Origin of the sequence: Streptomyces sp. NPDC017890, assembly GCF_044328675.1 — a bacterium.
Lineage (GTDB): Bacteria > Actinomycetota > Actinomycetes > Streptomycetales > Streptomycetaceae > Streptomyces.
In genome coordinates this window covers 167,814-224,093 of sequence record NZ_JBIRHU010000009.1, presented here as the reverse complement: position 1 = coordinate 224,093, position 56,280 = coordinate 167,814, and the positions used below count along the sequence as shown (strand labels likewise).

Annotated in this window: 52 protein-coding genes and 1 tRNA gene (1 of these 53 cut by a window edge); 22 read left to right on the top strand and 31 right to left on the bottom strand. The window is 72.4% G+C overall.

The features are described from left to right. The 3 genes in view from ACH4F2_RS14545 to nth are tightly spaced (at most 52 nt apart) and all read right to left on the bottom strand, a layout consistent with a single transcriptional unit that may run on beyond the window. On the bottom strand, positions 1–159 hold the start of the coding sequence (locus ACH4F2_RS14545; RefSeq protein ID WP_398133044.1) for a MarP family serine protease. Its footprint begins 1,041 nt before the window's first position; 159 of the gene's 1,200 nt are visible here — the first part of the coding sequence; it begins with the start codon at positions 157–159; its stop codon lies beyond the left edge, outside the window. 47 nt (positions 160–206) lie between these two features. Further along, entirely contained in the window at positions 207–944 is a 738-nt protein-coding gene (locus tag ACH4F2_RS14540) for an NUDIX hydrolase (protein WP_398133043.1), read from the bottom strand. 52 nt (positions 945–996) lie between these two features. Next, positions 997–2,073, bottom strand: coding sequence for an endonuclease III (gene nth, locus ACH4F2_RS14535; protein ID WP_398133042.1), 1,077 nt, complete (start codon positions 2,071–2,073; stop codon positions 997–999). A 369-nt stretch (positions 2,074–2,442) separates the two neighbouring features. On the opposite strand from nth, the gene ACH4F2_RS14530 reads away from it, so the two are divergent. Continuing rightward, complete coding sequence (locus ACH4F2_RS14530) at positions 2,443–3,117, top strand: Crp/Fnr family transcriptional regulator (RefSeq protein ID WP_003975365.1); 675 nt, start codon at positions 2,443–2,445, stop codon at positions 3,115–3,117. An 11-nt stretch (positions 3,118–3,128) separates the two neighbouring features. Here the strand turns inward: ACH4F2_RS14530 and ACH4F2_RS14525 are convergent, their stop codons facing one another. The 5 genes from ACH4F2_RS14525 to ACH4F2_RS14505 form a co-directional block, all read right to left on the bottom strand. Further along, on the bottom strand, positions 3,129–3,971 hold the full coding sequence (locus tag ACH4F2_RS14525) for an MBL fold metallo-hydrolase (RefSeq protein ID WP_398133041.1): 843 nt from the start codon (positions 3,969–3,971) through the stop codon (positions 3,129–3,131). Then, complete coding sequence (locus tag ACH4F2_RS14520; RefSeq protein WP_398133040.1) at positions 3,968–4,957, bottom strand: NUDIX hydrolase; 990 nt, start codon at positions 4,955–4,957, stop codon at positions 3,968–3,970. Before ACH4F2_RS14520 ends, ACH4F2_RS14525 begins: the two co-directional genes overlap by 4 nt. 58 nt (positions 4,958–5,015) lie before the next feature. Continuing rightward, on the bottom strand, positions 5,016–5,984 hold the full coding sequence (locus ACH4F2_RS14515) for an alpha/beta fold hydrolase (RefSeq protein WP_398133096.1): 969 nt from the start codon (positions 5,982–5,984) through the stop codon (positions 5,016–5,018). Between the two features lie 329 nt (positions 5,985–6,313). Further along, a complete protein-coding gene (locus ACH4F2_RS14510; RefSeq protein WP_398133039.1) occupies positions 6,314–6,781 on the bottom strand; it encodes a RidA family protein in 468 nt (155 codons plus the stop codon). Further along, positions 6,778–6,939, bottom strand: coding sequence for a DUF4177 domain-containing protein (locus ACH4F2_RS14505; protein ID WP_398133038.1), 162 nt, complete (start codon positions 6,937–6,939; stop codon positions 6,778–6,780). Before ACH4F2_RS14505 ends, ACH4F2_RS14510 begins: the two co-directional genes overlap by 4 nt. A gap of 106 nt (positions 6,940–7,045) precedes the next feature. On the opposite strand from ACH4F2_RS14505, the gene ACH4F2_RS14500 reads away from it, so the two are divergent. Together ACH4F2_RS14500 and ACH4F2_RS14495 are read left to right on the top strand one after the other, a co-directional pair. After that, entirely contained in the window at positions 7,046–8,023 is a 978-nt protein-coding gene (locus tag ACH4F2_RS14500) for an ArsA family ATPase (protein WP_398133037.1), read from the top strand. Next, positions 8,020–9,441, top strand: a complete 1,422-nt coding sequence (locus tag ACH4F2_RS14495) for an ArsA family ATPase (protein ID WP_398133036.1) — start codon at positions 8,020–8,022, stop codon at positions 9,439–9,441. The genes ACH4F2_RS14500 and ACH4F2_RS14495 overlap by 4 nt, the downstream gene beginning before the upstream one ends. A gap of 104 nt (positions 9,442–9,545) precedes the next feature. Here the strand turns inward: ACH4F2_RS14495 and wblA are convergent, their stop codons facing one another. Beyond that, positions 9,546–9,887, bottom strand: coding sequence for a transcriptional regulator WblA (gene wblA, locus ACH4F2_RS14490; protein WP_345593790.1), 342 nt, complete (start codon positions 9,885–9,887; stop codon positions 9,546–9,548). Between the two features lie 459 nt (positions 9,888–10,346). On the opposite strand from wblA, the gene ACH4F2_RS14485 reads away from it, so the two are divergent. After that, positions 10,347–12,635, top strand: a complete 2,289-nt coding sequence (locus ACH4F2_RS14485) for a transglycosylase domain-containing protein (RefSeq protein WP_398133035.1) — start codon at positions 10,347–10,349, stop codon at positions 12,633–12,635. Positions 12,636–12,816: 181 nt separating this feature from the next. Here ACH4F2_RS14485 and ACH4F2_RS14480 read toward each other — a convergent pair whose 3' ends face one another. Beyond that, positions 12,817–13,281 (bottom strand): GatB/YqeY domain-containing protein, encoded by a 465-nt coding sequence (locus ACH4F2_RS14480; protein WP_398133034.1) that lies wholly within the window; start codon positions 13,279–13,281, stop codon positions 12,817–12,819. Positions 13,282–13,391: 110 nt separating this feature from the next. On the opposite strand from ACH4F2_RS14480, the gene ACH4F2_RS14475 reads away from it, so the two are divergent. The 7 genes from ACH4F2_RS14475 to ACH4F2_RS14445 all read left to right on the top strand — a co-directional run bounded on the left by ACH4F2_RS14475 (position 13,392) and on the right by ACH4F2_RS14445 (position 17,996). Beyond that, a complete protein-coding gene (locus tag ACH4F2_RS14475) occupies positions 13,392–14,321 on the top strand; it encodes a metallophosphoesterase (protein WP_398133033.1) in 930 nt (309 codons plus the stop codon). Between the two features lie 83 nt (positions 14,322–14,404). Further along, a complete protein-coding gene (locus ACH4F2_RS14470; RefSeq protein ID WP_398133032.1) occupies positions 14,405–15,157 on the top strand; it encodes a Pr6Pr family membrane protein in 753 nt (250 codons plus the stop codon). 67 nt (positions 15,158–15,224) lie between these two features. Then, positions 15,225–15,298 (top strand) — tRNA-Pro (locus ACH4F2_RS14465). A gap of 107 nt (positions 15,299–15,405) precedes the next feature. Then, positions 15,406–15,645 carry a DUF397 domain-containing protein gene (locus ACH4F2_RS14460; RefSeq protein ID WP_398133095.1) on the top strand — a complete coding sequence of 80 codons (240 nt, stop codon included), beginning with the start codon at positions 15,406–15,408 and terminating at the stop codon, positions 15,643–15,645. Positions 15,646–15,969: 324 nt separating this feature from the next. Continuing rightward, on the top strand, positions 15,970–16,866 hold the full coding sequence (locus tag ACH4F2_RS14455; RefSeq protein WP_398133031.1) for a hypothetical protein: 897 nt from the start codon (positions 15,970–15,972) through the stop codon (positions 16,864–16,866). Between the two features lie 94 nt (positions 16,867–16,960). Then, positions 16,961–17,617 (top strand): DUF433 domain-containing protein, encoded by a 657-nt coding sequence (locus tag ACH4F2_RS14450; protein WP_398133030.1) that lies wholly within the window; start codon positions 16,961–16,963, stop codon positions 17,615–17,617. Continuing rightward, on the top strand, positions 17,607–17,996 hold the full coding sequence (locus ACH4F2_RS14445; RefSeq protein WP_398133029.1) for a toxin-antitoxin system, toxin component, PIN family protein: 390 nt from the start codon (positions 17,607–17,609) through the stop codon (positions 17,994–17,996). The genes ACH4F2_RS14450 and ACH4F2_RS14445 overlap by 11 nt, the downstream gene beginning before the upstream one ends. Positions 17,997–18,009: 13 nt before the next feature. On the opposite strand, the gene ACH4F2_RS14440 is transcribed toward ACH4F2_RS14445, so the two are convergent. Beyond that, positions 18,010–18,795, bottom strand: coding sequence for an MBL fold metallo-hydrolase (locus ACH4F2_RS14440; protein ID WP_398133028.1), 786 nt, complete (start codon positions 18,793–18,795; stop codon positions 18,010–18,012). Between the two features lie 236 nt (positions 18,796–19,031). Between ACH4F2_RS14440 and ACH4F2_RS14435 the strand changes: the two genes are divergently transcribed. Beyond that, a complete protein-coding gene (locus ACH4F2_RS14435; RefSeq protein ID WP_398133027.1) occupies positions 19,032–19,682 on the top strand; it encodes a DNA-binding response regulator in 651 nt (216 codons plus the stop codon). Here the strand turns inward: ACH4F2_RS14435 and ACH4F2_RS14430 are convergent. The 5 genes from ACH4F2_RS14430 to lanKC form a co-directional block, all read right to left on the bottom strand. Then, positions 19,651–21,531: an ATP-binding cassette domain-containing protein gene (locus ACH4F2_RS14430; RefSeq protein WP_398133026.1), complete on the bottom strand. Its 1,881-nt coding sequence runs from the start codon at positions 21,529–21,531 to the stop codon at positions 19,651–19,653. The two genes, ACH4F2_RS14435 and ACH4F2_RS14430, sit on opposite strands and share 32 nt — an antisense overlap. Further along, positions 21,528–23,288, bottom strand: coding sequence for an ATP-binding cassette domain-containing protein (locus tag ACH4F2_RS14425; RefSeq protein WP_398133025.1), 1,761 nt, complete (start codon positions 23,286–23,288; stop codon positions 21,528–21,530). Before ACH4F2_RS14425 ends, ACH4F2_RS14430 begins: the two co-directional genes overlap by 4 nt. Before the next feature lie 156 nt (positions 23,289–23,444). Next, entirely contained in the window at positions 23,445–23,558 is a 114-nt protein-coding gene (locus ACH4F2_RS14420) for a SapB/AmfS family lanthipeptide (RefSeq protein WP_398133024.1), read from the bottom strand. Between the two features lie 114 nt (positions 23,559–23,672). Then, the gene (locus ACH4F2_RS14415; RefSeq protein WP_398133024.1) at positions 23,673–23,786 is read right to left on the bottom strand and encodes a SapB/AmfS family lanthipeptide; all 114 of its coding nucleotides are present in this window, start codon (positions 23,784–23,786) and stop codon (positions 23,673–23,675) included. Between the two features lie 86 nt (positions 23,787–23,872). Next, entirely contained in the window at positions 23,873–26,482 is a 2,610-nt protein-coding gene (gene lanKC / locus ACH4F2_RS14410; RefSeq protein WP_398133023.1) for a class III lanthionine synthetase LanKC, read from the bottom strand. A gap of 133 nt (positions 26,483–26,615) precedes the next feature. On the opposite strand from lanKC, the gene ACH4F2_RS14405 reads away from it, so the two are divergent. Then, entirely contained in the window at positions 26,616–29,273 is a 2,658-nt protein-coding gene (locus ACH4F2_RS14405) for an ABC transporter permease (protein WP_398133022.1), read from the top strand. A gap of 123 nt (positions 29,274–29,396) precedes the next feature. Here the strand turns inward: ACH4F2_RS14405 and ACH4F2_RS14400 are convergent, their stop codons facing one another. Next, positions 29,397–30,623, bottom strand: coding sequence for a sensor histidine kinase (locus ACH4F2_RS14400; RefSeq protein WP_398133021.1), 1,227 nt, complete (start codon positions 30,621–30,623; stop codon positions 29,397–29,399). Between the two features lie 496 nt (positions 30,624–31,119). Between ACH4F2_RS14400 and ACH4F2_RS14395 the strand changes: the two genes are divergently transcribed. The 4 genes from ACH4F2_RS14395 to ACH4F2_RS14380 all read left to right on the top strand — a co-directional run bounded on the left by ACH4F2_RS14395 (position 31,120) and on the right by ACH4F2_RS14380 (position 33,585). Beyond that, positions 31,120–31,617, top strand: a complete 498-nt coding sequence (locus tag ACH4F2_RS14395) for a DUF2975 domain-containing protein (RefSeq protein WP_398133020.1) — start codon at positions 31,120–31,122, stop codon at positions 31,615–31,617. After that, on the top strand, positions 31,617–31,841 hold the full coding sequence (locus tag ACH4F2_RS14390) for a helix-turn-helix domain-containing protein (protein WP_398133019.1): 225 nt from the start codon (positions 31,617–31,619) through the stop codon (positions 31,839–31,841). The genes ACH4F2_RS14395 and ACH4F2_RS14390 overlap by 1 nt, the downstream gene beginning before the upstream one ends. A gap of 102 nt (positions 31,842–31,943) precedes the next feature. Then, positions 31,944–32,246, top strand: a complete 303-nt coding sequence (locus tag ACH4F2_RS14385) for a zinc-ribbon domain-containing protein (RefSeq protein WP_398133018.1) — start codon at positions 31,944–31,946, stop codon at positions 32,244–32,246. A 259-nt stretch (positions 32,247–32,505) separates the two neighbouring features. Beyond that, on the top strand, positions 32,506–33,585 hold the full coding sequence (locus ACH4F2_RS14380; protein ID WP_398133017.1) for a PucR family transcriptional regulator: 1,080 nt from the start codon (positions 32,506–32,508) through the stop codon (positions 33,583–33,585). 29 nt (positions 33,586–33,614) lie between these two features. Here the strand turns inward: ACH4F2_RS14380 and ACH4F2_RS14375 are convergent, their stop codons facing one another. Together ACH4F2_RS14375 and ACH4F2_RS14370 are read right to left on the bottom strand one after the other, a co-directional pair. After that, the gene (locus ACH4F2_RS14375) at positions 33,615–35,213 is read right to left on the bottom strand and encodes a flotillin family protein (protein WP_398133016.1); all 1,599 of its coding nucleotides are present in this window, start codon (positions 35,211–35,213) and stop codon (positions 33,615–33,617) included. Between the two features lie 63 nt (positions 35,214–35,276). Next, positions 35,277–35,786 (bottom strand): hypothetical protein, encoded by a 510-nt coding sequence (locus ACH4F2_RS14370; protein ID WP_398133015.1) that lies wholly within the window; start codon positions 35,784–35,786, stop codon positions 35,277–35,279. 244 nt (positions 35,787–36,030) lie between these two features. Here ACH4F2_RS14370 and ACH4F2_RS14365 point away from each other — a divergent pair, with 244 nt between their 5' ends. Further along, positions 36,031–37,941, top strand: a complete 1,911-nt coding sequence (locus ACH4F2_RS14365) for an NAD-binding protein (RefSeq protein WP_398133094.1) — start codon at positions 36,031–36,033, stop codon at positions 37,939–37,941. Between the two features lie 189 nt (positions 37,942–38,130). Here ACH4F2_RS14365 and ACH4F2_RS14360 read toward each other — a convergent pair whose 3' ends face one another. Then, positions 38,131–39,984, bottom strand: a complete 1,854-nt coding sequence (locus tag ACH4F2_RS14360) for a S9 family peptidase (RefSeq protein WP_398133014.1) — start codon at positions 39,982–39,984, stop codon at positions 38,131–38,133. Positions 39,985–40,149: 165 nt separating this feature from the next. Between ACH4F2_RS14360 and ACH4F2_RS14355 the strand changes: the two genes are divergently transcribed. Next, positions 40,150–40,977 (top strand): SURF1 family protein, encoded by an 828-nt coding sequence (locus tag ACH4F2_RS14355; protein WP_398133013.1) that lies wholly within the window; start codon positions 40,150–40,152, stop codon positions 40,975–40,977. 213 nt (positions 40,978–41,190) lie between these two features. Here ACH4F2_RS14355 and ACH4F2_RS14350 read toward each other — a convergent pair whose 3' ends face one another. From ACH4F2_RS14350 to ACH4F2_RS14320, 7 genes are all read right to left on the bottom strand, one after another. After that, on the bottom strand, positions 41,191–42,477 hold the full coding sequence (locus ACH4F2_RS14350) for a hypothetical protein (RefSeq protein ID WP_398133012.1): 1,287 nt from the start codon (positions 42,475–42,477) through the stop codon (positions 41,191–41,193). Then, the gene (locus tag ACH4F2_RS14345) at positions 42,474–43,052 is read right to left on the bottom strand and encodes a SigE family RNA polymerase sigma factor (protein WP_398133093.1); all 579 of its coding nucleotides are present in this window, start codon (positions 43,050–43,052) and stop codon (positions 42,474–42,476) included. The genes ACH4F2_RS14350 and ACH4F2_RS14345 overlap by 4 nt, the downstream gene beginning before the upstream one ends. 527 nt (positions 43,053–43,579) lie before the next feature. Further along, the gene (locus tag ACH4F2_RS14340; RefSeq protein WP_398133011.1) at positions 43,580–44,656 is read right to left on the bottom strand and encodes an aspartate-semialdehyde dehydrogenase; all 1,077 of its coding nucleotides are present in this window, start codon (positions 44,654–44,656) and stop codon (positions 43,580–43,582) included. Further along, complete coding sequence (locus ACH4F2_RS14335) at positions 44,656–45,933, bottom strand: aspartate kinase (protein ID WP_398133010.1); 1,278 nt, start codon at positions 45,931–45,933, stop codon at positions 44,656–44,658. The genes ACH4F2_RS14340 and ACH4F2_RS14335 overlap by 1 nt, the downstream gene beginning before the upstream one ends. A 724-nt stretch (positions 45,934–46,657) precedes the next feature. After that, positions 46,658–47,317, bottom strand: coding sequence for a DUF5063 domain-containing protein (locus ACH4F2_RS14330; RefSeq protein WP_398133009.1), 660 nt, complete (start codon positions 47,315–47,317; stop codon positions 46,658–46,660). Further along, a complete protein-coding gene (recR, locus tag ACH4F2_RS14325) occupies positions 47,310–47,909 on the bottom strand; it encodes a recombination mediator RecR (RefSeq protein WP_217144841.1) in 600 nt (199 codons plus the stop codon). Before recR ends, ACH4F2_RS14330 begins: the two co-directional genes overlap by 8 nt. A gap of 73 nt (positions 47,910–47,982) precedes the next feature. Beyond that, positions 47,983–48,327 carry a YbaB/EbfC family nucleoid-associated protein gene (locus ACH4F2_RS14320; RefSeq protein ID WP_398133008.1) on the bottom strand — a complete coding sequence of 115 codons (345 nt, stop codon included), beginning with the start codon at positions 48,325–48,327 and terminating at the stop codon, positions 47,983–47,985. A gap of 267 nt (positions 48,328–48,594) precedes the next feature. Here ACH4F2_RS14320 and ACH4F2_RS14315 point away from each other — a divergent pair, with 267 nt between their 5' ends. After that, complete coding sequence (locus tag ACH4F2_RS14315) at positions 48,595–49,347, top strand: SLATT domain-containing protein (RefSeq protein WP_398133007.1); 753 nt, start codon at positions 48,595–48,597, stop codon at positions 49,345–49,347. 51 nt (positions 49,348–49,398) lie between these two features. Here ACH4F2_RS14315 and ACH4F2_RS14310 read toward each other — a convergent pair whose 3' ends face one another. The 4 genes from ACH4F2_RS14310 to ACH4F2_RS14295 all read right to left on the bottom strand — a co-directional run bounded on the left by ACH4F2_RS14310 (position 49,399) and on the right by ACH4F2_RS14295 (position 53,786). Next, a complete protein-coding gene (locus ACH4F2_RS14310; RefSeq protein WP_398133006.1) occupies positions 49,399–50,337 on the bottom strand; it encodes a hypothetical protein in 939 nt (312 codons plus the stop codon). 135 nt (positions 50,338–50,472) lie between these two features. Continuing rightward, complete coding sequence (locus tag ACH4F2_RS14305; protein ID WP_398133005.1) at positions 50,473–52,599, bottom strand: protein kinase; 2,127 nt, start codon at positions 52,597–52,599, stop codon at positions 50,473–50,475. Positions 52,600–52,686: 87 nt separating this feature from the next. Continuing rightward, entirely contained in the window at positions 52,687–53,154 is a 468-nt protein-coding gene (locus tag ACH4F2_RS14300; RefSeq protein WP_398133004.1) for a MarR family winged helix-turn-helix transcriptional regulator, read from the bottom strand. After that, positions 53,151–53,786: a DJ-1/PfpI family protein gene (locus tag ACH4F2_RS14295; RefSeq protein ID WP_398133003.1), complete on the bottom strand. Its 636-nt coding sequence runs from the start codon at positions 53,784–53,786 to the stop codon at positions 53,151–53,153. Before ACH4F2_RS14295 ends, ACH4F2_RS14300 begins: the two co-directional genes overlap by 4 nt. Before the next feature lie 179 nt (positions 53,787–53,965). Here ACH4F2_RS14295 and ACH4F2_RS14290 point away from each other — a divergent pair, with 179 nt between their 5' ends. Together ACH4F2_RS14290 and ACH4F2_RS14285 are read left to right on the top strand one after the other, a co-directional pair. After that, a complete protein-coding gene (locus ACH4F2_RS14290) occupies positions 53,966–55,321 on the top strand; it encodes an aspartate aminotransferase family protein (protein WP_398133002.1) in 1,356 nt (451 codons plus the stop codon). A 118-nt stretch (positions 55,322–55,439) separates the two neighbouring features. Further along, a complete protein-coding gene (locus ACH4F2_RS14285; protein ID WP_398133001.1) occupies positions 55,440–56,141 on the top strand; it encodes a GntR family transcriptional regulator in 702 nt (233 codons plus the stop codon). Positions 56,142–56,280: the final 139 nt, after the last annotated feature.

Genomic DNA, 56,280 nt, shown 5'->3' with positions numbered 1-56,280 from the left:
CGTCAGGACGTCCCAGACGACCGGTAGCAGATAGACGGCGACGAGACCGCCGCCGAGGAAACCGGTCACCGACAGGATGCCGACCACGAAACCCTGGCGGTAGCCGACGATCGCGAACCAGACGGCGGCCAGCAGCAACAGGATGTCCAGCACGTTCACTGATTCAAGCCCCGCCTCGTCGTCCTACGCTCACACCGGTCACCCTGTCATGACCGCCAGTCCAGCGGGACCTGCTTCTCCCTGTCCCAGGGCCGCTCCCAGCCCGCGAAGTGCAGCAACCGGTCGATGATGCCCGCGGTGAAGCCCCAGACGAGCGCTGATTCGACCAGGAACGCCGGGCCTCGATGGCCCCTGGGGTGGACGGCGGTGACTCTGTTGGCGGGGTCCGTGAGGTCGGCCACGGGGACGGTGAAGACCCGCGCGGTCTCGTTCGGGTCGACGACGCCGACCGGGGTGGGCTCGCGCCACCAGGCCAGCACCGGGGAGACGACGAAGCCGCTGACCGGGATGTAGAGCTTCGGCAGGACGCCGAAGAGCTGCACGCCGGCCGGGTCGAGCCCGGTCTCCTCCTCCGCCTCGCGCAGAGCGGCCCGCAGCGGCCCGTCACCCTGTGGATCACCGTCCTCGGGATCGAGGGCGCCGCCCGGGAAGGCCGGCTGACCGGCGTGGGAGCGCAGGGTGCCGGCCCGCTCCATGAGCAGCAGCTCGGGGCCGCGACCGCCCTCACCGCCGGCTCCGCCCCCGCGCGCGGGATCGCCGTCGCCGAACAGGATCAGTACGGCGGACTGGCGCCCGGCACCGTCCTCCGGCGGCAGGAAGCGGCTCAGCTGTCCGGGCTGCACCGTCTCGACGGCCCGCACCACCGGATCCAGCCAGCCGGGCAGGCCCTCCTTGCTGAGGATCCCGCCCCGCGTGTGCCCCTGCGTGTCGCTCGCCCGTGTCATCGCCACCCCCGTCCTGCCGATTCCAACGCCCGACGCCCCTGAGATCGTTCCGTCACCCGGCCCCCAGCGCAGGCGCCGGAGTGCCACCCGCGTCCAGGTAGGCCTGCGGCGGGTTCAGACGCTGGCCCGGGAATCCGCCCTTCTCGTACTTCAGCAGCTTCTTCGCCTTCTCCGGGTCCGTCTCGCCCTCGCCGTACGCCGGGCAGAGCGGGGCGATGGGGCAGGCGCCGCAGGCGGGCTTGCGGGCGTGGCAGATCCGGCGGCCGTGCCAGATCACGTGGTGCGAGAGGTCCGTCCAGTCGCTCTTGGGGAAGAGTGCGCCGACCGCGGCCTCGATCTTGTCCGGGTCGCTCTCGGCGGTCCACTGCCACCGGCGCACCAGGCGCTGGAAGTGGGTGTCCACGGTGATCCCGGGGCGGCCGAACGCGTTGCCGAGGACGACGAAGGCGGTCTTGCGGCCGACGCCGGGCAGTTTGACGAGGTCCTCGAGACGCCCGGGGACCTCACCGCCGAAGTCCTCCGCCAAGGCCTTGGACAGCCCTATGACCGACTTGGTCTTGGCCCGGAAGAAGCCGGTCGGGCGCAGGATCTCCTCGACCTCCTCGGGGTTGGCGGCGGCCAGGTCCTCGGGGGTCGGGTACTTGGCGAAGAGGGCGGGCGTCGTCTGGTTGACGCGCAGGTCGGTGGTCTGGGCGGACAGCACCGTGGCCACGACCAGTTGGAACGGGTTCTCGAAGTCCAGCTCCGGGTGCGCGTACGGGTAGACCTCCGCGAGCTCGCGGTTGATACGGCGGGCGCGGCGGACCAGCGCGGTACGCGACTCGTCACGCGGCGTCTTCGGAGCGACGGTCTCCGCCGGGGCGACGCCCTTGACCGCGGCGGTGGCCTTCTTGGGGACGACGGCGGGCTTCCTGGCGGGCGCCTGCTTCCTCACGGGCGCAGGGCGCTTGCCCGAGGCCGCCTTCTTCGCGGGCACGGCCTTGAGCTCGGACGCCGCCTTCTTCGCGGGCGCCGACCTGCTCTCGGATGCCGCCTTGCTCTCGGATGCCGCCTTCTTCGCAGGCGCCGACTTCTTCGCAGATGCCGACTTGCTCTCGGATGCCGGGTCGTTCTCGGCGTTCTTCTTCACGGCACCCTTCTTCGCAGTCACCCTCTTGGCAGGCGTCGCCTTCTTTGTTGCTTTCGCCGTTTTCCTACCGCCAACGGGGCCCTGTTCGCCCACAGCGGAATCACGACGTGCACCCACCCGCGCAGCCCCCTCGGCCTGTGCTCTCACCGGCGATTTGGACACCCGGCCAGCCTACGGCCCGGCACCGACATCTGCCCCGGACCGCGAAGATCGGCGTCCAATTGGACCCCTGCCGCGTACCCCAGGACACCAGTGCGGCATCCTTGTGACAGATCACACTGTTTGGACTGTCCGGCAAAATGGGCACCACGGACCCCTGGTACACCGGGGGAACAAGATCCTCTGAGCCGGTCGACAAGGAGAGAACTCGTGGACGACGTTCTGCGGCGCAACCCGCTCTTCGCGGCGCTCGACGACGAGCAATCCGCGGAGCTCCGCGCCTCCATGAGTGAGGTGACCCTCGCCCGCGGCGACACGCTGTTCCACGAGGGGGATCCCGGAGACCGCCTCTATGTGGTCACCGAGGGCAAGGTCAAGCTCCACCGCACGTCCCCCGACGGGCGCGAGAACATGCTGGCCGTCGTCGGCCCCAGTGAGCTGATCGGCGAACTGTCGCTCTTCGACCCGGGCCCGCGCACGGCCACCGGCACCGCGCTGACCGAGGTCAAGCTGCTCGCCCTCGGCCACGGCGACCTCCAGCCCTGGCTGAACGTCCGCCCCGAGGTGGCCACCGCGCTGCTGCGCGCGGTCGCCCGCCGCCTGCGCAAGACCAACGACGCCATGTCCGACCTCGTCTTCTCGGACGTTCCCGGCCGTGTCGCCCGCGCCCTGCTGGACCTGTCCCGCCGTTTCGGCGTGCAGTCCGAGGAGGGCATCCACGTCGTGCACGACCTGACGCAGGAGGAGCTGGCCCAGCTGGTCGGCGCGTCCCGTGAGACGGTCAACAAGGCGCTCGCGGACTTCGCCCAGCGCGGCTGGCTCCGCCTGGAGGCCCGCGCGGTGATCCTGCTGGACGTGGAACGGCTGGCCAAGCGCTCGCGCTGAGCGCCCCGCCCCTACTCGGGCAGCTGGATGAGCCCGTGCTCGCCCAGGTACTCCAGTTGCGCCCGCACCGACAGTTCCGCCGCCGGCCACAGCGAGCGGTCGACGTCCGCGTACACGTGGGCGACGACCTCTCCCGGCGTCAGGTAGCCGTCCTCCACGGCCGTCTCGACCTGGGCGAGGCGATGGGCGCGGTGGGCGAGGTAGTACTCCACGGCGCCCTGGGCGTCCTCCAGGACGGGACCGTGGCCCGGGAGCACCGTGTGCACCCCGTCGTCGGCCGTGAGCGACCTGAGCCTGCGCAGGGAGTCCAGGTAGTCGCCGAGGCGGCCGTCCGGGTGGGCCACCATCGTCGTACCGCGGCCCAGGATGGTGTCGCCCGTCAGCACCGCCCGGTCCGCCGGGAGATGGAAGCACAGGGAGTCGGCCGTGTGCCCGGGGGTCGGTACGACCCTCAGCTCCAGGCCGCCGACCCCGATCACGTCACCGGCGGCCAGCCCCTCGTCGCCCAGCCGTAGCGCCGGGTCCAGGGCCCGTACGTTCGTGCGCGTCAGCTCGGCGAAGCGCGCGGCGCCCTCCGCGTGGTCCGGGTGACCGTGCGTCAGCAGCGTCAGCGCGACGCGCTTGCCGGCCCGCTCCGCGGTCTCCATGACGTGCCGCAGGTGCGTGTCGTCCAGCGGGCCCGGGTCGACCACGACGGCCAGGCCGGAGTCCGGCTCGGCGAGGATCCAGGTGTTCGTCCCGTCCAGGGTCATCGCGGAGGCGTTCGGCGCGAGGACGTTCACCGCGCGCGCGGTGGCCGGCCCCGAGAGGACTCCGCCCCGCGGCTGTCCGGGCAGTGCCGCTGCGTCCGTCATGCGAGGGCTCCCCCGGTCGGGTCGGATGGTGTCGCCGGCGCCTGTGCCGTGCTCGGGACGTGCTTGGTGAACTCGTCGTGCCCCGGCCAGGAGAGCACGATCCCGTCCCCGGTCAGCCGCGCCTCGGCCAGTACGGGTGTCATGTCGCGGCCCGGAGCCGACGCGAGCGCCTCGGCCGCCGTACGGCACTCCGCCAGGCCGCGCAGGGTCGCGATGGTCGGCGGCATCATCAGCAGCTCGCCCTTGTCGTACCCGGCAGCCGCGTCGGCCGGGGTGATCCACACCGTGCGGTCGGCCTCCGTGGAGGCGTTGCGGGTGCGCTGTCCCTCGGGAAGGGCGGCCACGAAGAACCACGTGTCGTAGCGCCGGGACTCGAACTCCGGGGTGATCCAGCGGGCCCAGGCGCCCAGCAGGTCGGAGCGCAGGACGAGGCCCCGGCGGTCCAGGAACTCCGCGAAGGACAGCTCACGGCCGACCAGGGCGGCTCGGTCCGCCTCCCATTGCGCACCGGTCGTGTCGCCGGCCACCGAGTCGCCGGTCGGACCGGCGAGCAGGACGCCGGCCTCCTCGTACGTCTCGCGTACGGCCGCGCAGACGATCGCCTGGGCGCCCGCCTCGTCGACGCCGAGCCGGTCCGCCCACCACGCGCGCGTGGGGCCCGCCCAGCCGATGACACGGTCGTCGTCGCGCGGGTCGACCCCGCCGCCCGGGTAGGCGTACGCGCCCCCGGCGAACGCCATGGAGGTGCGGCGGCGCAGCATGTGGACGGCGGGGCCTGTCCCGGTGCTTGTGCCCGTGCCTGCCCCGGCCCCGGCGGCGGTGTCCTTGAGAAGCATGACGGTGGCCGCGCGTTTCGGGGTGACCGGGGTGAGTGTGCCGGCCGCCAGCGCGCGGATGCGGTCCGGCCACTCCGGGGGATACCACTGACCGTTCGCCTGACCGTCCGCCTGGTCATTCGCCTGATCATTCGCCTGACCGTTCGCCATGGCCGGAGGCTATCCGGTGACGGGCGGATGTTCGAGCGTCTCCGGGGCTGGACGTGCGTCAGGAGGGCAGCGCGGCCAGCCATTCGGTGAGGAGCCGGTTCGTCTCCTCGGGGCGCTCCTGCTGGAGCCAGTGGCCGCAGTCGCCGAGGAGGTGCGAGGCGGTCAGGCCGGGCAGGGTGGCCGGATACGCCTCGATCGCGTCGGACAGCCAGGTGGTGGAGGCGTCCCGGTCGCCGCCGAGGAACAGGGAGGGCTGGGTGATGGGGGCGCCGTGGTGGGCGGCCAGGTCGGCCCAGTCGCGGTCCATGTTGCGGTAGCGGTTGAGGGCGCCGGTCAGGCCGGTGCGCTCGAACTCCCCGGCGTAGACGTCCAGCTCCTCCTCGGTGAGCCAGGAGGGCAGCCGCCCGGCGGCCGGGAACCGGTCGCGCATCCGGCCGCCGGGGGCGACGAAGTGCGGGTCGGGTGCCTCCGGGGCGGGCATGGTGTCGGCGGACAGGGTGGCGTAGAGGCCGGCGAGCCAGCCGCGCACGTCGGGTTCGATCTCGGCCTCGGCCCGGCCGGGCTCCTGGAAGTAGGAGACGTAGAACTCCTGCCCGGCGAACGGGCCGTCGGGGTCGCTCATGCCGGCGAAGACCTCGCTGGGTTTCGGGCCGCCCGGCGGGGTGTACGGCACGCTCAGCAGGCCGACCGCGCGGAACACGTCGGGCCGCAGCAGCGCGGAGTGCGCGGCGATGTTCGCGCCCCAGTCGTGCCCGATGACCACGGCGGAGCGCTCACCCAGGGCCTCCACCACGGCGACGTTGTCCGCCACCAGGTCGAGCATCCGGTACGCCTCCACCGCGTCGGGCCGCGAGGAGCGCCCGTAGCCGCGTACGTCGATGGCGACGGCGCGGAAGCCCGCGGCGGCCAGCGCGGGGAGCTGGCGGCGCCAGGAGTACCAGGACTCGGGGAAGCCGTGGACGAGCAGGACCAGCGGCCCGCTGCCCTGCTCCACCAGGTGGATCCGGCCGGCCGGACCGGGCACCATGCGGTGGACCGGCTCGCGGACGGGTTCGCCGACCGGCTCGTGGACCGGCTCGCGGACAGGCTGGTGGCCCGGCTGGGGCTCCGGCACGTCGGCGGGCTGCCGGCCGGTCGCGGGTGTCTGTGGCTGCGGCATGGCTCCTCCTGGCAGGTGTGGTCGGTCCGGTGCCGTGCCGGAACGGGCCGGCACCTGGCAGGTTCCCGCTCCGCACGGGCCACCGCAAGCGATCTTGCGGGAGCGCGGCCGGGGCGGCGAGGTTTGTTGCCACCCCGGCAACGCGCACGCCCCCGTGGGGTCACCGCGCGCCCCGGTGTCACCCGTACGGCGTCGTCCTACGCCTGGACGAGCTCCACCTGGACCTCGACCTCCACCGGCGCGTCCAGCGGCAGTACCGCCACGCCGACCGCGCTGCGGGCGTGGACGCCCTTGTCGCCGAGGACCGCGCCGAGGAGTTCGCTGGCGCCGTTGATCACGGCCGGCTGGCCGGTGAAGTCGGACGCGGACGCGACGAAGCCGACGACCTTCACCACGCGCGCGACGCGGTCGAGGTCACCGGCGACGGACTTCACGGCGGCCAGGGCGTTCAGCGCGCAGGTGCGCGCCAGTTCCTTGGCCTCGTCCGGCGTGACCTCGGCGCCCACCTTGCCGGTGACCTGGAGCTTGCCGTCGATCATCGGCAGCTGGCCGGAGGTGTACACGTACGGGCCGGACTGCACGGCCGGCTGGTAGGCGGCCAGCGGCGGAACGACCTCGGGCAGTGTCAGGCCGAGCTCGGCCAGCTTCGCCTCGACGGCGCTCACGCCTGCTTCTCCCGCTTCAGGTAGGCCACGAGTTGCTCGGGTTTGTTCGGCCCGGGCACGACCTGGACGAGCTCCCAGCCGTCCTCGCCCCAGGTGTCCAGAATCTGCTTCGTGGCATGGACGAGCAGCGGCACGGTTGCGTATTCCCACTTGGTCATGTGGCCGACTCTAGCCGTTGCCCGGAGCCCCTCGGCGGGCCGACCGGGACGGCGTTGTCCACAGCCCCGGGCGTACTCGGCGCGCGGACTGGTTACGCTCGAATACGTGAGCAGGCTCCAGGTCGTCAGCGGCAAGGGCGGAACCGGCAAGACCACGGTGGCCGCGGCCCTCGCGCTGGCCCTGGCCACCGAGGGGAAGCGCGCGCTTCTCGTCGAGGTCGAGGGTCGCCAGGGCATCGCGCAGCTCTTCGAAACGGAGGCGCTGCCTTATGAGGAGCGGAAGATCGCGGTCGCTCCCGGGGGCGGGGAGGTGTACGCCCTCGCCATCGACCCCGAGCTGGCACTTCTGGACTACCTCCAGATGTTCTACAAACTGGGCAGCGCCGGGCGGGCCCTGAAGAAGCTCGGCGCGATCGACTTCGCGACCACCGTCGCGCCGGGTGTCAGAGACGTCCTGCTGACCGGCAAGGCGTGCGAGGCGGTGCGGCGCAAGGACAGGAGCGGGCGGTTCGCGTACGACTACGTGGTCATGGACGCCCCGCCGACCGGCCGCATCACGCGGTTCCTCAACGTCAACGACGAGGTGGCCGGCCTGGCGAAGGTCGGGCCGATACACAATCAGGCGCAGGCCGTGATGCGGGTGCTGAAGTCGCGGGAGACCGCCGTGCACCTGGTGACGCTGCTGGAGGAGATGCCGGTCCAGGAGACCGCTGACGGCATCGCCGAGCTGCGGGCGGCACGGCTCCCGGTGGGGCGGGTCATGGTCAACATGGTCCGGCCCGAGGTGCTGGACGCCACCGGCCTGGACGCCGTACGGAGTACGCCGCGTACGGCACTCGCCCGCTCCCTGTCGGGGGCGGGGCTCGGCGGGGCGCGGCGGGGCGGGCACGCCGAGCGGTTGGTGGACCCGCTGCTGGCGCAGGCCGAGGAGTACGCCGAGCGGTACGCGCTGGAGCAGGAGCAGCGGGCCGCCCTCGGCGAGCTGGGCCTGCCGCTGCACGAACTCCCGCTGCTCGCCGAGGGCATGGACCTGGCGGGCCTGTACGAACTGGCCACCGAGCTGCGGAAGCAGGGGATCGCATGAGTCCGGACCCGGCCCGGCACCAGGAGGGCGCGCGGCGCCTGACTCCCACGCGGGTGCTCGACGTCGACCCGCTGCTGGAGGATCCGGGGACCCGCATCGTGGTGTGCTGCGGGTCGGGCGGGGTCGGTAAGACGACCACCGCGGCGGCTCTCGGCCTGCGCGCGGCCGAGCGCGGCCGCAAGGTGGTCGTCCTCACCATCGACCCGGCCCGGCGGCTGGCCCAGTCCATGGGCATCGACTCGCTCGACAACACCCCGCGCCGGGTGAAGGGCGTCGACGACTCGGCGGGCGGCGAGCTGCACGCCATGATGCTCGACATGAAGCGCACCTTTGACGAGATCGTCGAGGCGCACGCGGATCCCGACCGGGCGGCGGCGATCCTGGGCAACCCCTTCTACCAGTCGCTCTCGGCGGGCTTCGCGGGCACGCAGGAGTACATGGCGATGGAGAAGCTGGGGCAGCTGCGGGCGAGGGACGAGTGGGACCTCATCGTCGTCGACACTCCGCCGTCCCGCTCGGCGCTGGACTTCCTGGACGCCCCCAAGCGTCTGGGGTCCTTCCTGGACGGCAAGCTGATCCGCGTCCTGCTGGCTCCGGCGAAGGTCGGCGGCCGGGCCGGCATGAAGTTCCTGAACGTCGGCATGTCGATGATGACGGGCGTCCTGGGGAAGGTGCTGGGCGGGCAGTTCCTGAAGGACGTGCAGACCTTCGTGGCCGCGATGGACTCGATGTTCGGCGGGTTCCGCACGCGCGCGGACGCGACGTACAAGCTGCTCCAGGCGCCCGGGACGGCGTTCCTGGTGGTCGCGGCCCCGGAGCGGGACGCACTGCGCGAGGCCGCGTACTTCGTGGAGCGGCTGGCGGCCGAGGACATGCCGCTCGCCGGCCTGGTGCTCAACCGGGTCCACGGCAGCGGCGCCGACCGGTTGTCGGCCGAGCGGGCGCTCGCCGCCGCGGAAAATCTTGAGGATTCCCGCATTGTGGATCAGGACGGCGGGAAAGCTCGAGTTCGTAACTCTCCCGATACGCAAGGCAGTTCAGACTCTTCTGAACCGGAACCGGAACCGGAACCTGAACCTGATCCCGAATCTGAACCTGAGCCCGACCCTCAGCCCGAGTCCCGGCCCCAGTCCGATCTCGATCCCGATGGCATGCCTGAGCCCTCTCCCGAGGCTCCCGACGCACCGGAGCGTTCCGTCGACCAGCTCACCGCGGGCCTGCTGAGGCTGCACGCGGACCGTATGCATCTGCTCGCCCGCGAGCAGCGCACGCGTGACCGCTTCACCGCGCGTCATCCCGAGGTGGCGGTCACCGAAGTGGCCGCACTGCCGGGCGACGTGCACGACCTCGCGGGGCTGCGGGAAATCGGCGTCCGTCTCGCGACGGACCGGCCCGAGCTGCCCGAGACGCAGGCTTGATCCAGCCAGGGCGTCCGGACCGGAGCACTCCGATCAGGGCGCCCGCACCGCGGCGCCCGCACCGGACCGCCCGCACCGAAACGCCCGAAGAGCCCCCGGCCGGCTCAGCCCACGGCCGCCACGTAGTTCTCGTAGATCTCTTCGTCGTCGAGGGGCACGATGCCGACCCCTCGCTCGTACTCCGTCCGCGCCGTCTCCAGCAGGTGGCGCCAGGAGGTCACGGTGGGCCGCCGGCGCAGCAGTGCGCGGCGTTCCCGTTCCGTCATGCCTCCCCACACGCCGAACTCGACGCGGTTGTCGAGCGCGTCGGCCAGGCACTCGGTCCGCACCGGACATCCGGTGCACACCGCCTTGGCCCTGTTCTGCGCTGCTCCTTGAACGAACAGTTCGTCCGGATCGGTAGTGCGGCAGGCGGCCTGCGCACTCCAGTCGGTTACCCAGCCCATACCGGCGCCGTCCTCTCCCGAATCGAGGCTCCCCCACGGCGGCAGCGGCATATTCACCGCCGCCAGTTGAGGACGTTACGGAAGGCGGGCACAGCGCAACACCCCCGTCGGGCCCAATCTTGAATGGCCCGAACGGACTATGGGTAAGCGGCAGATCACCCGGGGGAGTGAGCTGGCGACATGCGTGATTATCCCGGCATTCGGGTCATGTCTGCTGCGCCACAACGGACACCAGATGACACACAAGGCGGATTCGGACGCGCACGCCACGCGCCCTGGCACGCGCCCGTACACACCAACGCGCCCCCAGCGGGGCCTCTCAGGAAAAAGTCGAGCAGATCCGGAACGATTCGGGGTCGCCGGACGTATTGATACGTGGCCTCACTGCTGTGACAGTTGAGTGCAGCTTAGGCCAAGGCATATACGCGTGTCCGGCGAATGAGAACGTAGGCTGCCTCCATGCCAAAGAAGCGCTCGGGCGGTGGTCTGTCGCCAACGCAGCAGGCCGCCAAGTTCCTCGGTGTCAGTGTCCTCGCGGGAGCAGTGCTGGCCGGCATCGCGTTGCCCGCGGTGGGCGCGCTGGGGCTGGCGGCCAAGGGGTCGGTGGAGAGTTTCGACGCACTCCCGGCCAACCTGAAGACTCCCCCGCTGAGCCAGCGCACCTCGATCCTCGACGCCGACGGCGGCACCATCGCCACGGTGTACTCGCGCGACCGCACGGTGGTCGACCTGAAGGACATCTCGCCGTACATGCAGAAGGCGATCGTCGCGATCGAGGACTCGCGCTTCTACGAGCACGGCGCGGTCGACCTGAAGGGCGTACTGCGCGCGCTCAACAAGAACGCGCGCAGCGGCGAGGTCTCCGAGGGCGCGTCCACGCTCACGCAGCAGTACGTCAAGAACGTCTTCGTCGAGGAGGCGGGCGACGACCCGACGAAGGTCGCCCAGGCCACCCAGCAGACCATCGGCCGCAAGATCCGCGAGCTGAAGCTCGCGATCCAGGTCGAGGAGGAGCTGGGCAAGAAGAAGATCCTCGAGAACTACCTGAACATCACCTTCTTCGGCCAGCAGGCCTACGGCGTCGAGGCGGCCTCCCAGCGCTACTTCTCGAAGTCCGCCAAGGACCTCGAGCTCCAGGAGGCCGCTCTCCTGGCCGGCATCGTCCAGTCGCCCAGCCGGTACGACCCGGTCAACGACGAGGCGGAGGCCACCAAGCGGCGCAACACCGTGCTGCAGCGCATGGCCGAGGTCGGCGACGTCTCCCGGGCGGAGGCGGAGAAGGCCCAGAAGGCACCGCTCGGGCTGAAGGTCAGCCGGCCCAAGAACGGGTGCATCACGGCCGTGAAGAACTCGAGCTTCTTCTGCGACTACGTACGCGAGGTGTTCCTGAGCGATCCGGTCTTCGGCAAGTCCCGCGAGGACCGGTCCAAGATCTGGAACCAGGGCGGCCTGACCATCCGCACGACGCTCGACCCGCAGGCCCAGAAGTCGGTGCAGGAGTCCCTGAAGGACCACATCTACCAGTCGGACTCGGTCTCCGCGGCGACGACGCTGGTCGAACCGGGCACCGGCAAGATCCTCGCCATGGGCCAGTCGAAGCCGTACGGCTACGGCAAGAACGAGACGGAGATCAACTACTCGGTCGACGCGGCCTACGGCGGCTCCAACTTCGGCTTCCCCACGGGCTCGACCTTCAAGCCCTTCCTCGCGGCCGCGGCACTGGAGCAGGGCACACCGGCGACGCAGGAGTACTCGTCGCCGTACGAGATGGAGTACCCGAGCCCCGTCCAGACCTGCGAGAAGCCCTGGGTCAACGACAAGGCCTACACCGTCGAGAACGAGAACGAGACGGAGGTCGGCCCGTACCGCCTGGAAGACGCGATGGCCCTGTCGGTCAACACGTACTTCGTGCAGATGCTCTCCGACATCGGCCTGTGCCCGGTGGCCAACATGGCCGACAAGCTGCACGTCCGGCAGGGCAACGGCGAGAAGCTGCCGCAGAGCCCCTCCGCCCTCGCCCTCGGTTCGGTCGGTCTGTCCCCCCTGACGATGGCGAACGCGTACGCGACCTTCGCCTCGCGCGGCATGTACTGCACGCCGGTCGCCATCGAGTCGATCACGCAGAAGGCCGGCAACAAGCAGAAGTCGCTCGAGGTGCCGAAGTCGACGTGCTCGCGGGCCATGTCCGAGAAGACCGCGGACACCGTGAACACGCTGCTGCAGGGTGTGGTCGACTCCGGTACGGGTAAGGAGGCCGGCCTCAGCGACCGGCACAACGCCGGTAAGACGGGTACGACCGACGAGCGCAAGAACGCCTGGTTCGCCGGCTACACGCCGAACATGTCGGGTGCCGTCTGGGTCGGCAGCGCCTCCCAGGAGGTCGAGATGAAGAACATCTCGATCGGCGGCGTCACCCACGCACTCGTCTTCGGTGGCGCGGTCCCGGGCCCCATCTGGAAGGACGCCATGACCGGCGCCCTGTCGGGCAAGGACGCCCCGAACTTCAACATCGTCGACATCCCCAAGCCCGACAAGGACAAGGACAAGGGCCCGGGCGGCGACGAGGGCGACCGGGACGACGGCGGCAACGGTGACGAGGGCAACGGTGACGGTGGTGTCATCGGCGGCCTGATCGGCGACGGAAACAACGGTGGGGGCGGCAACGGAGGCACCGGGCCGAACCCAGGCATCACCATCCCGGAGGGCTTCATCCAGGGCCCGGGCAACGGTCCCGGGGGACGACGCTGACCCGACGCTCCGCTGACCCGGCAGAGCGGCACGAATACGACGAACGGTCCCTTCCCTCGAAATGAGGGAAGGGACCGTCTCCCGTTCGGGACCTGAGCCGACTCGAGACGTGAGCCGGCCGAAACCTCAGCCGGCCCGGAACCTCAGCCGGCCCGAAACCCGGGTCAGCCCGAAACCCGGGTCAGCCCGCCAGCAGCTTCTTCACCGCCGCGGCCACCCGGCCGCCCTCCGCCTGCCCGGCAACCTTCGGGTTCACGATCTTCATGACGGCGCCCATGGCCCGCGGTCCCTCGGCGCCGGCCGCCTTCGCCTCCTCGACAGCCTGCGCGACGATCGCGTTCAGCTCGTCGTCGGACAGCTGCTGGGGCAGGTAGGCGGCGAGCACGACACCCTCCGCCTTCTCCCGCTCGGCCTGCTCCGGGCGACCGCCCTGGGCGAAGGCATCGGCGGCCTCGCGGCGCTTCTTCGCCTCGCGGGTGATCACCTTCTGCACCTCGTCGTCGGAGAGCTCCCGCTTCTCCTTCCCCGCGACCTCTTCCTTGGTGATCGCGGCGAGCGTCAGCCGGAGCGTCGAGGAGCGGAGCTCGTCGCGATCCTTGATCGCGGCGTTGAGGTCGTCGTGCAGCTTCGACTTGAGCGTGGTCATGGGGGTGATTGTCGCAGGTGCGGAAGGAAGCGCGCCTGCCGATTTCGGGGCACCCGGCTCCCGCGGCTCGCGCGGTCGGCCTCCCCCACCGCTTCTGACACCATGGCTGTATGCGCGCGCGATACGGAGTACCCCTGGGAATCACGGCGGTTGGCGCCGCCGGTCTGGTCTACGCGGCGGGCTTCGAGGCCCGCTCGTTCCGCCTCCGACGGGTGACGGTCCCCGTCCTGCCGTCCGGGATGCGCCCTCTGCGCGTGCTGCAGGTCTCCGACATCCACATGGTCGGCGGCCAGCGCAAGAAGCAGCGCTGGCTGCGCTCGCTGGCCGGCCTGCGCCCCGACTTCGTGATCAACACCGGTGACAACCTGTCCGACCCGGACGGCGTCCCCGAGGTCCTGGACGCCCTGGGGCCCCTGATGGAGTTCCCGGGCGCCTACGTCTTCGGCTCCAACGACTACTACGGCCCGAAGCTGCGCAACCCCGCCCGGTACCTGATCGAAAAGGCCCAGGGCCGCCACGGCCTGAACGGCAACGCGCCCGCCGTCGGAGTCGTCCACAACCCGTGGGAGGACCTCCGCGACGGCTTCGACGCGGCCGGCTGGCAGAACCTCACGAACACGCGCGGCACGCTCAAGGTCGAGGGTGTCTCCGTCGAGCTGACCGGACTGGACGACCCGCACATCAAACGGGACCGGTACACGGAGGTCGCGGGCGGCCCGTCCGGCACCGCGGACTTCTCGATGGGCGTGGTCCACGCGCCGTACCTGCGCGTCCTCGACTCGTACACGGCGGACGGCTACCCCCTGCTCCTCGCCGGCCACACGCACGGCGGCCAGCTGTGCATCCCCTTCTACGGCGCCCTGGTCACCAACTGCGACCTGGACACGCAGCGTGTGAAGGGCCTGTCGACGCACACGGCCGACGGCCGTACCGCCTACCTCCACGTGTCGGCCGGCTGCGGTACGAACCGCTACACCCCGGTACGTTTCGCCTGCCCGCCGGAGGCGACGCTGCTGACGCTGGTGGGGCGGGAACGCTGACCGACGAGCTGTGCGAGTGGGCCGGGTAACCCACACGGCCCACCCGCAGAGCCCGCTATGCCCGATCTGTCTAGCGTAAAGCCATGACAGCCCCGATACCCAGGGACATCCCGGACCTCCCCGCAGTCCCGGGCATGCCCCGACTGCTGACCTCCCCCGTCCCGGCGACGGCCGTCCTGACCCCCGTACGCCGCCCGCTGGCCGCCACCCTCCGCACCCTCACCGCGCTCCTCGCGCTGACGGGCGTGACCATCGAACTACTGACGGGCGGCGGCCCGGCCACGAGCCCCCTGAGCCACTTCACGATCCAGAGCAGCATCCTGCTGACCCTGGTCATGCTGGCCTCCGCCCGTCGTGCCTGGTCCGCCCGCCACCCCCTGCCGGGCTCCCTCACGGGTGCGGCACTGCTCTACGTCGCCGCCGGCGGCCTCGTCCACCACCTGCTCCTGGCCGACACGGCGAGCCCGTTCGCCGTACCGGACGGCACGGGCACGGGCTGGCACACGATCGCGGCCCACATCCTGAACACGGCCGTCCCCGTCGCCGCGGCCCTGGACTGGCTCCTGCTCACCACCCCCGGCCGCCTGCACCTGCGCCAGGCCGCCGCGTGGCTCCTCTACCCCCTGGCCTACCTGGCCTTCTCCCTGGCCCGCGGCGAGCTCCTCCTCCCCGGCACCCAGGACCGCTACCTCTACCCCTTCCTCGACGTCGACCAGCACGGCTACAAGGGCGTCCTCGGCAACGCCCTCCTCCTGGGCCTCTCCCTCTACGCCCTGGGTGTCCTCCTCGTGGCCCTGGACCACATCCGCCCGAACCCGCTCCGCCGCCGCAGATAAACCGGATTTCACCTCCGGCCGCCGGTGGGCTAAAGTAAACGACGTCGCCGCGACGAGCAGCGACGATCGGGGTGTGGCGCAGCTTGGTAGCGCGCTTCGTTCGGGACGAAGAGGTCGTGGGTTCAAATCCCGCCACCCCGACAGTGAAGTACCAGGTCAGGGGCCTGATCCGCTTAGCGGGTCGGGCCCCTGATTAGTTTACGGGCCTCTCTTGGGAGCCGTCTGGGAGCCGAGACCTCGACTTTCGGATACCAGACCTTGGCTCGCTGGAGGAACCATCGACTCTGACGGCGAACGCATCGCGATGCTCCGGTCCGGAGGTCGATCCGAACGGCGTCGCCTGGCGCAGGAGCGGTTACAGCAATCAGGAGGGCGGCGACTGCGTCGAGGTCGCCGACGGATTCACGGGCGTGGTGCCCGTTCGTGACAGCAAGGTTCCGGGGGGCCCGTGGTCTCCTTCGGGGACGGCTCCTGGGCCGCGTTCATAAGCGAGGTCAAGGGCGGTCGCCGCCGTCCCTGAGCCGACGGGGCGTCGGTCTGCGGCTGTTCTCCGGGTCCGCCGGTGCCTCGTCCGCGGGGTGCCGGTGGGCCACTGACCTCCCCAAAGAACCGGGGAAAGAACTTCCCGCCCACCCACCCTCCCCGCGCCGGAGGGCGCGTGTCACCCGTGCGAGTGACTGGCTTGCGGGTGCGGGATTCGGGCCGTTACGTTCGCCGCAAGAGCGCACCACCAACCCGCAACAGAGCGGCCCCCGCCCCGGATTCACCGTCCCGGACGAGGGCCTAACCGACCAGGAAGCGATACCTTCCCGATGGCTGACTCGCAGTCTAACGCGCGCCTGCGCGCCGACGCCGGAGCACCGGCCTCCGGCGTGATCCACGTACGCACCCGGCTGACGGCCGACTTCACGGTGATCTCCAACGCCCTCGCCCAGCGGCGCGGCAGCGCGGTCACGGTCGGCGTGGCCGTGTACATCCTGTCGCTGCCCACCGGCGCCCCTGTGACCATCACCGCCCTGTGCGAGCACTTCAGCGAGGGCGAGATTCTCATCTCGCGCGCCCTTCGGGAGCTGGAACCCGCCGGTTATCTGGAGCGTCGCCGGGAGCGGCTAGCCTCCGGGCAGATCCGCACCCGCACGTACTTCTACGACGTCCCCGGTGGCGACGGTCCGGACGGTCCGAACAGTCCGGACGGCCCGCCGACGCCGTCCCGGCCTCGGGAACGGCCCGTCGTACGAGAGACCGCTTCTCCTCTGCGTGAGGTGGCGCCCGCTCCCGGTGCCGAGGAGACCGAGAGCCCGGTGTCCGCGCTCGCCGACTGCGACCCGAAGGCGGTTGCCGTGCTGACCGCCCTGCGCCGGGTCGACCCCCGTCTCGTCCTGTCCGCACGGGAGGCCGCCCGCTTGGCGCCGGCCGTGGCCGAGTGGCTGGCTGCCGGAGTGGGCGCGCACGAGATCACCGAGCTGCTGACCGTACGGCTTCCCGACCGCTTCCGAGCCCGCCCGGCGAGCTTCCTCGCGTTCCGTCTGCGGGAAACGCCTCTGCCCGTGCCACCCCCGGCGCCTCTCCCTCCGGCCGTCGAGCGCCCGGCCGTGCTGCCGTTCCAGACCTGCGACGGCTGCGAGCGTGCCTTCCGCGCCCACGAACCGGGACACTGCCGGAGCTGCCGGGACCACCTCGTGGGGGAGCGACTGTGTGCGGCCGGCTGAGCCGGTGGGCGGGTGTGCCGTCCGGCCCAGGATGGCAGTCTTGATGTGCGACGATGCGAGACCCGGTATCGGGCGCGGCAGGAGGAGGTGGGGCATGGCCGACAGGTTCGAGGACGGACTTCTGACTCCCACGGAAACAGCCTCCTACCTGGAGATTCCGCAGTCGACGCTCCATTCGTGGCTGAAGGGCAGGGCTGCCGGGGCGCCACTGGTCCACCAGGTCGAGCCACCGCGCAAGGGGCAGCCCTCTGTGCCGTTCATCGCGGTGGCCGAGGCGCACGTTCTCCGTTCCCTGCGCTCCCTGGGGCTCCGGATGAGCGAGATCAGGGAAGCCGCCGCCGCCGTACGGGATGCCTTCGCCACCCCGTACGGCCTCGTGTCGAAACGGATCGCGACGGACGGCGTGGACATCTTCGTCGAGCACGGCCTCGGTGATCTCCGCAGGGCCCGCGACAGTCAGGCACCCATCCACGAGGTGGTCTCCGACTACCTCCGCTACCTGAACTGGGAACCCGACGACGACTTCCCGTCCAGCTTGCGGCTCAGGCAGTACCCGGACTCCGTACCCGTCGTGATCGACCCGAGGTTCGGGCGCGGGAGGCCCGTCGTGGCCGCCAACCGTGTCGCGGTCAAGGCCATCACCGACCTCTGGGAGGCCGGGGAGAGCGTCGAGGACATCGCGTACGACTTCGACATGACTCCGGAGCAGGTCGACGAACTGTGCCGGGCAGTGGTGCGCCTTGCCGCCTGAGTTCTTCCTCGACCGCAGTCTCGGACGTCGTGTCGCAGAAGGGCTGAGGGCGTGCGGCTGGACCGTACACCGCATCGGGGACGTCTTCGCCGACGACGGACAGGACATCGCCGACGAGGAGTGGATCGCGCACGGTCTCGACCAGTCGTGGGTGCCGCTCTCGAAGGACGGCCGGATCAAGAGCCGGGACCTGGAGATCCGGCCTGTGCTCGAGCGGGAAGCGGTGCTCTTCTATCTCGACAACCAGCAACTGCGCAGTGCCGAGATGGTGGAACGGCTCGACGCTCACCGGGAGGCGATCCATCGGGCCGTGGTCAGGGGCGGTCCGGCGGCCTACGCCGTACGGCGCGAGCGTATCGAGCGCACCTGGCCGCCCTGACCGGCGGCGCTCGTCAGCGGGTCCTCGCGGGCACCCCGAAGGCGCGGCCGGGCGCGGCGTACTCCACCGGGCCGTCGTAGCGCGTACCCGCCCGGGTCACGGCCTCCGCCGGTTCCAGGGACGGCCCGAGGTGGGTGACGACCAGGCGCCGCGCACCGGCCGTGGCCGCGCTCTCGCCCGCCTGCTCCGGGGTGTGGTGCACGGCCTCGGCGCCGGCCTGCGGCGCGCGTGCGTAGTCCGCCTCGCACAGCAGCACCGTGCAGTCGTCGGCGAGCGCGGTGAGCGCCTCGCAGGGGGCGGTGTCCCCGGAGTAGGCGAGGGCGGCTCCGGCGTCGGTCTCGATCCGGACCCCGAACGCGGGCATCCCGTGCGTCACCGCACGGCTGGTCAGTGCGAGTCCGCCGACCAGGGCGCGGTGGTGGTCGCGCAGCTCGACGATGTGGAAGGCGTCCTCGACCGGGCTCCGCCGGGGCCCGTTGGTGAGGAAGCCGGCGAGCCGGTCCGCGATTCCCGGCGGGCCGAAGAGGGGGACGGGCGCGCGGAGTTCGATGTCCGCGTAGAGGAGGCCGTAGTACGCGGTCAGCAGGTCGGCGCAGTGGTCCGCGTGCAGGTGCGAGATCCAGATGCCGTCGAGCTGGTCCAGGCGTATGTGTGCGCGCAGTGCGCCGAGCGTGCCGCTGCCGGCGTCCAGCCACAACCGGGTGCCGCCGCCCTCGACCAGGTATCCCGAGCACGGGTTCCCTGCCTGGGGGTAGGGGCTCGCGCTGCCGAGGACCGTGAATCGGAGATCGTCCGTCATGGGCGCGGAGTCTACGGGCGCCCACGGACGGGGCCGGCGGCACTCAGGCGTCCGGCGCCGCACCGGCCGCTTCCGCCCCACGTCGTCCTGCCGAAGAGGTCGCGTGGACGCGCCTGTGACCGGGTCCGTCACATATGTGTCGGCCTTGTGGCCGGTTTGCTCCTTGCCCCCCTCACCGGTGTCACATGTCATTGGCTGGAGCGTTGAGCGATCAGCAAACGGGGGGAGCCGTAAGCGTGCTGGAAGGAAGAGCCGACGGCGACGGAGCCGGGAGCGGTGCCCGCATTCGGGTGCTTCTGGCCGAGGACGCTCCTTTGATCCGTCAGGCGCTGGCGGCGCTGCTGTCCCAGGAGCCCGACATCGACATCGTGGCCGCGGTCGACCACGGAGACCTCATCGTCCCCACCGCGCTGCACACACCTCCGGACGTGGCGGTGCTCGACATCGACCTGCCCGGTACGGACGGGATCACGGCCGCCGTGGAACTGCAGGCCAAGCTGCCCTCCTGCCGCACGCTCCTGCTGACCAGCGTGGCCCGGCCGGAACACGTACGCCGTGCGCTGGCGGCCAGAGTCGCCGGATTCATCCGCAAGGACGCCCCGACCGCACGGCTGGCGGAGGACATCCGTCAGGTGGCGCAGGGCCATCGGGTGGTCGACCCGGAGCTGGTCCTGGCGGCCGCGACGGCGACGGACAATCCGCTGACACCCCGTGAGGTCTCTGTGCTGCGGCTGACGGCGCAGGGCGCGTCGACCCGGGACGTGGCCGCGCAGCTCTACATCTCGGTCGGTACGGTGCGGAACCATCTGGCGTCCGCCGTGGCCAAGACGCAGGCCCGCAGCCGGGTGGACGCGATCAGGATCTCGACCGAGGCGGGGTGGCTCTGACCACCGCCCCGTTTCCGGCGGACGCCTCCTCACGCTCCGCGTAGCCCTCGGACGGTTCGTGCTCGTCGTCGCTCCAGTGCCCCACCAGGTCGCGGTAGAGGGGCGACCGTTCCAGGACCTCGTGGTGTACGCCGCTCACCACCCGGCCGCCGTCCAGGACGAGGACGTGCCGGGCGCGACGCGCGGAACTGATGCGGTGGGCGATCACGACCAGCGACCCCGGCCGCCGGGCGAACGCCTCCTCCGCGCGTGCCTCGGCGGCGGGGTCGAGGTGACAGGTCGCCTCGTCCAGCACGACGAGGGGGGCCGGTGACAGGTACGCGCGGGCGAGCGCGATCTGCTGGCGCTCGCCCGAGGACAGCGCGGCGGGGTCGATCAGGGCGCCGATCCCACCGAGCCGGCCGACGAGTGGAGCCGCTCCCACCGCGTCCACGGCCGCCACCACCTCCTCCTCACCGGCGTCGGGTCGCAGGTAGCGCAGGTTCTCCATGAGGCCGCCCGAGAACACGTACGCCTCCTGGGGGACGAGGACGCGCCGGGCGGAGAGCTCGGCCGGGCAGAGCGCGCCCGGAGGGACGCCACCGAGCCGGATCCGGCCACTGTCGGGCTTCAGGGTGCCGCTGATCAGTCCGGCCAGCGTGGACTTGCCTATGCCGCTCGGGCCGACGACCGCGAGGTGTCCGCCCTCGCCCAGCGTGAGGTCGAGGTCCCGGAACACCGGCTCCGCCCGCGCCCCGTAGGCGAAGGTGACGGCGGTGAGCCGGACGTCGTAGGCGGTGCGGGCCGTCGTCCGCGGCCGGGGGGAGGCGTGGGCGGCGGCGCCCGGTACGGACCCGGGGGAAGCGTGAGCCGCGGCGCCCGGTACGGGCCGGGGGGACGGGGGCGGTGGCGGGTACGCCTCGCGGATGCGGCGCAGTGCCACCGCGAGTCGCAGGCCGCTGCCGCCCAGCCCCTGGATGAGCGACCGGACCGCCGGCTGCAGGCCGCCCGTCACGTACGTCGCCGCTCCCAGCACGGCACCGGTGGACAGCCCGCCGGCGCGCAGCCCGGGAGCGGCCGCCAGCAGCAGAAGCAGGGGCAGCCAGCCCGCGACGGCCAGGCACAGCACACGGGCCGGCATCAGGGCCGCGAGCCGTCGGCCGGCGGCCGCCTGGGCGTCGACGCGTTCCAGGAGCTCGTCCCGCACGCCCGCCTCCGCCCCGCAGGCCACGATGTCCCGGCCGGCCGCGCATGCGGCGCCGGCCGCTTCCGCGACGCGTTCGTCCGCGACGATGACGTCCCGCTGCGCGCCTGCCATCCGGCGCAGCAACGCCAGGAAGAGACCGAGACCGGCGAGGAGCGGCGGCACGACGAGCAGCAGGACGAGCGGCGCGAGGAACACCATGCCGAGGAGGGCGCCGCCCACGGTGAGGAGGAAGCCGCGTACGACCATGAGGACGCCCGCGTAGGCCTCGCGCACCATCTCGACCTGGAGGGTGAGCCGGGAGATGCCCGACGCGTCGACGGGGTGCCCCGACACGGCCTGGCGCAGGGAGCCGTCGGCCACCTGGCGCACGAGGTCGTCCCGGAAGGGCTCGACCACTTCGGCGAGCAGGGGGTAGGCCTGCCGGGTCCCCCAGGCTCCGGCGAAGACGCCGAGCCCCATCAGGGCGAGCCAGGCCAGTCCCCGCGCCGGGTGCCCCGCCGCGAAGCCGTGGTCGATCGCGCGGGCCACGAGGTGGCCGGCGAGCAGCGCGGGAACGGCTTCGACCAGGGACCAAAGGATCAGCCGGAGCAGACGGCCGGGGCGTGCCCGGAGGGGGGCCACGAGAAGAGGGAGCAGTGCCTCGCCCCCGGGTTCCGCGCTCACGGCGTCACCTCCCCGACGGCGTCGGTGCCGCGGAACACGCGCCGGTACTCCGGTTCCGCGCGCCACAGTTCAGGGTGCGGGCCGACGCGGCGCACCCGTCCTCCGTCGAGCCACGCGACGGTGTCCGCGCGGGCCGCGGTGGCCGCCCGATGGGCGACGACGACGCGGGTGCGGTCGCGCAGTGTTCCAGTGAGGACCCGGCTGACGCGGTGCTCGGTGACCGTGTCCAGGCTGGACGTGGCGTCGTCGAGGACGAGCAGCCGTCCGGAGTGCGCGAACGCCCTGGCCAGACCGATGCGTTGTACCTCTCCTCCGGACAGGGCCGCGTCGGCCGACGCGGTCCGGTATTCGTCCGGCAGGCGTCGGACGAAGCCGTCCGCGTCGGCGGCGCGGGCCGCGTGCACGATGTGCTCGGCCGGTGTCCGGCCGGCCGGCCGGCCGGTGCCGCGCGCGATCGCGTCGCCGAGCGTCTCGCCGAAGAGCACCGGTCGTTCGAAGGCGTAGGCGACGGCGGCACGCAGGTCGCGGTGGGTCAGACGGCTCAGCGGCACGCCGTCGAGGACGACCGTCCCGGCGTCCGGGTCCGCCAGCCGGCCGGCGACGGCGGCGAGCAGCGACTTCCCCGATCCCGAGGTGCCGACGAGTGCCACGCACGAGCCTCCGGGAACGGTCAGATCGACTCCGTCCAGGACGCGTTCGCCGCCGGCGACCACCCGGACTCCCCGGAGTTCCAGGCGGCCCGGACCGGCCGGCAGCGGTTGGTCGCCGTACTCCATGACGGGTTGTGCCAGCGCCCCGCGGACCCGCTCGGCGCCGGCCCGTGCCCTGGCCAGCCGGCCCAGCAGCATCGTCGTCATGCCGATCCCGCTGCCGATGGCGACGTACTGCGCGGCGGCCAGCATCTCGCCCGCGGTGATGCGGCCGGCGGCGAGAGCGAAGCCCGCCACGGACAGGACCGCGATCTCCAGGAGCGGGGTGAGCAGCGCGGACCGGCCGGCCGCCCTGGTCTGCGCCTGCCACATGCCGTGCCCCAGCCGGCCCAGTTCGGGCAGCGCGCGCAGCACCCTTCGGGTCTCGGCCCCGGCCGTGCCCGCGGCGGCGATGGTGCGGCGTCCCGAGAGGGCCTCCAGCAGGTCGGTCGCGAGGCGGCCCTGCGTCTCCTGGTACCGGGTGGACACGTCGGAGATGTCCCGGGTGAACGTGCGCAGGAGCAGGACGACGGCGGGGAAGCCCAGCAGGAAGGTGCCGGCGAGCCAGGGGTCGATGAGCCAGAGGGCGACGACGCCGCCGACGGCGGGCACGACCGACAGCGCCGCGCGGACGATTACGGCGGCGACGGCGCCCGCCTCGCCCGCGGCGCCCACCAGGCGGCTCACCATGTCGCCCGCGGTCGCGCGGGGCCCGCCGGGGCCCGCCCACGAGAGCAGGGGCGTGAGCATCGAGCTTCGCAGGAGGGCCGTGCCCCGGGCGGCGCCCGCTCCGGCGGCCAGTTCGAACAGCGCGTCGGCGGTGACCATGGCGACCACGGCCACCAGGCAGCCGATCACCCATTCGCTCGCGGCACCGCCGTCGAGCGCGGAATCCAGGGCCTTGCCGAGGAAAGCCGGAAAGAGGATCTGCGCCGCGGTCGAGAGGGTGGCCGTGACAATGAGTACGACGGTCCAGACGCCGCCTTCCCGCGCGGTGCGCAGCAGAATGCGCTCTGCCGTGCGCCCCGGGACCGGGGTTACGCTCTTCAGCGGCTGACTCGTGGTCAATGGACTGCTCCTTGCACGAGGTGCCACGGTCGGCCCGGATGGAACACGAACCGGCCGGCGGGTGATTGCCGCACCCGCCGACCGGGTTCGTTCACGGCTCGGCAGCCGCGTCAGGTGCTGTCAGCCCGCGGTGTCCACGGGCTCGGTCCGGCTGGATCAGCAGAAGACCCAGCTGGCGTCCGAGCAGTGCTGGCTCTTGCCGCTGCCGAGCACCGTCTCCTCCGAGGACTCGGTGGGCAGTTCCATCTCCTGAAGGTCGAGCAGAGACATGCTGTGTCCTTTCGTCGATGTGAGCCGGCCGATGTGCACCGGTCGATGTGTGCCATGCGTGGTCACCGGCCGTGTCGTACCGGCCGGGGTGTGCCGGTCGTACGGTGGGCCGGATCAGCAGAAGACCCAGCTGGCGTCCGAGCAGTGCTGGCTCTTGCCGCTGCCGAGCACCGTCTCCTCCGAGGACTCGGTGGGCAGTTCCATCTCCTGAAGGTCGAGCAGGGACATACAGATCACCTCCTTCGTGCGCGGATGCGCGTGCCCGCGCCGCGGGCGCCCTCCGTGGTCGGCGGGCAGGTCAAGGGGTCAGGGAGTCACAGGAACGGCAGGTGGGCCGGGCCGGTGTGCAGGGCGGAGCCGAGCGCCAGCAGGACGCCGGCGGAGCCGGTCGCGAGGTCCATCGAGAGCCTCAGCAACTGCTCGCCCGGGAAGGCGAGATGCCCCTGGTACTCCAGTGCGTGCCAGGACAGCGCGTCGATCTGTGCGGCGACGAGCGGATCGTCGGACGGCCTGCGCCGCGGTGACACGGCGGCGAGGTGGGCGAGGATGCCCGCCCGGCCGTTGAAGAGTCCGGTCTGGACGTAGAAGCGGGAGCTGGACGAGACCAGCGCGCCCGAGGCCGCCGTACGGAAGCGTTCGTCGTCGCGGTGGGCACCGTAGAGGTCCAGGACCATGGCCAGTCCGGCGCCGCCCTCGGCGAGATACGGCAGCGAGCGCCAGCCCTCGTTGACGTGGAGGGCCCCGTCGTCACGGACCACGCAGCGGCGCAGGTCCTGGCGGAGTGCCGTCGCCGCGAGGTCGAGGAACGTTTCCTCACCGGTGGCCTCGTAACAGCGTACGAAGAGCAGGGCCGGCCCCGACGAACCGTGCATGAGGCCCGCTTTCGGATGGGGGCCGCCGCTCACCTCGGGTACGTCCGTCTCGGAGCCGAGCCGTTCCGCGACGGTGCGGGCCACGTCGAGGGCCGCGTCACGCAAGGTGCCGTCCCCCGTCGTCCCGGCGAAGTGGAGCAGGTTGAGGCCGACTCCGGCCAGGCCGCTGTACAGGTCCGTACCGAGGCGCTGCCACCGCTCGTCCAGGCAGCGGGCCAGGACCCGCCTGGCCTCGGCGCGGTGCCCCAGGTGCTCCAGGGTGTACGCCACCCCGTGGAGTCCGTCGTAGAAGCCGATCCGCGCCCGCTGCTCCTTGCGCAGCGCCCGTTCCAGCAGCCACTGTTCGTGCTCGGGGTGGCGGCCCGCGCCGGTGACGTCCAGGGCGTACAGGACGCCCGCCGCGCCGTGGGCCAGGTTGAGCGCGCCGGTGGTGAACTGCGCGATGTCACCGGGGAACAGCCGGTCGTCGCGGTCCGGGGTGGCGGCGGCCAGGATCGCGTTGGCCAGTGAGCCGCGTACGGCGGGCCAGGCCGTCCGGTCGGGCCGGGGGCGGGGCGGCCGGCCGTCCCGCCCCCGGGGCTCACCGGCGGCGCCGCCGGCCCCGTCCGTCGGGCGCCCGCCCCCGGCCCGGCCGTCGCCCGCGGCCGGGTTCTCGCCGAGGATCTCGCGCACCGCCGGGTCCAGGAACTCCCGGGGTACCGGGAACTGCGCGGCGATCTCGTCGGCCAGTTCCGCCGCCTTGCCCAGGTCCAGCCGCAGCAGTGCGGTCAGCGGCAGGAACACCGCGAGCTTGATGCAGGCCAGGGCGTAGGTGTCCGCCGCGAATCCGGTGCGGTCGCGGGGCGCGGCGTACGCGGGATGCCCCAGCATCCGTACCGCCTCGTCCTCGACCGGCGTCGCCACCTCGAAGTCGATCAGTCCGATCCGGCCGTCGTCGCCGACCATGACGTTGTAGGGGTGCAGGTCACCGAAGACGATCCCGCGGGCGTGCAACGAGGCGACCGCCCGCTCCACCGCCTCGCACACGCCCATCGCCCACCGCGTGTAGCCGGCGATCGCGGCCGGGTCGGCCCGCGGGCCGGTCTCCGGGTACGTCTGTCCGAAGTACTTGCTCAGCGGCTTGCCCTCGACGAGCTCCTGGGCGAGGAAGTGGTGGTCGCCCACGGTGAAGTAGTCGAGGACCGCAGGGACCGCGTCGAGGCCGGCGAGCCGTTCGAGGATGTCCCGTTCCCCCTGGAGCCGGGTCACGGCGTCCCTCCCGTCGGCCGTCAGCCCCGCGTACGGGCGGGCCTCCTTGAGGATCACCTCCCGGCCGGTGCGGGTGTCCTCGGCGACGTAGACACCGCCGCCGTTGGAGAAGTGCACCGGGCGGCGGACGGCGTAGGGAAGTCCGGCCAGGGAGTGGGCGTGCCGGGCCTCTGCGTGCGGCTCGAGGAACTCCGGCAGCGTCACCCAGTCGGGGACGTGGAAGCCGGGCCGGCGCCGGTCGGGCACGAGCGTGCCGTCCGGCCGCTCGACGGCGGGCTCCAGGACGCCCTTCTCCGAGACGACGTGGCGTTCGACGAAACCGCCGTAGCGCACGTACAACGGTCCCTGGTTCCAGCGCAGGTCGCTGAGAATGTAGGCGCCGGGCTCCCCGCCGACGACGGCGTCGACACCGTCGAGCACCTCACGCAACTCCGCCTCGTCCGCCGGATAGACGGTGACGAATTTCCCGCTGCCACCCCGGGGCGCGTATTTCATGTTCCGCAGCTGCAGGATGTGTCGGCCGCGCAGGAACTTGAACGGTATTTCGCGGGGAACGCAGAAGTCCCAGACCGCGTCGAGGATCTTCTCGGCGTTGTCCTGGCACCCGGAGGCGTGGATCTTCCAGCCCTGGGACGGCCGGCGCGTGCCTTCCGGGGTGCAGACCAGCCAGTCGTCCTGGACGACCTTCCGCCACCCCTCGGGCAGCTCCCGATCGGCGGCGGCGAAGGAGTACTGCCCTTCGCGCACCTGCCACGGCGAGTCGAAGAACGTTCGGTCGGCCATGCAATACGCGTCGTACCGCATCCCTGAGTCCCCCCGGATCCTCGTACTCCCGCATTCGGTTTCCTCGAACGACTGGAAACATTTCACACCCCGAACAACCGCACCAGTACACAACGCCCAAGTTGAACCGTGAAAAACGCATGGTTCGAGGTACGTGAATCGGCCAAACTCCTTGTCACGCAGGAGTTATGCCATCCGCGGCCGGGGCCTTCGATACCCTTTCGGAGCCCATTCAGGGGAATTCCGTCCGCTTCGAGAGGCACCCGTGATTCGACTCGCATGGCGGACCCTTTCGGGCCGCAGGGCAGGCTGGGCGGCGAGTTTCGTCGCGCTTGTCCTGGCACTGGTCATGACGACGGCGTGTGCCGTGCTCCTGGAGTCGAGCACCCGCGCCGCCTCCCCCACCGAGCGGTACGCGGGAACGGACGTGGTCGTCGGCGGGCAGCCCTTCGTGCCCAGGGCGCGGGAACTCCTGACGGTGCTGGGCGCCCTGCCGTCCGTCGAGCGGTCCGTCCCGGAGCTGTCGTTTCCCACGGCGGCGGTGGACGCGGCCGGTGAGCCGGTGGACGCGCCCTGGGACGGACCGTCCCTCGGGCACTCGTGGGAGAGCGCCGCCCTCGGCTCCTTTGCCCTGCGACGGGGCCGTGCCCCCTCCGACGACGCGGAGGTCGTGCTGGACGGCGCCCTCGCCGGACGCCTGGGCGTCGGCGCGGGCGGCACCGTACGGCTGACCGGCCCGGACGGGCCCCGCACGTACCACGTGTCCGGCGTCGCCGACCCGCCCCGCCCGCTGGACCGCCAGTACGCGGTGTTCCACACGCCCCGGCAGGCGGAGCGGCTCGCGGGTTCCGCCCAGCCGGTGCGTGCCATCGGCGTGCTGGCGAAGGCGGGGACGGACCCGGCGGCCCTGCGGCGGCAGGTGGAGCAGCGGGTCACGGCGCTGTACGGGGAGGCCGGCGCGTCGGTCGTGGTGGCCTCCGGTGCCGGGCGGGCGGACGCGGAGTTCTGGGACGTGCCGTCCCCGGCGTCGGTGCTCTCCTCGCTCGTCGGCACGTTCGGGGTGCTCTCGCTCTTCGTCGCGGGCTTCGTCGTCTCCGGCACCCTGTCCCTCGCGGTCGCCGGGCGGCTGACGGAGATCGGCCTGCTGCGGGCCGTCGCGGCCACCAGGGGGCAGGTCCGCCGGATGATCGCCGTCGAAGCCCTTCTGGTGACCGCGGCGGCGGCACTCGTCGGCGTACCGGGTGGCATCGGCGTGGCGCTGCTCCTGCACCGGGTGCTGGTGGACGGGGAGGTGCTGCCCCCGTCGTTCGCCCTGTCCGTGGGGCCTCTCGCTCCGTGGCTGACCGTCGTCCTGGCCGCGGCCGTCGCCCAGTTCGCGTCGTTCGCCGCCGCCCGGCGCGCTTCCCGGGTACGGCCGGTGGAGGTGCTGCGCGAGTCGGCCGCGCCCGCGCCGAGGACCGGACGGCGGCGCGTGCTGCTCGGCGTGTGCGTGCTCGCCGGGGCGGGCGTCTGTCTGGGCGCGGTGGCCTCGGGCCGCCTGGACGGGGGTGGCGGGACGGCCGAGAGCATGGTGCTGGTGCTGATCCTGGGCGTGGCGCTGCTGGCACCGCTGATCTGCCGCGCCGCCGGTGCCGTTCTGCTGGCTCCCGCGCAGTCGCTCCTGCCCGGGGAGGGCGCGCTCGCGGCCCGCAACCTCCGGCGGCAGAACGCGCGGCTGGCGTCCGTCGTGACGCCGCTCGTGCTGGCCGTCTCCCTCACCGGCACCCTGCTCTGCGTGCCCCTGATCACGGCGGAGGGTGCGCAGCGGGCGGACCGGCAGCGCGTCCTCGCCGACCATGTCGTGACTTCTGCCGGGCCGGGCATCGCACCCGGTTACGCGGAGCGGGCCGCCCGTCTGCCCGGGGTGGCGGCGGCCTCCGGGCAGCTGTCCCTGGACGGCGAGCTGAGCCGCGCCGGCGCCGACGACACCGCCGCGGTCATCGGCGCGGGCCTGGTCGCGATGCGGGCCGACGCGGTGCCGCAACTGCTCGACCTGGGGGTCCGCGCGGGCTCCGTCGCCCGGCTCGGCGCGGCCTCCGTGGCACTCGGCGACGGCGCCGCCCGGAACCTGGGCGTGGCGGTGGGCGACCGGGTCCGCGTCGACTGGGACGACGGCACCCGGGACACGTTCCGCGTCGCGGCCGTCTACTCCCGCGACGAGGGGTTCGCCGACGCACTGCTGCCGTTCACCCCGGCGGCCCGGCACGCGGCCGACCCCTTGCAGGACACCGTCCTCGTACGGGCCGCCGCCGGAGCCGACCGCGACAGGGTCGGACGAGGGCTGGAGGCCCTCGCCGCGGAGTTCCCTGGCGCGCGGGTCGGCGGCGAGGGCACGCGGAACACAGGGAGCGCTTCGGGCTCCACGGAGGCGGCCGGCCTGTTCGTCCTGCTGCTGCTGGTCATGATCAACGCGTTCACCGCCATCGCCGTCGTCAACACCCTGGGCATGGCGACGGCGAGCCGCCGGCGGGAGTTCGCCCTGCTGCGACTGGCCGGCGCGCAGCCCTCGCAGGTGCTGCGGATGCTGGCCTGGGAGGCCGTGCTCACCTGCGTGGTCGCACTGTCGCTGGCCACGCTGGTCTGCGCGGCGGTGCTGGTGCCGCTCAGTACGGCGCTCACCGGCTCGGTCGTCCCCGCCCTGGCCGGAAGGCCGTTGGCCGCGCTGGCCGCCGGCACACCCGTCGTGACCGTCCTGACGGTCACCCTGGTCGGCGCAACAGCCATGCGGCGTGCCGTCCGAGCGGCGGGAGGGCTGGCCGGGGCCGTCTCCTGAGCCGTTCCTCCCTGCCTCCGTTCCAGCGAGCCTCCATGTCTGCGGCCTCGAGGCGCCTCACACCGGGACCGGTGCGGCAGCCGGTCGTGGGCGGCGCCGACGGGGGCTGGCCTCCGGCGCCGGTCACTGACGGCCTGGGCTCCTGTCCCCCGCGGTGGCAGGCGTGGCAGGCACCGTGGGCGTTCCCCCGGGCGTCTCGTGTGCCGTGCGCGGCAGGGCCACCGCGATCCGGAACCCACCCGTGCCGTCCGCTCCGGCACTGAGCCGGCCGCCCAGTTCGGCGACCCGCTCGCGGAGGTTGCGCAGACCGCTGCCGCCCACGCCCTGTGGGTCAGGGGTGCCGACGTGCTGCTGTCCCGCCTCGCCCGGAGCGACCCCGTCGTTGGTCACTTCCAGGTGTGCCCACGCACCGTCGGGCCGGCCGTTGTCCACGGTGAGGCGGATGGCGCACTGCCGGGCCTTGCTGTGCCGCAGCGCGTTGGTGACTCCCTCCCTGACCACGATGGCCAGGGTCTCGTCGACGGACCCGGGCAGGGCGGCCTCGGCCAGTTCGACATCGACGGTCACACCGAGGGACTGCAGCAGCGCGGCGGTGGTCCGCGCCTCCCGTTCCAGGGACAGCATGCGGTACCCGGCGGATACGGCCCGTACCTCCGTCAGGGCGTGGCGTGCCAGCGCCTGCGTCCGGACCAGCTCCTCCTCGGCACGCTGGGGATCACTGCGTACGAGCCACTGGATGCCCTCGCACTGGAGCGCCACCGCCGTCAGCGAGTAGCCGCACAGGTCGTGCAGGTCGCGGGCGAAGCGCAGCCGTTCACGGTCGACTGCGCGCCGGGCCAGTTCGGCGCGGGCGGCCTGCAGTTCCTCGGCCAGGTCCGCGAGTCGCACCACGCCGAACAGGGCCAGGCCGCCCACCGCGTGGGACACCGCCGAGTTGAGGCCTTGGCCCGTCGTCTCGCCGATGGCCAGGGCGAGGGGCATCTGGAGGCCGGCCAGTACGGCGAAGGTGATCCACGCGTGCGGCACCGGAGTCGTCAGCAGCACCGCGGCGGCGAGCGACCCCGGGATGCCGACCCAGGTGTCCTGGAAGAAGCAGTACGGCACGTAGGTCAAAGCTCCGTGCGCGACGAGCGACCACGGCCACCACGGTCTGCGACGGCGCACGGCCGCGCGGGCGGAGTGGCGCAGGTGCAGCCCCAGGGTCGCCGCCAGAATGGCCGACGCCACCACCAGGTGGCGGAGTCCGTCGCGATTGGCGGCCGTTGCCGCCACCGACGCGACGAAGAAGCCGACGGAGACCAGACAGACGATGACCCGCGTGACCCGCGGGCTGTTCCCTTCCTCCCGCATGTCCCCCCTCTTGAGGTGTCCCCTTTCACCTCACAGGCGAGGATACGCAACCGGCGGTGGAGGCGGGCTCGTCGCGTCGTGGGAGCCGCGCTCGCGGTGGGTGGCGCGGCCCCGACGTGTGCGTACTCCCGGTGGTGTCAGCGGGGCGCTCGTGCCGTGGACCGGGACGGCGGTGTGTCTGGTTCCGATTCCGGTTCCGAGTCCGTATCCGGCTCTGGGTCGCCGTGTTCGCCGTGTTCGCCGAGCCGGCGGGCGGGTCTGCCGCGTCGGCCGATGGCGCGCAGGCGGCGTTCCGCGGCCTCCCGGGTGTGGAGGGTGGTGATGACCGGCAGTTCGTGGGGCCGGGCGCCCGGCGTCGCCTTCTCCAGTCGGTGGGCCCTGTCCGGCACGGAACCCAGAAGCGACCGGATGCGACCTGTGGTCCCGCCCGCCCCCACTTTGCCGAGTCTATCGTTTTTCGATAGGTTTCCATCGTGATTCGATTGAAGGAGGGCCGATGGGACAGCTGACAGTGCTGGCACTGCGCGGCGTGGTCGGGGTGCTGCTCGCCGGCTCGGTGTTCATCCAGGCGGTGCTGGTCTGGCTGCTGGCAGCTGGACCGGGTGATCCCGACGCCGCCCTCGCGGCCGTACGCACGCCGGTGTTCCTGATCGTCGTGCTGGGCGCCGCGGCGGCCCAGGTCGTGCTGGTCTGCGTCTGGCGGCTGGTGACGATGGTGCGACGGGGCACCGTGTTCTCCCTCGGCGCCTTCCGGTACGTGCATGTCGTCATCGGTGCCTTCGTCGCGGCCGCGCTCCTGGTGTTCGCGCTCGGGGTCGTGCTGGCACCGGGCGAGGCCGTGGCGCCCGGCATCGTCCTCCTGCTGGGCGGGGTCGTCGTGGCGATCCTGGGCGTCGCGCTGGTCGTGCTCGTCCTGCGGATGCTGCTCGCGCAGGCCGTCGCGCGCGACATCGAGGCGGCACGGATGCGGGCCGAGCTGGCAGAGGTGATCTGATGCCGATCGTCGTCGACATCGACGTGATGCTGGCGAAGCGCAAGATGTCCGTGGGCGAGCTCGCCGAGCGGGTCGGCATCACCCCCGCCAACCTGGCGGTACTGAAGAACGGCCGCGCCAAGGCGGTGCGCTTCACGACGCTCGCCGCGCTCTGCGACGTACTCGAGTGCCAGCCGGGAGACCTGCTGCGCTGGGAGGCCGGGGCCTCGGACGCCGGGGAGTGACTTCGGCGGCGGGTGGCCTCCCGGCCCCGTCAGGGCGCAATCTGGGAGAAGATCTGCGTGCCCTGCGTGCCCGCGGGGGACCGACCCGGGAAGGACCGTCTCGTGATCATCTTCGGCACCAAGGGATACCTCTACCAGCTCGCGATACTGACGCTGGTGTGCGGCCAGTGCGGCAACCCCTCCGCGCACACCCTCCGCAAGCGCGTCACGAAGTTCACGCTGTTCTTCGTGCCGCTGTTCCCGTTCTCCACGAAGTACCTGACGCAGTGCACCTTCTGCGGCGCCGAGCAGCACGTGACGAAGGAGCAGGCGGAGCAGCTCCAGACGCAGGCCGTGAGCGGTCAGGCAGGCCAGGGCGGCCAGGCGTACGGGCAGTCGCAGCAGCAGCCGTACCAGCGGCCGTGAGGGCCGGGCACCGGCGCGCGGGAAGCCCGGCGCCGACGGCCGGGCGAGCGGGTGGCGCCCACGACGGCCGGGCGAGCGGGTGGGGCCCACGACGGCCGGGCGATTGGGTGGCGCCCACGACGGCCGGATGACCGTACGGCCCACCACTGAGGACGCCGCTGAACATGCCCTTGACACGTTGCCGGTTTCCGGCAGCCTTGACTACTCTCACGTTGCCGGACACCGCGCACGGGGCGTGAACGGCGGGGGGAGGCGCGGGGTGACGGACCAGCGGGCTGATCAGCGGGAGACGTATCTGACCGGGTACGCCGAGATCCTCGCGGAGGTCGCCGGCACGGGGCGCCGGCTCAACCGCGGCGAGCTGGAGGACCGGCGGCTCTCCGGTGAGCAGGCCGCGGAGGCGGGGCACAGTCTGCGCAGTCTCGTACGCCTGCACCTGGACGCCACGCGCACGTCCTGGCCCGGCGGTACGGCGGCCTCCGGTGCCGACGTCACGGACAGCGTCCTCGCCGCCGTCGCCCAGGCCGTCGACGCCTTCGCCGAGGGATACGAACGTGCCCAGCGTCTCGCCGTACGGCAGGAGGAGGCCGCGCGGCGGGAGTTCATCGACGACCTGCTCTACGGGCGCAGCGACCTGGGCCGGCTCGCCGAACGGGCCGAGCGCTTCGGGCTCGTCCTCTCCCGCGCCCACGCGGTCGCGGTGGCCGAGGGGCCCGAGGCGTACGACGACACCGCCCACGTCACCCGGCTCGTGGAGACGGCGCTCATCTCCCGCTTCGGCGAGCGGCGCATCCTGATCACCACCAAGAACGGGCAGCTGGTGTGCATCGCGCCCGGTGACCAGGACGACGTCCTCGCCTTCTTCGCCAAGCAGGCGTATGCCGCCACGGACGGCAGCCGGGTCGCCATCGGGCGCCCCCGGACCGGCGCGGGCGGCGTGGTGCACAGCTACGAGGAGGCGCTGAGCACCCTGGAACTCGCCGAGCGGCTGGAGCTCGGCGATCCCGTACTGCGCGCCGCCGACCTGCTCGTCTACCCGGTGCTGACCCGTGACCGGCAGGCCATGGCCGACCTCGTGACGAGCGTGCTGGGCCCGCTGCGCGGGGCGCGCGGCGGCGCCGAGCCGCTGCTGCGGACCCTGGAGGTGTACTTCGACGCCGGTTGCACCGCGGCCGAGGCGGCCCGACGGCTGACGCTCAGCGTGCGGGCCCTGACCTATCGGCTGGACCGCATCCACCAGCTGACCGGGGCCAACCCCGCCGACCCGGTGCACCGTTACACCCTGCAGACCGCGGTCATCGGGGCCCGGCTGCTGGGCTGGCCCGCCCAGGAGATCTGAGCGGGCCGGCCCCGACCGGTGGGCGGTCGTCAGCCGGTGATCTCCACCTTGCCGTTGCGCCGCGGGTCCGGCTCGTCCTGCTGCTCCGGCCGGTCCCCCGTCTTCGCGCCCCCCGTCTTCGCGCCCCCCGTCTTCGCGTCCCCCGTCTTCGCGTCCTGCCCGTCCTGCCCGGTGATGTTCTTCAGCAGGGCCGGCAGGTCGATGCCCGTGGTGGATCCCAGCAGCTCCATGCCCTGGGCCACGTTGTCGGCGACCGTGCGCGACAGCCGGCTCGCGCCGTCCGTCGAGATGACCGTCATCCTGTCCACGGCCGCGAGCGGCTCGGACGCCTTGGCCACCACCTGCGGCAGCACCTCGACCAGCATCTGCAGCACGGCCGCGTCGCCGTACTGCCCGAAGGCGTCGGCCTTCTGCCGCATCGCCTCGGCCTCGGCCGTGCCCCTGGCGCCGATCGCCGCGGCCTCCGCATCGCCCTCCAGCCGTACGGCCTCGGCGATCGCGGCACGCCGGGCACGCTCGGCCTCACCCTGCTTGAGGCCCTCGACGGCCTCCGCCTCGGCCAGCGCACCACGCCGCTGCTTCTCGCCCTCACCGGTGAGCCGGGCCCGCTCGGCCTCGGCCTGGGCGGCGGCGATCTCGGCCGCCCGCTCGGCCTCCGCCTGCTTCACCCGCGCCACCCGGCGGGCCTCCGACTCCTGCTCGGCCGCGTACCGCTGGGCGTCGGCGGGCTTGCGCACCTCGGTGTCCAGCTGGCGGTCCTTCAACGCGGCCTGCCGCTCGGCGACCTTCTCCTGCTCGGCGAGGATGTCCTGCTGCCGGGCCGCCTCGGCGAGAGGTCCCGCCGCGTTGGCGCGGGCCGACGCCTGGTCGGTCTCGGCCTTGATCTCGGCCTGCTTCAGGTAGAGGGTCCGCTGCGCGACCGCGATCTCCTCCTCGGCCTTCAGCCGCGCCTGCTCGGCGGCCCGCCGGGCCACGGCCTCGGCGATGTCGGCCTCCTGCCGGGCCCGCGCCGCCTCGGGACGGCCGAGGTCCTCCAGGTAGGAGCCCTCGGTGGTGATGTCCTGGATCTGGAAGGCGTCCAGCACCAGGCCCTGCCCGGACAGACTCGCCTCCGCCTCCTCGGCGACCTGCCCGGCGAACGCGGCCCGGTCCCGGATGACGTCCTCCACGGACATCCGGCCGACGATCGCGCGCAGCGCGCCGGACAGCACCTCCTGGGTGAAGCCGACGATGCCGTCCTGCTGCATCAGGAACCGCTGCGCCGCCGCGCGGATCGCGTCCTCCGTGCCGCCGACCTTGACGATCGCGACGCCTTCGAGGTTGGCCTTCACCCCGCGCAGCGTCACCGCGCCGCGCACGGCGACCGGGATGTGGCGCGAGGAGAGGTCGAGCGTGAACCGCTGCTGCACGAACGGCACGACGAACACACCGCCGCCGACCACGACCTTCTGGCCGCTGTTGTCGGTGAACACACGGCCCGTCTCCGGATCGGTGGACTTCTTCCCGCGCCGCCCCGTGACGATGAACGCCTCACTCGGACCGGCCACCTTGTAGCGGCTGACCACCACCAGTGCGAGCAGCACCAGGAGTACGACGACTCCCAGCACCGCGATGACGACAGGACTCATGGCAACGCCCCCGAATCACAGATCACAGAGCACGGAAAAGAAGCAAAGAAAGCAGGAGCCCGCTCAGCGGTCCACCGGGCGCACCACGACCGACGTGCCGGTCGGCACCGCCTCGACCCACACCTCGGCGCCCCGCGCCACCGGCTGCGCACTGCGCGCCGCGCACTTCAGCGGCTGGCCGGCGAGCCGGAGCAGCACCTCGCCGAAGCCGTCCGCGGGGATGGCGGTCACCACCTTGCCGGACGTACCGAGCAGGTCGTCCGCACGGGGCGTGACAGCCGTCCGGTCGCGCATCAGCGCTCGGCTGAAGCGGTACGTCAGCCAGCCGGCCCCGGCTCCGGCGACCGCGCCGGCCCCGGCGGCCCCCGCGGGACCGGTCCAGCCGGTGCCGAGGGCGATGGCCCCACCGAAGCCGGTCATCGCCACGAACCCGGCGACGACCGGCAGCGACAGCCACCCCTCCAGGAGGCCGTCCAGCGCCGTGTCGAACGCGCCTTCCAGCACTCCGTCGAAGACCAGCGACAGGGCGAGCAGCACGACCCCCGTGATACCCAGCCCGAGAAACCAGGCCATGCGTGCCGTCCCCCTCTCGCCCGTCGCTGAGCTCCGGTGAAACGAATCGTCACACGCGCCGGAGGAACGCGTCATTGCCGTGTTCCGGCAATCTTTACGCGTCTTTAATGCCGCCCTCCGCCTCTCCCCCGTCTCCTCGGCCGCTCCTGGAACCGCACCCGGCGCCGGTACTGTCCTCTTTCAAATGGGGACTCAAACGGGGAGCGTTCCGAACCAGGTTCCGCAGGGTGACGCGTACGCGCACATGGTGGTGTGCGGCGACGACGGGCTGGCCCACCGGCTGGCCGCCGAGCTGCGCGGCGTGTACCGCGAACAGGTCACCCTCGTCGTCCCGCCCTCCGGGAGCCGGGTGCGGCAGCCGGTGGTCGGGCGGGCACGCGCGGCCTCGGCGGCGCTGCGGGACATGGTCAGCGCGGCCGTCAACCGGTCGGGCAACGGCGGTAACGGTGGCTCCGGCAGCGGGGACTCGGGCAACGGCGAGCCGGACGGCGCCGGCCGTCAACTGGAGGCCGCCGAGCCGACCGACGACGTGCTCGCGGAGGCCGGCGTGGACCGGGCTGCCGCGCTGGCCCTCGTGTACGACGACGACGAGACCAACATCCGCGCCGCCCTGGCCGCCCGCCGCCTCAACCCCCGGCTCCGCCTGGTCCTGCGCCTGTACAACCGGCGGCTCGGCCGGCACATCGAGGAACTCCTCGACCAGAGCGCGGCGTTGGCGACGGGCGACGCACAGCACAGGGGACTCGACGGCGCCGGGACCTCCACGACCGTGCTGTCCGACGCCGACACGGCCGCACCCGCGCTGGCCGCGACCGCGCTCGTCGGCACCAGCAAGGTCGTCGAGACGGACGGGCTGCTGCTGCGCGCGGTGGAACGGCAGCCGCCCCGCCCCGGCGAGGTGGCCGATCCCGGGCTGTGCACCCTCGCGCTGCTCTCCGCGACGAGCAACGACCCGGCCGGCGCGGACGGTTCGGAGGGCAGCGGTGCGCAGGGGCCCCAGCTGCTGCCCGACGCGGCGGCGGTGGAGGCGGCCACCGGGCGCGGCACCGTCGCCCTGGAGCAGGTCTCGTACTCCGGTCCCCCACTGCCCGCCGCGCGCGCCGGTGTGCCACCGTTCGGCGAGCTGTTCTCGCGGCGGCTGCGGTGGTCGCTGGCGGGCCTGGGGGCCTGCGTGGTCGCCCTCGCGGTGGCGTTGATGGTGGTCACCGGGGACCATCCGCTGCACGCCACGTATGTGACCCTGCTCGATCTGTTCTCCATCAACGAGCCCGCCCACAACAAGGACTCCGGGCGTCAGGTGCTCCAACTGCTGTCCGGTTTCGTCGGGCTCCTCCTGCTGCCGGTGCTGCTGGCCGCCGTGCTCGAAGCCCTCGGGACCTTCCGCAGCGCCTCGACGGTGCGCAAGCCGCCGCGCGGTCTCGGCGGGCACGTCGTCCTGCTCGGTCTCGGCAAGATCGGCACGCGCGTGCTGACCCGGCTGCGGGAGATGGACATCCCCGTGGTGTGTGTCGAGGCCGACCCCGAGGCGCGGGGCATGGCGACCGCGCGGCGACTGCGGGTACCGGTGGTGCTCGGGGACGTCACCCAGGAGGGTGTCCTGGAGGCCGCGAAGATCCACCGCGCGCACTCCCTGCTCGCCCTGACCAGCGTGGACACGACCAACCTGGAAGCCGTGCTGTACGCCCGCTCCGTACGGTCCGGACTGCGGGTGGTACTGCGCCTGTACGACGACGACTTCGCGACCGCCGTGTACCGCACCCTGCGCGCCGCGCACCCGGACGCGCTCACCCGCAGCCGCAGTGTGACCCACCTGTCCGCGCCCGCGTTCGCCGGGGCGATGATGGGCCGCCAGATCCTCGGGGCGATCCCCGTCGAGCGGCGGGTGCTGCTGTTCGCGGCGGTGGAGGTGGCCGGGCATCCGCAGCTGGAGGGGAAGACGGTCGGGGAGGCGTTCCGGGCGGGGGCGTGGCGGGTGCTGGCGCTGGAGGTGTCCGGCGGGCGCGGGGCGGCGGACGCGGGGCTGGTGTGGGAGCTGCCCGACACGTATGTCCTGCGGAGCGAGGACCGGGTGGTGCTGGCGGCCACGCGGCGGGGGCTGGCCGAGCTGCTGGGGCGGCGGGCGAGGCAGGGACGGAGCGGTAGGGACTCACGGTAGGAGCCCCGCCCCCCTGCGCCCCCGCCAGGGGACTCCGGTCCCGCGATCCCACCACACGACACCGGCCCCCCGACACCGGTCCCACCACACGACACCGGCCCCGGCCCAGCGACCCCGGCCCATGCCCCTTCCACCGCCCGACGCGGTCGGTCATGAAGCCGCCCCCGCACCGACGCGGGCGGCGAGCGGCTAGCCGCGCGGCAAGTGCCTCTCCGCGAAGTCCAGTTCCAGCCGGACCTGCTTGATCCGCTCGTCCACCACCAGTGACCCGTGCCCCGCGTCGTACCGGTACACCTCGTGGACCGCGTTCCTCGACTCCAGGCGCTTGACGTAGTTCTCGACCTGGCGGATCGGGCAGCGCGGGTCGTTGACCCCCGCGGAGATGTAGACCGGGGCCTTCACCTGGTCGACGTAGGTCAGCGGGGAGGACGCCTCGAAGCGGTCGGGGACCTCTTCGGGGGTGCCGCCGAGGAGGGTGCGGTCGAGGGCCTTCAGGCCTTCCATCTCGTCGTGGTACGCGGTGACGTAGTCGGCGACGGGGACGGCGGCGATGCCCAGCGTCCACGCCTCGGGCTGGGTGCCGAGGCCGAGGAGGGTGAGGTAGCCGCCCCAGGAACCGCCGGTGAGGATCAGGCGGGCGGGGTCCGCGAGGCCGGAGGTGACCGCCCACTCGCGCACCGCCGCGATGTCCTCCAGCTCGATGAGACCCACCCGGTGCTTGAGGGCGTCGGTCCACGCCCTGCCGTACCCGGTGGAGCCGCGGTAGTTGACGCGTACCACCGCGTACCCGTGGTCGACCCAGGCGGCGGGGCCGGCGGCGAAGGCGTCGCTGTCGTGCCAGGTGGGGCCGCCGTGGATGTCGAAGACCGTCGGGAGCGGGCCGGTCGTGCCGGCCGGCTTCTGGACCAGGGCGTGGATGCGGCCGCCCGGCCCTTCCACCCAGACGTCCTCCACCGGTACCGAGCCGGGCGACTTCATGCCGGGCGGGTCCAGGACGACCCGGCCGGTCGTCGAGCGCACCGTCGACGGCTCGGCGGCCGAGGACCACAGGTACTCCACGCTGCCGTCCGGGCGGGCCGTCGCCCCGGAGACGGTGCCGGCCGGGGTCTCGATCTCCACCAGCTCGCGCTCGGCGAGGTCGTAGCGGAAGAGCTCGCTGCGGGCCTCGAAGCCGTGCACGATCAGCAGGCCGCTGCCGTCCGGGTACCACTCGGCGCTGACGTCACCGGGCAGTTCCAGGGCGAGGTCGGTCTGCTCGCCCGTCGCCACGTCCCACACCAGGGGCTCCCAGCGGCCCCGGCGCTGGTGGCCGATGAGCAGGCGGGTGTCACCGTCGACCGGCGCGAAGCCGAGCACCTCCAGGCCCAGCTCCTCCTCGCCGCCCTTGGTGTCGTCCAGCTCGGCGACCGTCGAGCCGTCGGGGCGCAGGACGCGCAGCGCCGAGTGCATGGCGTCGCCGTGCTCGGTGTGCTCGATCGCGATCAGCGTGCCGTCGTGGGAGAGGTCGCCGACGCCCGCGGACTCGCGGTGCCGGTAGATCTCCGCCGGGGGCCCGCCCGCGTACGAGAGGTGGATCGTCGTACCGTCCTCGTCGGTCGAGCGGCCGATCACCGCCGTGCGTCCGTCCCGGCCGAGGGCGAGGCCCGCCGGGTAGGAGGGGGCGAGGCCCGGGACGGCGAGCTCGTCCTCGCCGCCCGCGAAGGGCTGGCGGCGCCAGACGCCGAACTCGTCGCCGTCCTTGTCGTCGAACCACCAGATCCAGTCGCCGTCCGGCGGGAGCACGCCGTCCGTCGTGCCGTTGGGCCGGTTCGTGACCTGGCGCTGCTCGCCGGTCGACCGGTCCCAGGCGTACAGCTCGTACGTCCCCGTCGCGTTGGACACGAACAGGGAGCGGTCCGGTGCGTCCTCGGCCCAGTCGGGCAGCGACACCCGGGGCGCCCGGAACCGCTTCTCCCAGTCGGGCATACGCTCGGTGCTCCCGCCCTGCCGGCCGTCCTGTCCCCGCCGCTGGTCCGACGACACGGACCCGTTGCTCTCAGTCATGGCCCCCATACTGCCCCGCCCGGGTGACAACGCGCAGATCAGATCCCCAGCCTGTGGATAACTTCCCCCGTCGCGGCCTCACCGCGACCACTTCCAGCCCCGCCTCCGACGCTTTTCCACAGCCCCGCGGCCGGGTCGCGCGACCGCGCCCCGTACCGTGGGGGCGTGTACCGGTTTCTGCTGACGCCCCGATGGTGGGGGATCAACGTCTTCGTCGTCCTGGCCATCCCCTTCTGCATCTTCATGGGTTCGTGGCAGCTCGGCCGGTTCGAGGACCGGGTGCAGGACCACGAGACCACGACCACCGAGCAGGACCCGGCCCGCCGCGAGGCGGCCCGCCCGCTGGCGGAGATGCTGCCGGTGGACAAGGCGACGGTCGGCGAGCAGACCACCGTGAGCGGCCGGTACGACGACCAGCTGCTCGTCCCGGAGCGGAAGCTGGACGACCGGGAGGGCTACTACGTCCTCACGCTGCTGCGCACCGACGCCGGCGAGGCGCTGCCCGTCGTGCGCGGCTGGCTGCCCGGCGAACCCGACCCGGCGAAGGCCCCGGCCCCGCCCACCGGCGAGGTCACCGTCACCGGAGCGCTCCAGGCGGCCGAGTCACCCGGCAGCAACGGCGTCAGCGGCCGCTCCGGGTGGCCGGACGGGCAGACCGGCGCGATCAGCGCGGCGACGCTGCTGAACCTCGTGCCGTACGACGTGTACGACGCGTGGGTCACGCTCAACGAGGGCGACTCCGGGATGCGGGCCGTGCCCGTGAGCGCGCCGCAGGGCACGGGGCTGGACCTGAAGGCGTTCCAGAACCTCGGCTACACCGCCGAGTGGTTCGCCTTCGTCGGCTTCGTGATCTTCATGTGGTTCCGGCTGCTGCGCCGCGAGGTCGAACTCGCCCGCGACGCGGAACTCGGCCTGGCCCCGGAGGACGAGCCGGGACCTGATTCGAAGCCGGAGCCGGAGCGGGAGCCGCACCCCAGCCCGTCCGGCGTCTGACGCCGGACGCCGGACGCATCACCGGAACGCACCGCCGGAGCACCCCGGGACGCACCGCCGGAGGCGCTGCGGGGCGCACCTCGGGATGCACCCCCGAACGCACCCCGGGCGCACCGCCGGGCGCACCACCGAACGCACCCCCGGACGCGCCGCGGGGCGCAGGTCTGACGGTGGAGTACGGGCCGGACGGTGGGCGGCCGGTGGCCGGGCGCCCTACTCCGTCCCCGCCAGTACACCCGTCCAGTACACCGTCCCCGCGCAGGCGTTGGTCACCGTGGCCGTCGCCGAGCCCGAGCCGCCCTCCGGGGTGTACGTCACCGACACACTCCCCTCGGCCGGGCCGTCCTCGGTGACCAGCTGGGTCGTGGTGCCGGTGTCGTCGCCGCCCGTGGTGGTGCCGCTCGTGGCGGCCGTGGGTTCGGTGGGCGAGGGGTCGGCCGTGGGCCCGCCGGTGCCGCCCCCCGTGGTGCCGCCGGTGGTGGGACAGGTTTCCGAGGGCACCCACGCGAACTGCACCTCGTACGCGGAGCCGGACGGCAGTGACAGTGCGGCGGCCTCCAGGGACGGGTCGGGCAGTCCGGCCGCGGCGCCCCCCGCGGCGTGCCGTGCCGTGCCGATGCTGGTGGCGTCCGCCGCACCCTGCGGGGTGGCGACCACGCTGCCGGGGCCGACGACGGTACAGCCGTCCGCGGAGACGTTGGTGACGCGGAAGGAGCCGTAGACCACACCCGTGGAGTCGGGGGCTGCGCTGCTCGCGACGGCCGGGCCGAGCTGCTTCGCCGTGCAGGCGGGGAGGTCGGCGGCGGTACTGGCGGACGGGTCGGCGCCGGGGGCCGAGCCCGTCGCGGCACCGCTCTCCGGGTCCGTGGGCGTCTCCTCGGGGTCGTCCTTGTCCTTGCCCTCGGCCGTGCCCGCGGAGCCGGCGATGCCGCTCTGCCCGCCGGCCGGGTCCTTCCCCTGCGAGGAACCGCCCTGGGCCTGCGAGGCGTTGCCCGCGACGGACGGGTCGGCACCCGGTCCGGTGGCGTTCGAGACGTGCACGAGGGCGGGGACCGCCGTGCCGATGAAGAGGGCGGCGGCCGCCATACCGACGACGGCCTGGCGCTTGCGCGCCCGCCTGGCGGGCACCGCGCGGCGCAGGTGGTCCAGGGTGCCGTCGCTCGGCTCCACGTCCTGGACGGCCTGGTGCAGCATCCTGCGCAGGGCCAGCTCGTCGGAGTCGAGTCCCTTGGGCTCGTCAGTCCTGTCGAGACTGTCGAGCCTGTCAGGCCCCTGAGTGTCGGGGCCCTGTTCGGCGGGGCCGTTGTTCACAGTTCCGTTCCCAGCGTGCGTGTACTTCGACGGTTCTTGCCCGGCAGGTCCGGCGGGACCGGCGGATCCGGCCGACTCGTCCGGTGGCTCGGCAGGTCCGGTCGGCGCGGTCGGCGCGGTCGCCGGGTTCCCCTCCCGGGGCCCGTGCTCGTCGCGGGCGGCGCGCCGCTCGTCGTCGCCGTCGCTCATGCCGGTGCCTCCATGGCCACCCTGAGCGCCGCGATGCCACGCGATCCGTACGCCTTGACCGAGCCCAGGGATATGCCGAGCGTCTCGGCGACCTGCGCCTCGGTCATGTCGGCGAAGTAGCGCAGGACCAGCACCTCGCGCTGACGGCGCTGGAGCCCCTTCATCGCCTTGATCAGGGAGTCGCGCTCCAGCTGGTCGTAGGCGCCCTCCTCCGCGCTCGCCATGTCCGGCATGGGCTTGGAGAGCAGCTTGAGGCCGAGGATGCGGCGGCGCAGCGCGGAGCGCGAGAGGTTGACGACGGTCTGACGCAGATACGCCAGGGTCTTCTCCGGGTCACGGACGCGTTTGCGCGCCGAGTGGACGCGGATGAAGGCCTCTTGGACGACGTCCTCGCAGGAGGCGGTGTCGTCGAGGAGGAGCGCGGCGAGGCCGAGCAGTGACCGGTAGTGCGTCCGGTACGTCTCGGTGAGGTGGTCGACGGTGGTACCCGCCGCCACCGCGTCCCCGTCCGCGCCGTCGCGCTGGTTCGGAATGCGGGCCGGCCGCGCTGCGGGCATGGGCGCGATCACCGGCATGCCACCGGCCGGACCGGCCACACGGGGACGGACGGGCCGGACGGGCGGCCGCACAGCGGGGCCACGCGTCGCCGCGGGGAAATCGAGTACCTCTGCCACGCCAGTTGGACACGCACACCCCCGTGAGGGTTGTACGTGCCGGGCGTCACGTTCCCGCATCTGCCGGGCGGCCACCCGGCAGACGGTGCGTCATAGGCCCTCATCGTCCCGTTCTTCCCCTATGTCCCATGTGAACGAGCGTCCCCACGCCCGCCCTCGGCGTCCCCACGCCGACCATGCGCCCCCGCGCCCTGAATGGGTGACCGCATAGACGCTCCCCGCCCTTCGCACGGTTGCGAAGGGCGGGGAGGAAATCCTCTGATGCCACAGGTGCCGGGTACAAGTAGTCCGGACCGACTTCCGGATCACATCTCGTCCATGGATCCTACAAACGAAACCCACAGCGGCGGCCAGGACTTTTCCCGGCCTGCCCCTCCACCGGTCTTTCTCCCGGCCGGTCCGCCGGACGATCTGCCGGCCGCCCGTGGTCAGACGAACTCGGCCGCCACCAGCTCCGCGATCTGCGCGGTGTTCAGCGCGGCTCCCTTGCGCAGGTTGTCTCCGCAGACGAAGAGTTCGAGTGCCGTCGGGTCGTCGAGGGCCCGCCGTACCCGGCCGACCCAGGTCGGGTCGGTGCCGACCGCGTCGGCGGGGGTCGGGAACTCCCCCGCGGCCGGGTTGTCGAAGAGGACGACTCCGGGCGCGGTGGCCAGGATCTCCCGGGCCTTGCCGACCGTCACCTCGCCCTCGAAACGGGCGTGGACGGTCAGGGAGTGCGTGGTGACGACCGGCACCCGTACGCACGTCACGGCGACGGGAAGGTTCGGCAGCCCGAGGATCTTGCGGGACTCGTCCCGCACCTTCATCTCCTCCGAGGACCAGCCGTCGTCCTTCAGGGACCCGGCCCACGGTACGACGTTCAGCGCGACCGGCTCCGGGAACGGCCCGGTGTCGTCACCGACGGCCCGCCGCACGTCACCGGGGCCGGTCCCCAGCTCGGTGCCGGCCACCAGGGACAGCTGCCGGCGCAGCGTCTCCACACCGTCCCGCCCGGCGCCGCTCACCGCCTGGTACGAGGAGACGACCAGCTCGCGCAGTCCGAATTCGGCGTGCAGCGCGCCCAGCGCCACGATCATGGAGAGAGTCGTGCAGTTGGGGTTGGCGACGATCCCGCGCGGCCGCATCCGCACCGCGTGCGGATTGACCTCGGGCACGACGAGCGGCACGTCCGGGTCCATCCGGAACGCGCCGGAGTTGTCGACCACCACCGCGCCCTTGGCGGCGGCGACCGGCGCCCACTGGGCGGAGACCTCGTCGGGTACGTCGAACATGGCGACGTCGACCCCGTCGAAGGCCTCTTCGCTCAGCGCGACGACCTCGACCTCCTCCCCGCGCACGGCCAGCTTGCGGCCGGCCGAGCGAGGTGAGGCGATCAGGCGGATGTCGCCCCAGATGTCCGCGTGCTGGGACAGGATCTGGAGCATGACCGTGCCGACGGCGCCGGTCGCTCCGACGACGGCCAGGGTCGGCCGTCCGGTGCGCCCGGCGCCTTGGATGTCGGACATCAGCGCCCGGTGCCTCCGTAGACGACGGCCTCGTCGCTGTCGGAGTCCAGCCCGAAGGCGGTGTGCACGGCGCGCACGGCATCGTTCACGTCGTCCTTGCGGGTGACGACCGAGATGCGGATCTCGGAGGTCGAGATCAGCTCGATGTTCACGCCCGCGTCGGACAGCGCGGTGAAGAAGTCGGCGGTGACGCCCGGGTTGCTCTTCATGCCCGCGCCGACCAGGGAGATCTTGCCGATCTGGTCGTCGTAGCGCAGCGAGTCGAAGCCGATGCCGGAGCGGTTCTTCTCCAGCGCGTCGATGGCCTTGCGGCCCTCGGCCTTCGGCAGGGTGAAGGAGATGTCGGTGAGGCCCGTGGAGGCCGCGGACACGTTCTGCACGACCATGTCGATGTTGACCTGGGCGTCGGCGATCGCCCGGAAGATCGCTGCGGCCTCGCCCGGCTTGTCCGGGACACCGACGACGGTGACCTTGGCCTCGGAGGTGTCGTGCGCGACACCGGAGATCATGGCCTGCTCCACGTGCTTTTCCCCTCGCTTGATCGGCTCGCTGCTGACCCATGTGCCCTGCAGTCCGCTGAAGCTGGACCGGACGTGGATCGGGATGTTGTACCGGCGGGCGTACTCCACACAGCGGTGGAGGAGCACCTTGGAACCGGAGGCCGCGAGCTCCAGCATGTCCTCGAAGGAGATCCAGTCGATCTTCTTCGCCTTCGACACCACGCGCGGGTCGGCGGTGAACACGCCGTCGACGTCGGTGTAGATCTCACAGACGTCCGCGTCGAGCGCGGCGGCGAGGGCGACGGCCGTCGTGTCGGACCCGCCGCGCCCCAGCGTGGTGATGTCCTTGCTGTCCTGGCTGACGCCCTGGAAGCCGGCCACGATGGCGACGTTGCCCTCGTCCACCGAGGTGCGGATGCGGCCCGGCGTCACGTCGATGATCCGGGCTTTGTTGTGGACCGAGTCGGTGATGACTCCGGCCTGGCTGCCGGTGAACGACTGGGCCTCGTGGCCCAGGTTTTTGATCGCCATGGCCAGCAGCGCCATGGAGATACGCTCTCCGGCGGTCAGCAGCATGTCGAGTTCGCGCCCGGCAGGGATCGGGGATACCTGCTCGGCGAGATCGATCAGCTCGTCCGTCGTGTCGCCCATCGCGGAAACGACGGCGACCACCTGGTTGCCGTTCTTCTTCGCTTCCACGATCCGCTTGGCGACGCGCTTGATGCCCTCGGCATCGGCTACGGAGGAGCCTCCGTACTTCTGCACGACAAGGCCCACGTGCGCTCCTCGCTCAATCAGTCTCTTTCCGCACGTACGTATATGTACTGCGGTCGGCTCATTTTACCGAGCGTCCGGATTTCCCCCCTGCGGTATCGCATGGTGAGACTCCCGGGCCCGTCCAGGCAGGCTCATGCCCAGGAGGACGCGGGTCACTCGGGAAAGTGCCGTGTGTCACACGTTCACAAGCGGGGCGGGTCAGTCCGCGAGCTCTTCGAGGGGTTCGGTGTCGAGGGTGATGTTGACGGGGCTGGGAGCTTCACGGGGGAGCCGAAGACACTGTTCGCCTGCTGGCGGTACCGGCCGTCCTGGGGCTCCGTGAACACGGTGACCGTGCAGTCGTCTCGGTCGACGAAGTGCTGGCGCCCGGGGAGGTCACGGCGTACGACTGGCCGCGTGGAGTCCAGCGGTTGGGCGGGGGGCGAGGGTCACGGACCGTCACCTACGTCGGCGTTCCGGCGTTGACGGGCAACACCTGGCCGCTGCGCTGGTACAGCGGGCCGACCGCTACCGCGCCGTACGTGTGCGCGGCGGGACTCCTCGCGGCACTGGGGACCGGCGGGCTCTGAGCCACTGCCCCGCGCGGCACCCCGCCCAAAAAACGTGAACATCTCGCCACCATCGTCCTCGCAGCACTCATTTGAGCGCCCCGAGGACAAACCGCCCCCATCAGTTCACGCTTTTCAGCGCGGCACCCGCCCCCAGCCCGCCGGAACGGCCCGTGTCACCTGACCGGGCGCAGGCCCAGCGGGCCCGCGATCTCCTCGACCATGACCCTGCCCGCCTCGGTCTCCAGGGTCTCGTCGCCGAGGTCCTGGTCGGTGTCGAGGCCGTCCAGTTCCTCCAGGGGCTGGTTCAGGCGGACGTGGGCGACGACCGACTGGAGGGCGCGCAGGGTCGCGGAGGCCGTGGAACCCCAGTTGGAGAAGTAGGAGAACTGCCACCACCACAGGGCCTCCGTGGTGCGGCCCGCCTTGTAGTGGACCATGCCGTGGCGCAGGTCGGTGATGACGTCGGTGAGGTCGTCGGAGATCCGGGCCGGAACCCGCGCCTTGCTCGGCTCGTAGGGGTCGAAGACCTCGGAGTAGACGTCGATCGGTTCGAGGATGCGGGCGAGGTTCTCCCGCAGGTCGTCCACGTCCAGCTCGGGGCCCGGGTCGGGCTCGTAGCGCTCGTCCGGGACGATGTCCTCGTGGGCGCCGAGCCGGCCGCCGGCCAGCATGAGCTGGGAGACCTCCAGGAGGAGGAAGGGGACCGCCGAGTCCGGTTCGTCGCCCTTGGCGACCTCCGTGACGGCGACCAGGAAGCTCTCGATCTGGTCCGCGATCTGAACGGCGAAGTCGTCGGGGTTCTGGTTGGTCGCGTGCAGCGTGGCGTCAGACATCTAGGAGTCGTCTCCCCTCGAAGGCGCGGCCGAGGGTCACCTCGTCCGCGTATTCCAGGTCGCCGCCCACCGGGAGGCCGCTGGCCAGGCGGGTGACCTTGAGGCCCATGGGCTTGATCATGCGGGCGAGGTACGTGGCCGTGGCCTCGCCCTCCAGATTCGGGTCCGTGGCCAGGATCAGTTCCGTGACGGTGCCGTCCGCGAGACGGGCGAGCAGTTCACGGATACGGAGGTCGTCGGGGCCGACCCCGTCGATCGGGCTGATCGCGCCGCCGAGCACGTGGTAGCGCCCGCGGAACTCACGGGTGCGCTCGATGGCCACGACGTCCTTCGGTTCCTCCACCACACAGATCACCGCCGGGTCGCGACGCGGGTCGCGACAGATGTTGCACTGCTCCTCCTGCGCGACGTTCCCGCAGGTCGCGCAGAAGCGGACCTTGGCCTTCACTTCCATGAGGGCCTGGGCGAGCCGCCGTACGTCGGTCGGTTCCGCCTGAAGGATGTGGAAGGCGATCCGCTGCGCGCTCTTGGGACCGACGCCGGGCAGCCGCCCGAGTTCGTCGATGAGGTCCTGGACCACGCCTTCGTACAACGGACTGCCGTCCTTCCTGAGGTTCCTGCACTACGTACGGTAGAGGGCTTCGGCCGGTCTGAGAAAGGCGAACTCAGAAAGGCAGGCCGGGGATGCCGCTGCCGCCGCCCATGCCCTGGGCGAGCGGGCCCAGCTTCTGCTGCTGAAGAGCCTGCGCGTTCTCGTTGGCCGCCTGGACCGCGGCGACGACCAGGTCGGCGAGGGTCTCGGTGTCCTCCGGGTCCACCGCCTTCGGGTCGATCCGCAGGGCGCGCAGCTCGCCGGAACCGGTGACCGTCGCCTTCACCAGACCGCCGCCCGCCTGGCCGTCGACCTCGGTGCTCGCCAGTTCCTCCTGCGCCCGGGCGAGATCCTGCTGCATCTTCTGGGCCTGCTGAAGCAGCTGCTGCATGTTGGGCTGGCCACCACCGGGGATCACGTTCAGCTCCTGTCGCCGCTGTCGCCGCGGGGTCACCGCGGGTTTTTGCCGTTCGGCACGAGCCTACGTGGTCCGCGCGGCCCTCGCTCCAGCACTCTTTCGAGTGATGCCGAGGAGGAGGCCCGTATCTGATTAACGCCCCCTTCCGGGCGGAAAAGCGGCCGAACCCGGGTCCTCGCCACCCATTGGGCGGTAGGAAGGATTCCGCGCACGAGGCCTTCAGGGCGTCTTGGGTCTTCACGGACGGCGAGCAGTAGGGAGTGCCGGGTGGGTCAGCCGGGGATGCAGCCCGAGGGGCCGCCGCAGGACGGGCGAGGTGGTGAGGGGGCGGCCGGGCTGCGGCCGGGTGACCTGACCGGGAGGGTGTTTCCGCTCGGGGACTGGGCCCTGCCCGCGGAACGGCTGGACGAGCTGTACCGGTGGGTGGAGCGGGGCGCGCTGGACACGGCGGCCTGGTACCTGGCGGACCGGGTGTGGAAACGGCGGAGCGCCGTCGCGTTGCGGGGCGGGGCCGCGGCGGGGGCTCTCGCCGGGGCGGCGCTGCCGCTGCTGGACATGTCCGGCGCGGTGGGCAGGGTCGCGCCCTGGGGATATCTGGCGCTGCTGTTCGCCGTGGCCTGCGTGGCCGCGGACCGGTACTTCGGGGTCACGTCCGGATGGATGCGGGACGTGGCCACGGCGCAGGCGGTGCAGCGGCGGCTCCAGGTGCTCCAGTTCGACTGGGCGTCGGAGAGCGTGCGGGAGGTACTGGGCCCGGCGGACGGAACGGCGAGTGAGGCGGCCGAGCGGTGCCTGCTGGTGCTGCGGCGGTTCTCCGAGGACGTGACGGAACTGGTGCGGGCGGAGACGACGGACTGGATGGTGGACTTCCGGACCGGGGCCGTACCGCTGGGACCACAGGCGGGAGCCTCCGCGGAGGGACGCCCGGAGGCCGGGGCAGGAGGGCCGGGACGGTTCTCGGTGTCGTCGAACGGGCCCCGGCCGAACATGCCCCGGCAGCGGCCGCCGGAGCCTCGGTGACGGACGTCACGGCGAGAGCGGGAGCGGTCGCGCTCACTGGCTCCCCGACGGTCAGGCGCGCTGGCGAATGTCGGAGGACGTGTAGCCCCGGTGGAGCTGAAGCGCCTCGTCCGCCAGCGCCTGCGGGATGACCTTCTCGGTCACCAGGTTCCTCACCGCCTTGTCGATGGAGTCGCTGATGGGCGACAACTCGGGCATCGACTTGCCGTCCGCGATGATGCCCGGGTCGAAGTGCTGGTGGATGGAGGAGTTGTCGTTGGCGTGGCCCGCTCGCAGGTTCCTGCCGTTGTTGGAGGTGGCAGCGACGAGGTCCCGGAAGTTGCCGTTGCCCCCCGCGAAGGCGTCGAACGCGGTCATGATGCCCGCGACCTTGGCGGACGGGGCGCACGCGGTGGCGAACTTCTCCACCGCTGTCCTGATCTTCAACGCCTGCGGTCCGTTCTGGCCGGCGGAGGCCAGGGACTGGGCAGCCTTCTCGAGGATGTGCCCGACGTAGTAGTCCGAAAGCCGGTGGTTGCGTGAGATACCGATGGGATTGGGGCCCGGGGTAGTACCGGTGACCTTTCCGTTGTCCCAGTTGGTCTTGAGAGCGACGTCCCACGAGTTGTCACCCGCGAGGTCCTTGTTGCGCTGCTGCGCTCGCGGAGAGGACGGGCGGTCGGCGACTCCCTGATAGCTCAGCATCTCCTCGGTGGCCGCGTTGGAGATGTTCGGGCGCTTGTAGGACTTCATGTGCGGTCCCGGCGTCACCCGCTGCACGGGAAGTCCCGCGGAGGAACCGGACGCCTGCCCGTGGTGGCCGCAGCCGGGACCGTGGGCGTGCCGCTGCTGCCCGATCACACGGGAGGCCGCCGCGTTGCCGGCGCTGCGCTGCAGCATCCGCAGCGCATCGGGGGTGTGCGTGCCGGCGGTGGCGGTGGACGGGACGCGGTTTCCCGTGGCAGCGGCCTTCCGCTGTTCCTCTCCCGCCTTCTGGTCCCGTGCGTACATCTGCAAGCCTCCCTCGGTGGACCGTCCAGCCTCGAACGGCCGAAACCCACGGCGCAAGGTCCACAGGGGCACGGTTCGCCGCCCAGGGGGCAGCCCGACCGGTACGACCGGGTGGCGGTGCATGCCGCCGGGCGGCTACTGGCGTCGGTAGGTCAGCCTCTCCCCGTTGCCGGTGTTGGTGCGCTCCAGGGTGCCGTTCGGCAGGAGGGTGACCCGGGTCGGATCGCCCGGGCGGCAGGAGGAGGACGGGCCCACCGTCACCGTGGAGGGGCCGATGTCCAGGGGGCCGTCGGGGCCCGGGGCGCCGGCCAGGTCGGCCTCGAAGACGCAGTGGTAGGTGCCGTTGCCGGCCGGGCCGTCGGCCACGAGGGACAGGACCGCGTCGCCCACGTCGCCCTGCCGGATGGTCAGCCGCCGGGGGTGGACGCCGGACGCGTTGTCGATGGTCGTCGCCCAGGTGCCCAGGTAGGCGGCCGGGACCGTGCCCTCCCGGGTCGCCGACGCTGTGGGCGTCGGCGGCCGGTCGGCCTCGGTCGTCGGCGCCGAGCCGTCCGTACCGGGGCCCGGGCCCGGGGCCGCGCCGGCCGTCGGGGTGCTCGTGGGGTCGTCACCGGCCCGGTTGCCGCCGTCGCCGTCCCCGCTCATCAGGGCGTACACCGAACCGCCGGCGCCCAGCGCGACGACCAGGGCGACCACGACCAGCAGCGCGGTGGACCGGCCTCTTCGCGGCGGCTCGGCCGGCGGCCCGTACGGCGGCGGCCCGTACGGCGGGGTCGAGCCGAGACCGCCGTACGGCGGGTGGTACCCGGGGGGCGCGTTCCAGGCCGGGGCCGGGGCGTAGCCGTGGGCGGGCGGCTGGGGGTGCTGCGGGTGCTGTAGGTGCTGGTGTTCCTGCGGGTGCTGGGGGTGCTGATGTTGCTGTGGGTGCTGGTGTTGCTGGGGGTGCTGCGGGTGGCCGTAGGCGGGCGGGGGTGTCGGGGGCCCCTGGCCCGCGACCAGTGTCGGAAGGTGGTTCAGCGGGGCGCCGCTGCCCGGCTCACGCGGAGGCGGCGGGCCACCGTCCGGCATCGCCCCGGCCGGCTCCCGCCCTGCGGACGGGTCCTGGGGCGGGACCGGCTCCTGGGGTGAGCTCGGGACCTGAGGCGGGACCGGGTCCTGGGGTGAGCTCGGGTTCTGGGGCGGGACCGGGCTCTGGGCAGAGATCGGGCTCTGGGCGGAGATCGGGCTCTGGAACGGGAGCGGGCTCGGGTCCGCGTTCGGATGCCGGTTCGGGTTCGGCGCGTCCCGCTGCGGACCGGCCACCGCGGCGGCGCCCGCGGCGGGCCCGGCTGCCCCCGGCGGCTCCGGGTTCTCCGTGTCCAGCAACCGCACCGCGTGCCGGCCGAGCTGGGCCACCAGCGCGCTGGGCAGCCAGGGGTCGCGGGAGCGGCCGTCGGCGACCGTGTCCTGCGCCCCCGTGCGCTCCAGGACCTCGGCGAGCCCGGGGCGCGCGGCGGGGTCCTTCTTCAGGCAGTCGCGTACCAGGTCGGCGATGCCCTCGGGCACCCCGTCCAGATCGGGTTCCTCCTGGGCGATGCGAAACATCAGGGCGTGCACGCCGCTGTTGGCGGTGCCGAACGGCAGCGCGCCGGTGGCGGCGTAGGAGAGGACCGAGCCGAGGCAGAAAACGTCGCACGCGGGCGTGATGCGGTCGCCGCGCACCTGCTCGGGCGCCATGAAACCGGGCGAGCCGACGAGCGCGCCGGTGCGGGTGAGCCCGCCGTCGGTGACCGTCTCCAGGGCACGTGCGATGCCGAAGTCGATGACCCGGGGGCCGTCGATGGTGACGAGCACGTTGGACGGCTTGAGGTCGCGGTGCACGATCCCGGCGGCGTGGATGTCCTGCAGCGCGTGGGCGAGCCCGGCCCCCAGGGTCCGCACCGAGCGCTCCGGCAGAGCACCGTGATCGTGCCCGACGACCTGCTGGAGGCTGGGGCCCGCGACGTACCCGGTGGCGACCCACGGGACGGCGGCCTCGGTGTCGGCGTCCAGCACGGGAGCCGTCCAGTACCCGCCGACCCGCCGCGCGGCGCCGACCTCCTGCCGGAACCGCTGCCGGAACTCCTCCTGCGCGGCCAGTTCCTCGCGCACCAGCTTGACGGCGACCGTGCGTCCGCGGTCCGAACGGGCCAGATAGACCTGGCCCATACCGCCCGCACCGAGCCGCCCCAGCAGCCGGTAGACGCCAATGTGCCGCGGGTCCCCGCCCCCGAGCTCCTCCATGTCGCGCCGCCTTCCCCCGCACGTGAACCCACGTGAGCAACAGACCCAAGATAGTGCGGGTCGGACGTACTGGGAGCCGGTCCGGTTCTACGGTTCCGTAACAGGCGGGTCGCCGATGTCCCCCAGCACCTTCGACAGGCGTTCGAGCGCCTCGACCGCCTCCGCAAGCGCCGCCTCGGACCCGTACGCCCGCACCAGCCGGTCGGCGAGGGCGGCGTGCCCGGGGCCGATGCGGGAGACGGCCGCGCGGCCCGCCTCCGTCGGCGCGAGCAGCTTGGCCCGGCGGTGTGCCGGGTTGGGCAGGTACTCGGCGAGACCACGCTCCACCAGCAGATCGGCGACGCGCTGCACGCTCTGCCGGGTGACGCCCATCGCCCGCGCCACGCCGGAGACGGGCAGCGGCTCGCGCAGGACCGCGCCGAGCACCTGCCACCACGCCGCGGTGAGTCCGGCGGGGCGGGCCAGTTCCTCGGCGACCGCGAGGAACTGGCCGTTGAGCCGGAAGACGCCGAGGGCGCCGCGGCTGAGCAGGTCCTGCCGCTCCCGGCCGCTCACTCGGCGCCCGCCTTCTCCAGCACGGCGTACGCCTGCGGGTCGGAGTCGTGGAACAGCCGGTACCAGGCGTCCAGCACCTCGCCCTCGTACGCCCCGAGCAGGCCGAGGACCTCGCGGGCGAAGGCGACCGGCTCGGTGGGCCCGGCCGTGATCAGACCCCGGTCGGTGACCGCGTCGGCCTCCACATACCGCTCGCCGCCCGCGTAGCCGGTCGCCGCCAGGTAGGAGGAGACGGCGCTGGTGTGCGCGCGGTCGTCGAGCAGGCCCTCGCGGGCCAGTCCGGCGGTGGCGCCGCAGATGGCGGCGACGGGCACACCGGCGTCCAGGAAGGCGCGGGCGGTGCGGGCGAAGGGGGCGAGGTCGGCGGAGCCCCCCGCGGCAGCGGCTGATGTATCGGTCCACAGATCGGCGCCCGGCAGGATCAGCAGGGAGCTGTCCTCGGGGCGCAGGCCGGCCAGGGCCAGGTCGGGCTGGATGCGCAGGCCGCCGATACTCGTGACGGGGGCGCTGCCGGTGCCGACGGTGCGGACCGGGTACCCGGCGCGGGCCAGGAAGGCCGTCGCGTGACCGGTCTCCCAGTCGGCCAGGGTGTCGTACACGGCGAGGTGGACGGGCTTGCGGGTGCCGTTCATGGTTCCTCCGGAGTCTGCGCGTGACCGCCTGGCTGCTTATGACAGAAGGCTGTCATTTCGACAGCGTGCTGTCAATAGTGAGTGCGGCTCGGGACGTCGACAACCTGTCGTGGAAAGCCCCCGACCGCAGACAGGACGCCGATTCCGTTTCCGCATCGCGGACATCTACCCTCGGCCGCATGACCCCTCAGCCCAACCCCCAGGCCGGCGCCGCCGTGAAGGCCGCGGACCGCGCGCACGTCTTCCACTCCTGGTCCGCACAGGAGCTCATCGACCCGCTCGCCGTCGCCGGCGCCGAGGGGTCGTACTTCTGGGACTACGAAGGCAAGCGCTACCTCGACCTCGCCAGCGGGCTCGTCTACACCAACATCGGCTACCAGCACCCCAAGGTCGTCGCCGCGATCCAGGAGCAGGCGGCACGGATGACGACCTTCGCGCCCGCGTTCGCCGTCGAGGCGCGCTCGGAGGCGGCGCGGCTGATCGCCGAGCGGACGCCCGGCGACCTGGACAAGATCTTCTTCACCAACGGCGGCGCGGACGCCGTCGAGCACGCCGTCCGCATGGCGCGGCTGCACACCGGGCGGCCGAAGGTGCTGTCGGCGTACCGCTCGTACCACGGCGGCACCCAGCAGGCGGTCAACCTCACCGGCGACCCGCGCCGCTGGGCCTCCGACAGCGGCACGGCCGGCGCCGTGCACTTCTGGGCGCCCTTCCTGTACCGCTCGCGCTTCTACGCCGAGACCGAGGAGCAGGAGTGCGCCCGGGCGCTGGAGCACCTGGAGACGACGATCGCCTTCGAGGGGCCGGGCACCGTCGCCGCGATCATCCTGGAGACGATCCCGGGCACGGCGGGGATCATGACGCCGCCGGCCGGTTACCTGGCCGGGGTCCGCGAGATCTGCGACAAGTACGGCATCGTGTTCGTGCTCGACGAGGTCATGGCCGGCTTCGGGCGGACCGGCACGTGGTTCGCGGCCGACCTGTACGACGTCGTGCCCGACCTGATGACCTTCGCCAAGGGCGTGAACTCGGGCTACGTCCCGCTGGGCGGCGTCGCGATCTCCGCCCGGATCGCCGAGACCTTCGCCGAGCGCCCCTACCCCGGCGGACTGACCTACTCCGGGCACCCGCTGGCCTGCGCCGCCGCCGTCGCCACGATCAACGTGATGGCGGAGGAGGGCATCGTCGAACACGCCGCGCGGCTCGGTGCCGAGGTCGTCGAGCCCGCGCTGCGGGAACTGGCCGAACGCCACCCGAGCGTGGGCGACGTGCGCGGTACCGGCATGTTCTGGGCGCTGGAACTGGTGAAGAACCGGGAGACCCGGGAACCGCTGGTCCCCTACAACGCGACCGGGCAGGCCGCCACCCCGATGAACGCCTTCGCCGCCTGCGCCAAGGCCCACGGCGTGTGGCCGTTCGTGAACATGAACCGGACCCACGTCGTGCCGCCGTGCAACATCTCCGAGGCCGAGCTGAAGGAGGGCCTGGCGGCCCTGGACACGGCACTGTCCGTGGCGGACGAGTACACCGAGTAAGAACGTGCCCGCATCCGGGCAGGGGAGGGACCCGAGCGCGTAAGGTGGCGTGCTCGTACGCAGTGGACACGCGTACGAGCACACTCACACCCCGAACGCGACGAGGAGACGCCCGACCATGCCCGGCCCCAGCGGCACCGGTGCCGTCACGCGCAGCACCCTGCGACAGCAGATCGCCGACGCGCTCCGCGACGAGGTGCTGGCCGGGCGGCTGCAGCCGGGGCAGGAGTTCACGGTCAAGGAGATAGCCGAGCAGTACGGGGTGTCCGCGACGCCCGTGCGCGAGGCCCTGGTCGACCTGTCCGCGCAGGGGCTCCTCGACGCCGACCACCACCGCGGCTTCCGCGTGCACGAGTACTCGGTCGACGACTTCCGCGGCATGATCGAGGCCCGCGGTCTCGTCACCGACGGGATGTTCCTCGTCCTCATCGACGGCCGCCGGGGCGGCCCGGACCCCGACGACCCGCGGATCACCGCCGCCCTCGCCGGGGTCCGGCGACGCGGCGAGGAGGCACAGCGTGCCGCCGCCGCCGGCGACCTGCCCGTCCTCATCGGCTACGACCTGCGGTTCTGGCGCGAGCTGGCCACGCTGTTCGGCAACCGCCACCTCTCCGACTTCCTGCACCGGCTGCGCGTGCAGAGCTGGGTGTGCACGGTGCAGCACCTGCGCCGGCTCAGCGATCTGCGCGGCGCCCTGTGGTGCGGACACACCGAACTGGTCGACGCCCTCGCCCGCGGCGACGCCCCGGGCGCGCGCTCGCACGTCGACGCGTACAACGCCCACTCGCTCGCCCTCATCGAGCGACTCGCCCGGCAGTGACCCGGGGGCGGCCGGGGGGACTACCGGGACCGACCGGGAACGACCGGGACGACCGAGAGGCCGGCGACGACCGGGATGACCAACGGCCGGGGTGTCGTGGTCCGGCCCCAGATGGGTATGGGACCTGCACGCAACACGC

Bases quoted from the DNA above. Each gene is read 5' to 3' on its own strand.
- ACH4F2_RS14390 (WP_398133019.1), top strand. From the start codon at position 31,617: ATGCCGATCGTCGTCGACATCGACGTGATGCTGGCGAAGCGCAAGATG.
- ACH4F2_RS14475 (WP_398133033.1), top strand. From the start codon at position 13,392: ATGCGCGCGCGATACGGAGTACCCCTGGGAATCACGGCGGTTGGCGCC.
- ACH4F2_RS14350 (WP_398133012.1), bottom strand. From the start codon at position 42,477: ATGAGCGACGGCGACGACGAGCGGCGCGCCGCCCGCGACGAGCACGGG.
- lanKC (WP_398133023.1), bottom strand. From the start codon at position 26,482: ATGCGGTACGACGCGTATTGCATGGCCGACCGAACGTTCTTCGACTCG.
- ACH4F2_RS14450 (WP_398133030.1), top strand. From the start codon at position 16,961: ATGGCCGACAGGTTCGAGGACGGACTTCTGACTCCCACGGAAACAGCC.
- ACH4F2_RS14285 (WP_398133001.1), top strand. From the start codon at position 55,440: ATGCCCGGCCCCAGCGGCACCGGTGCCGTCACGCGCAGCACCCTGCGA.
- ACH4F2_RS14470 (WP_398133032.1), top strand. From the start codon at position 14,405: ATGACAGCCCCGATACCCAGGGACATCCCGGACCTCCCCGCAGTCCCG.
- wblA (WP_345593790.1), bottom strand. From the start codon at position 9,887: ATGGGCTGGGTAACCGACTGGAGTGCGCAGGCCGCCTGCCGCACTACC.
- ACH4F2_RS14495 (WP_398133036.1), top strand. From the start codon at position 8,020: ATGAGTCCGGACCCGGCCCGGCACCAGGAGGGCGCGCGGCGCCTGACT.
- ACH4F2_RS14455 (WP_398133031.1), top strand. From the start codon at position 15,970: ATGGCTGACTCGCAGTCTAACGCGCGCCTGCGCGCCGACGCCGGAGCA.
- ACH4F2_RS14345 (WP_398133093.1), bottom strand. From the start codon at position 43,052: ATGCCGGTGATCGCGCCCATGCCCGCAGCGCGGCCGGCCCGCATTCCG.
- ACH4F2_RS14415 (WP_398133024.1), bottom strand. From the start codon at position 23,786: ATGTCCCTGCTCGACCTTCAGGAGATGGAACTGCCCACCGAGTCCTCG.
- ACH4F2_RS14310 (WP_398133006.1), bottom strand. From the start codon at position 50,337: ATGTACGCACGGGACCAGAAGGCGGGAGAGGAACAGCGGAAGGCCGCT.
- ACH4F2_RS14525 (WP_398133041.1), bottom strand. From the start codon at position 3,971: ATGACGGACGCAGCGGCACTGCCCGGACAGCCGCGGGGCGGAGTCCTC.
- ACH4F2_RS14505 (WP_398133038.1), bottom strand. From the start codon at position 6,939: ATGACCAAGTGGGAATACGCAACCGTGCCGCTGCTCGTCCATGCCACG.
- ACH4F2_RS14440 (WP_398133028.1), bottom strand. From the start codon at position 18,795: ATGACGGACGATCTCCGATTCACGGTCCTCGGCAGCGCGAGCCCCTAC.
- ACH4F2_RS14375 (WP_398133016.1), bottom strand. From the start codon at position 35,213: ATGAGTCCTGTCGTCATCGCGGTGCTGGGAGTCGTCGTACTCCTGGTG.
- ACH4F2_RS14340 (WP_398133011.1), bottom strand. From the start codon at position 44,656: ATGTCCGACATCCAAGGCGCCGGGCGCACCGGACGGCCGACCCTGGCC.
- ACH4F2_RS14540 (WP_398133043.1), bottom strand. From the start codon at position 944: ATGACACGGGCGAGCGACACGCAGGGGCACACGCGGGGCGGGATCCTC.
- ACH4F2_RS14395 (WP_398133020.1), top strand. From the start codon at position 31,120: ATGGGACAGCTGACAGTGCTGGCACTGCGCGGCGTGGTCGGGGTGCTG.
- ACH4F2_RS14360 (WP_398133014.1), bottom strand. From the start codon at position 39,984: ATGACTGAGAGCAACGGGTCCGTGTCGTCGGACCAGCGGCGGGGACAG.
- ACH4F2_RS14330 (WP_398133009.1), bottom strand. From the start codon at position 47,317: ATGTCTGACGCCACGCTGCACGCGACCAACCAGAACCCCGACGACTTC.
- ACH4F2_RS14515 (WP_398133096.1), bottom strand. From the start codon at position 5,984: ATGGTGCCCGGTCCGGCCGGCCGGATCCACCTGGTGGAGCAGGGCAGC.
- ACH4F2_RS14420 (WP_398133024.1), bottom strand. From the start codon at position 23,558: ATGTCTCTGCTCGACCTTCAGGAGATGGAACTGCCCACCGAGTCCTCG.
- ACH4F2_RS14370 (WP_398133015.1), bottom strand. From the start codon at position 35,786: ATGGCCTGGTTTCTCGGGCTGGGTATCACGGGGGTCGTGCTGCTCGCC.
- ACH4F2_RS14485 (WP_398133035.1), top strand. From the start codon at position 10,347: ATGCCAAAGAAGCGCTCGGGCGGTGGTCTGTCGCCAACGCAGCAGGCC.
- ACH4F2_RS14480 (WP_398133034.1), bottom strand. From the start codon at position 13,281: ATGACCACGCTCAAGTCGAAGCTGCACGACGACCTCAACGCCGCGATC.
- ACH4F2_RS14290 (WP_398133002.1), top strand. From the start codon at position 53,966: ATGACCCCTCAGCCCAACCCCCAGGCCGGCGCCGCCGTGAAGGCCGCG.
- ACH4F2_RS14365 (WP_398133094.1), top strand. From the start codon at position 36,031: ATGGTGGTGTGCGGCGACGACGGGCTGGCCCACCGGCTGGCCGCCGAG.
- ACH4F2_RS14400 (WP_398133021.1), bottom strand. From the start codon at position 30,623: ATGCGGGAGGAAGGGAACAGCCCGCGGGTCACGCGGGTCATCGTCTGT.
- ACH4F2_RS14305 (WP_398133005.1), bottom strand. From the start codon at position 52,599: ATGGAGGAGCTCGGGGGCGGGGACCCGCGGCACATTGGCGTCTACCGG.
- ACH4F2_RS14520 (WP_398133040.1), bottom strand. From the start codon at position 4,957: ATGGCGAACGGTCAGGCGAATGATCAGGCGAATGACCAGGCGGACGGT.
- ACH4F2_RS14295 (WP_398133003.1), bottom strand. From the start codon at position 53,786: ATGAACGGCACCCGCAAGCCCGTCCACCTCGCCGTGTACGACACCCTG.